Annotated in this window: 43 protein-coding genes and 3 pseudogenes (2 of these 46 cut by a window edge); 36 read left to right on the top strand and 10 right to left on the bottom strand. The window is 48.9% G+C overall.

All coding sequences use genetic code 11. The features are described 5' to 3' along the window. Together HMPREF9442_RS11685 and HMPREF9442_RS15960 are read left to right on the top strand one after the other, a co-directional pair. Positions 1-9,633 carry the 3' portion of a right-handed parallel beta-helix repeat-containing protein gene (locus HMPREF9442_RS11685; RefSeq protein WP_147639917.1) on the top strand. It extends 879 nt beyond the left edge of the window, so the window shows 9,633 of its 10,512 coding nt (coding positions 880-10,512); its start codon lies off the left edge, out of view; its stop codon occupies positions 9,631-9,633. Continuing rightward, entirely contained in the window at positions 9,591-10,508 is a 918-nt protein-coding gene (locus HMPREF9442_RS15960) for a DUF8693 domain-containing protein (protein WP_147639916.1), read from the top strand. The genes HMPREF9442_RS11685 and HMPREF9442_RS15960 overlap by 43 nt, the downstream gene beginning before the upstream one ends. A 79-nt stretch (positions 10,509-10,587) precedes the next feature. On the opposite strand, the gene uvrA is transcribed toward HMPREF9442_RS15960, so the two are convergent. Continuing rightward, positions 10,588-13,395: an excinuclease ABC subunit UvrA gene (gene uvrA / locus HMPREF9442_RS11680; RefSeq protein ID WP_008628786.1), complete on the bottom strand. Its 2,808-nt coding sequence runs from the start codon at positions 13,393-13,395 to the stop codon at positions 10,588-10,590. Positions 13,396-13,494: 99 nt separating this feature from the next. Here uvrA and HMPREF9442_RS11675 point away from each other — a divergent pair, with 99 nt between their 5' ends. Beyond that, entirely contained in the window at positions 13,495-14,991 is a 1,497-nt protein-coding gene (locus tag HMPREF9442_RS11675) for a glycoside hydrolase family 10-like protein (protein ID WP_040603025.1), read from the top strand. 17 nt (positions 14,992-15,008) lie between these two features. Continuing rightward, the gene (locus tag HMPREF9442_RS11670; protein ID WP_008628783.1) at positions 15,009-15,806 is read left to right on the top strand and encodes an alpha-1,2-fucosyltransferase; all 798 of its coding nucleotides are present in this window, start codon (positions 15,009-15,011) and stop codon (positions 15,804-15,806) included. A gap of 73 nt (positions 15,807-15,879) precedes the next feature. On the opposite strand, the gene HMPREF9442_RS11665 is transcribed toward HMPREF9442_RS11670, so the two are convergent. The 4 genes from HMPREF9442_RS11665 to clpB form a co-directional block, all read right to left on the bottom strand. Further along, entirely contained in the window at positions 15,880-17,055 is a 1,176-nt protein-coding gene (locus tag HMPREF9442_RS11665) for a PepSY-associated TM helix domain-containing protein (RefSeq protein WP_008628780.1), read from the bottom strand. A gap of 9 nt (positions 17,056-17,064) precedes the next feature. Then, the gene (locus tag HMPREF9442_RS11660) at positions 17,065-18,471 is read right to left on the bottom strand and encodes a DUF4374 domain-containing protein (RefSeq protein WP_008628769.1); all 1,407 of its coding nucleotides are present in this window, start codon (positions 18,469-18,471) and stop codon (positions 17,065-17,067) included. Between the two features lie 33 nt (positions 18,472-18,504). Further along, positions 18,505-20,823 (bottom strand): TonB-dependent receptor, encoded by a 2,319-nt coding sequence (locus HMPREF9442_RS11655; protein ID WP_040603061.1) that lies wholly within the window; start codon positions 20,821-20,823, stop codon positions 18,505-18,507. Positions 20,824-21,166: 343 nt separating this feature from the next. Then, positions 21,167-23,767, bottom strand: a complete 2,601-nt coding sequence (gene clpB, locus HMPREF9442_RS11650; protein ID WP_008628763.1) for an ATP-dependent chaperone ClpB — start codon at positions 23,765-23,767, stop codon at positions 21,167-21,169. A 200-nt stretch (positions 23,768-23,967) separates the two neighbouring features. Here clpB and HMPREF9442_RS11645 point away from each other — a divergent pair, with 200 nt between their 5' ends. The 5 genes from HMPREF9442_RS11645 to HMPREF9442_RS11625 all read left to right on the top strand — a co-directional run bounded on the left by HMPREF9442_RS11645 (position 23,968) and on the right by HMPREF9442_RS11625 (position 30,017). After that, positions 23,968-24,180, top strand: a complete 213-nt coding sequence (locus tag HMPREF9442_RS11645) for a hypothetical protein (RefSeq protein WP_040603024.1) — start codon at positions 23,968-23,970, stop codon at positions 24,178-24,180. Positions 24,181-24,680: 500 nt separating this feature from the next. Continuing rightward, positions 24,681-25,262 carry a DUF6621 family protein gene (locus HMPREF9442_RS11640; RefSeq protein WP_008628756.1) on the top strand — a complete coding sequence of 194 codons (582 nt, stop codon included), beginning with the start codon at positions 24,681-24,683 and terminating at the stop codon, positions 25,260-25,262. 154 nt (positions 25,263-25,416) lie between these two features. After that, positions 25,417-26,610: a saccharopine dehydrogenase family protein gene (locus HMPREF9442_RS11635; RefSeq protein ID WP_008628754.1), complete on the top strand. Its 1,194-nt coding sequence runs from the start codon at positions 25,417-25,419 to the stop codon at positions 26,608-26,610. An 80-nt stretch (positions 26,611-26,690) separates the two neighbouring features. Then, positions 26,691-27,731, top strand: coding sequence for a recombinase RecA (gene recA, locus HMPREF9442_RS11630; RefSeq protein WP_040603023.1), 1,041 nt, complete (start codon positions 26,691-26,693; stop codon positions 27,729-27,731). 90 nt (positions 27,732-27,821) lie between these two features. Continuing rightward, positions 27,822-30,017, top strand: a complete 2,196-nt coding sequence (locus HMPREF9442_RS11625; RefSeq protein WP_087944114.1) for a GH92 family glycosyl hydrolase — start codon at positions 27,822-27,824, stop codon at positions 30,015-30,017. A gap of 29 nt (positions 30,018-30,046) precedes the next feature. Here the strand turns inward: HMPREF9442_RS11625 and HMPREF9442_RS11620 are convergent, their stop codons facing one another. Then, positions 30,047-32,092 (bottom strand): patatin-like phospholipase family protein, encoded by a 2,046-nt coding sequence (locus HMPREF9442_RS11620; RefSeq protein ID WP_253271108.1) that lies wholly within the window; start codon positions 32,090-32,092, stop codon positions 30,047-30,049. A gap of 244 nt (positions 32,093-32,336) precedes the next feature. Here HMPREF9442_RS11620 and dnaK point away from each other — a divergent pair, with 244 nt between their 5' ends. The 3 genes from dnaK (at position 32,337) to HMPREF9442_RS11605 (ending at position 36,153) form a co-directional block, all read left to right on the top strand. Beyond that, entirely contained in the window at positions 32,337-34,253 is a 1,917-nt protein-coding gene (dnaK, locus tag HMPREF9442_RS11615) for a molecular chaperone DnaK (RefSeq protein WP_008628741.1), read from the top strand. A 203-nt stretch (positions 34,254-34,456) separates the two neighbouring features. Continuing rightward, complete coding sequence (locus HMPREF9442_RS11610; protein WP_008628739.1) at positions 34,457-35,002, top strand: helix-turn-helix domain-containing protein; 546 nt, start codon at positions 34,457-34,459, stop codon at positions 35,000-35,002. Then, entirely contained in the window at positions 34,999-36,153 is a 1,155-nt protein-coding gene (locus HMPREF9442_RS11605) for a site-specific integrase (protein WP_008628737.1), read from the top strand. The genes HMPREF9442_RS11610 and HMPREF9442_RS11605 overlap by 4 nt, the downstream gene beginning before the upstream one ends. Before the next feature lie 137 nt (positions 36,154-36,290). Here the strand turns inward: HMPREF9442_RS11605 and HMPREF9442_RS11600 are convergent, their stop codons facing one another. Continuing rightward, the gene (locus HMPREF9442_RS11600; RefSeq protein ID WP_008628736.1) at positions 36,291-37,193 is read right to left on the bottom strand and encodes a helix-turn-helix domain-containing protein; all 903 of its coding nucleotides are present in this window, start codon (positions 37,191-37,193) and stop codon (positions 36,291-36,293) included. Positions 37,194-37,350: 157 nt separating this feature from the next. Here HMPREF9442_RS11600 and HMPREF9442_RS11595 point away from each other — a divergent pair, with 157 nt between their 5' ends. From HMPREF9442_RS11595 to HMPREF9442_RS11525, 15 genes and pseudogenes are all read left to right on the top strand, one after another. Beyond that, positions 37,351-37,566 (top strand): hypothetical protein, encoded by a 216-nt coding sequence (locus HMPREF9442_RS11595; RefSeq protein WP_008628735.1) that lies wholly within the window; start codon positions 37,351-37,353, stop codon positions 37,564-37,566. 29 nt (positions 37,567-37,595) lie between these two features. After that, a complete protein-coding gene (locus tag HMPREF9442_RS11590; RefSeq protein WP_008628734.1) occupies positions 37,596-38,720 on the top strand; it encodes an aldo/keto reductase in 1,125 nt (374 codons plus the stop codon). Positions 38,721-38,728: 8 nt separating this feature from the next. After that, entirely contained in the window at positions 38,729-39,568 is an 840-nt protein-coding gene (locus tag HMPREF9442_RS11585; protein ID WP_040603058.1) for an aldo/keto reductase, read from the top strand. Between the two features lie 24 nt (positions 39,569-39,592). Continuing rightward, the gene (locus HMPREF9442_RS11580; protein ID WP_008628732.1) at positions 39,593-39,802 is read left to right on the top strand and encodes a tautomerase family protein; all 210 of its coding nucleotides are present in this window, start codon (positions 39,593-39,595) and stop codon (positions 39,800-39,802) included. Positions 39,803-39,806: 4 nt separating this feature from the next. Beyond that, positions 39,807-40,841, top strand: a complete 1,035-nt coding sequence (locus HMPREF9442_RS11575; RefSeq protein ID WP_040603022.1) for a cyclophilin-like fold protein — start codon at positions 39,807-39,809, stop codon at positions 40,839-40,841. Position 40,842: 1 nt separating this feature from the next. Next, positions 40,843-41,412, top strand: a complete 570-nt coding sequence (locus tag HMPREF9442_RS11570) for a DapH/DapD/GlmU-related protein (RefSeq protein WP_008628729.1) — start codon at positions 40,843-40,845, stop codon at positions 41,410-41,412. A 20-nt stretch (positions 41,413-41,432) separates the two neighbouring features. Further along, positions 41,433-42,599: an iron-containing alcohol dehydrogenase gene (locus tag HMPREF9442_RS11565; RefSeq protein WP_008628727.1), complete on the top strand. Its 1,167-nt coding sequence runs from the start codon at positions 41,433-41,435 to the stop codon at positions 42,597-42,599. A 106-nt stretch (positions 42,600-42,705) separates the two neighbouring features. After that, entirely contained in the window at positions 42,706-43,605 is a 900-nt protein-coding gene (locus tag HMPREF9442_RS11560; protein ID WP_420850131.1) for a flavin reductase, read from the top strand. Between the two features lie 6 nt (positions 43,606-43,611). Next, a complete protein-coding gene (locus tag HMPREF9442_RS11555; RefSeq protein WP_008628724.1) occupies positions 43,612-44,430 on the top strand; it encodes a carboxymuconolactone decarboxylase family protein in 819 nt (272 codons plus the stop codon). A 6-nt stretch (positions 44,431-44,436) separates the two neighbouring features. Next, positions 44,437-45,012 carry a flavodoxin gene (locus tag HMPREF9442_RS11550; RefSeq protein WP_008628721.1) on the top strand — a complete coding sequence of 192 codons (576 nt, stop codon included), beginning with the start codon at positions 44,437-44,439 and terminating at the stop codon, positions 45,010-45,012. A gap of 1 nt (position 45,013) precedes the next feature. Next, positions 45,014-45,208 (top strand): Sec-independent protein translocase subunit TatA/TatB, encoded by a 195-nt coding sequence (locus HMPREF9442_RS11545; RefSeq protein ID WP_008628719.1) that lies wholly within the window; start codon positions 45,014-45,016, stop codon positions 45,206-45,208. Next, the gene (tatC, locus tag HMPREF9442_RS11540) at positions 45,205-46,023 is read left to right on the top strand and encodes a twin-arginine translocase subunit TatC (protein ID WP_008628717.1); all 819 of its coding nucleotides are present in this window, start codon (positions 45,205-45,207) and stop codon (positions 46,021-46,023) included. The genes HMPREF9442_RS11545 and tatC overlap by 4 nt, the downstream gene beginning before the upstream one ends. Continuing rightward, positions 46,001-48,319: pseudogene (locus HMPREF9442_RS11535) on the top strand (hybrid sensor histidine kinase/response regulator). Before tatC ends, HMPREF9442_RS11535 begins: the two are co-directional and overlap by 23 nt. Continuing rightward, the gene (locus HMPREF9442_RS11530; RefSeq protein ID WP_008628711.1) at positions 48,294-49,610 is read left to right on the top strand and encodes a sigma-54-dependent transcriptional regulator; all 1,317 of its coding nucleotides are present in this window, start codon (positions 48,294-48,296) and stop codon (positions 49,608-49,610) included. Before HMPREF9442_RS11535 ends, HMPREF9442_RS11530 begins: the two are co-directional and overlap by 26 nt. A 307-nt stretch (positions 49,611-49,917) precedes the next feature. Continuing rightward, positions 49,918-50,334: a hypothetical protein gene (locus HMPREF9442_RS11525; protein ID WP_008628709.1), complete on the top strand. Its 417-nt coding sequence runs from the start codon at positions 49,918-49,920 to the stop codon at positions 50,332-50,334. Positions 50,335-50,561: 227 nt separating this feature from the next. Here HMPREF9442_RS11525 and HMPREF9442_RS11515 read toward each other — a convergent pair whose 3' ends face one another. Next, a complete protein-coding gene (locus HMPREF9442_RS11515; RefSeq protein WP_147639914.1) occupies positions 50,562-50,909 on the bottom strand; it encodes a hypothetical protein in 348 nt (115 codons plus the stop codon). Positions 50,910-50,970: 61 nt separating this feature from the next. On the opposite strand from HMPREF9442_RS11515, the gene HMPREF9442_RS16280 reads away from it, so the two are divergent. Then, positions 50,971-51,135: a hypothetical protein gene (locus HMPREF9442_RS16280; protein WP_008628703.1), complete on the top strand. Its 165-nt coding sequence runs from the start codon at positions 50,971-50,973 to the stop codon at positions 51,133-51,135. Between the two features lie 236 nt (positions 51,136-51,371). Beyond that, positions 51,372-51,869: a DUF3408 domain-containing protein gene (locus tag HMPREF9442_RS11510; protein WP_008628701.1), complete on the top strand. Its 498-nt coding sequence runs from the start codon at positions 51,372-51,374 to the stop codon at positions 51,867-51,869. Between the two features lie 97 nt (positions 51,870-51,966). Here the strand turns inward: HMPREF9442_RS11510 and HMPREF9442_RS11505 are convergent, their stop codons facing one another. Together HMPREF9442_RS11505 and HMPREF9442_RS11500 are read right to left on the bottom strand one after the other, a co-directional pair. Next, on the bottom strand, positions 51,967-52,380 hold the full coding sequence (locus HMPREF9442_RS11505) for a hypothetical protein (protein WP_008628699.1): 414 nt from the start codon (positions 52,378-52,380) through the stop codon (positions 51,967-51,969). A gap of 36 nt (positions 52,381-52,416) precedes the next feature. Continuing rightward, a complete protein-coding gene (locus tag HMPREF9442_RS11500; protein WP_008628697.1) occupies positions 52,417-52,977 on the bottom strand; it encodes a hypothetical protein in 561 nt (186 codons plus the stop codon). Positions 52,978-53,393: 416 nt separating this feature from the next. On the opposite strand from HMPREF9442_RS11500, the gene HMPREF9442_RS11495 reads away from it, so the two are divergent. From HMPREF9442_RS11495 to HMPREF9442_RS15430, 7 genes and pseudogenes are all read left to right on the top strand, one after another. Then, positions 53,394-53,726, top strand: a complete 333-nt coding sequence (locus tag HMPREF9442_RS11495; RefSeq protein WP_040603051.1) for a helix-turn-helix domain-containing protein — start codon at positions 53,394-53,396, stop codon at positions 53,724-53,726. 11 nt (positions 53,727-53,737) lie between these two features. Next, positions 53,738-54,062 (top strand): annotated as a pseudogene (locus tag HMPREF9442_RS11490) (helix-turn-helix domain-containing protein). 31 nt (positions 54,063-54,093) lie between these two features. Next, positions 54,094-54,435, top strand: coding sequence for a hypothetical protein (locus HMPREF9442_RS11485; RefSeq protein ID WP_008628690.1), 342 nt, complete (start codon positions 54,094-54,096; stop codon positions 54,433-54,435). Between the two features lie 9 nt (positions 54,436-54,444). Beyond that, positions 54,445-54,825: pseudogene (locus tag HMPREF9442_RS11480) on the top strand (hypothetical protein). Between the two features lie 103 nt (positions 54,826-54,928). Continuing rightward, positions 54,929-55,132 (top strand): helix-turn-helix domain-containing protein, encoded by a 204-nt coding sequence (locus tag HMPREF9442_RS11475; protein ID WP_008628687.1) that lies wholly within the window; start codon positions 54,929-54,931, stop codon positions 55,130-55,132. 6 nt (positions 55,133-55,138) lie between these two features. Continuing rightward, on the top strand, positions 55,139-57,142 hold the full coding sequence (locus HMPREF9442_RS11470; protein ID WP_008628686.1) for a type I restriction-modification system subunit M: 2,004 nt from the start codon (positions 55,139-55,141) through the stop codon (positions 57,140-57,142). An 8-nt stretch (positions 57,143-57,150) separates the two neighbouring features. Beyond that, positions 57,151-57,671, top strand: the start of a protein-coding gene (locus HMPREF9442_RS15430) for a restriction endonuclease subunit S (protein WP_008628685.1). Its footprint extends 874 nt past the window's final position; 521 of the gene's 1,395 nt are visible here — the first part of the coding sequence; its start codon is at positions 57,151-57,153; its stop codon lies beyond the right edge, outside the window.

Genomic DNA, 57,671 nt, shown 5'->3' with positions numbered 1-57,671 from the left:
GGTATCGACATGACACGGCAGACGGATGATTATGCGGTGTTCAATACCGTGGTATGGGGGAATACGGCACTGTTTGATGAAATTAGCCCGAAGTTCAAATCTTCTTCTTACCATGAAGTGACGGATGCGGGTGGCATCGACGCGGATGGCAATATTTATGTAAGCGATAAAAACAACGACCGGTCCCAGGCTTCACCGTTCTTTTCCAGTCCCTCCCAAAAGACGAGTTTCGACCGTGATTTCGATTGGAACAATGATGCTTATCCGATTTGGGCATGGGAAGTGTTGGAGGGCTCTGCATTTATAGACAAAGGTGCCGACGAGGTCTACACGGATTATGGAGAAGTTGACTTGTCCGGTTATCCACGTTTTTCTAATGGCAGGATAGACATCGGTGCATACGAGTTTCAGGCGGTACCGGCCGAACGGGTATTGCGTGTCAAGCAAGGGGCTTCGTCGGTCGGTGCCGATGGCAAGAGTTGGGAGACAGCATTTCCGGATGTGCAGGCAGCCATCAACCGTTTGGCCGAGACCGGACAGGCGGGCGAGGTCTGGGTAGCCCAGGGAGAGTATGCTCCTACGGAGTTGATGGAGAACGGCAAGCAGCACACTGCGGCTTTCATCATGAAAGAAGGTATCAACGTTTATGGTGGTTTTGCCGGGACAGAGACCCGCAAGGGAGAGCGTAAGCTTAAGGACGGCGGCATGCCTTGGGAATACGAGTACCTGACGGTATTGAAAGGGTCCGGTTACGTCAGTGAGGATGAGACGGGGCGGAAATGCGTATGGTCTGAAAATGACCAGAAATGGACGGTGAGCGGTAGCAATTCCAGTCATGTAGTATGGTTTGCCCGTATGGACGGGAGTGCTTTCACTCGTTCCACGGTACTTGATGGGGTGACCATTAAGGGAGGAAGTGCAAGGGTTGAATATGCAGGGGATTATGACGGCGACAGAGGGGGCGGTGTCTATATGCAGGCTAATGCCTACCTTAATAATTGTATTGTCACGGAGAATTCGGCCGAAGGGAACGGAGGCGCTGTATATATGGAAGGCGGATGTGTGAGCGGTTCGCTGATTTATAATAACAATGCCGATGGTAGCGGAGGAGGTGTTTACATGGACAATACGGGCATTGTCTTGCGGTCTATGTTGGCTAATAATTCGGCAGACGATGGAGGCGGAATATACATGGCAAGCCATGAAGCCTGGTTTGACGGGCGGCATCCGGAATATCTGATATTGTCTACTTCGGTGGTCAGTAACAATACGAGCCGTAAAAATGGTGCCGTATATTGCGACCGGGGAGGGGTGGTGTTGCATGCCACTATTACGAACAATAACACGCCGAATGGGGCAGATGCGAGTGCGAGCCGAACCTCCCGTACGGGTGGACTGTATGTGGACGAATATGCCTTGGTGGTGAATTCCGTATTGTGGAACAATCAGATTGATGGCATCAACGTTCCTGTTTATGCTGATAACTCTTCGGTGGATAAGGTGCGTTTCTTTTATACTGCTGTTTCTGGCATGGGCAATGCCGTGTGGAACAATACCCTCCAACAGAACTTGATTTCGCTGACGGAAGCCAATTCCCGTCCTGAGGAAAGTGTGATATCTCCGGACTTTGAAACGGAAAAGATGCCCCAGGATATCGGTGTGCAAGCCGGTTGGACTTCGGTGGATTATCATTGGATACCCCAAACCGGGTCTAATTTACGGGCCAGGGGACTTACATTGGGGCAGTTTCCCGAAGACGTTTTGCTGAATCCGGAATTGGATATTCGCGGGACGCTTTTCGCACAGAAACCTTGCTTGGGCGCCGTGGCCGTCAAGGCCATGCCGTTGCATCCGCAGGAAGACGGGGATGTCATCCGTTTGTATGTGGATATGGAGTGTACCACTCCGAGCCACGACGGAAGCAGTTGGGAGAAAGCTTATCGTTCCGTCAATGAGGCCATAGCTTGCTTCGCAGCTTATGATGAGGAGAAAGCCCGTGGAAAATCATTCGAGATTTGTATTACAGAAGGAGATTGTTATCCGCGCTATGCCTTTACCAATTTGGATCCTAAGACGGCTACTGTGAATGTATCGAGAATGCCGGGCGGGGCGACGTTGACGATTAAGGGCGGTTATCAGAGAATGGAAGGAGGAGTGGGAGAACGCGATCCTTTGACATATCGTACTTGGATTAATGGGAATCCCGATGGTACGGCTCTGGAAGACGGCATTTACCATTGCATTACCGTCGAGGCAGGAGCCAAGGTGGTGTTCGACGGATTGCATGTTACAGGAGGATATGCTGCCGGGGAAGCTACAAGTACCCAAGGGGCAGGTTTGTTGGTGGCTTCCGGAGCCGACGTTACCGTGAGGAATACGGTTTTCGAGAATAATACGGCGGTGAACGGTGCGGCTATTTCGGCTTCCGCAGCTAAGCTGACGTTAGAGAATTGTGTGGTCAACAATAATACGAATACTACGGAAACCAATCCGGTCATTTTGTGCAACGACCTTACGATGTACCATGTCACCGTGGTGAACAACATGGGGTCGGCTCCTGCCGATATGGGGGCTTCTTCTTTTTCTGCCGGGAACACGGCGGGGGCTGACACGTTCACCGGAGCTTCCTTGGGGGTTGAAGGGGCTAAAAACTTTGCCAATCCCACGAATCAAGCCGGTGCGACCATGGGATATGACACTTATCTGGGCGGCTATTCCAGTTTCTTGCCGAATACCAGTTCCGCTGAGGCCGGAAGCTTGATAAACAAGGCTGCCGGGACACCTTCGCATTTGGATAAGGACATTGCCGGGAAAGGGCGTAATTTAGGTGGTATGCCGGACAAAGGTGCTTACGAGGCCGACCTGCCGGAGAACGGGACAGTGCTTTATGTCACGGCCGGCGGGGCAGGCCGCAAAGACGGCTCGTCATGGGAAAATGCCATTGCGGGCAATGAGGTTTACGACCTTGGCAGAAAAAACACATTAGGTGTTTCCACAACAGATTCGCGTTATGTGGGTTTCTATGATGCTTCGGCCCGTCCTTATGGTGAGACTTCCGGAGCTAGCAAGTTGTTTTTCGAGCATCTCAATGAAAATAATCTGGAGGCCAGTAATGTGAATTACAAGACGGAATTTCATGGTGGAGTGACCCATGTGACGGGTGCCTCTGGTATCAATATCCGTAACAAACGTTATGAACGGTATATTGGCGGATTGCAATATGCCGTAGAGCGTGCGGCGTCTTCTGCCGAGAGCGGCCAGCGTGTACAGGTATGGGTGGCCGGAGGAACTTATACCGACTATAAGGGTTTCGTCATCCGAGACAAGGTGGAGGTATTGGGCGGTTTCCCGGCTTCCGGAACACCGGGTTTGGATGACCGCCATCCGTTGCTCTCGCAATACATCCCGGCCAATCAGGAGTCGGAGGGCTTGGAGAAGAATTTATATGAAACGATTTTGCAGATACAGGAAACCAATCCGGTTAACAATTCCGGTAGTTTGCCGGGTAGGACCCGTAAGCCTGTGTTGTTCCAACCGGATGTGTGTTTGCCGACCAAATCACCGTCGGGTCGGGAGAGTTCGTATAGCTATTGGGAATGGGGATGGACTTGGAATGATTGGAGCAACCATTGGATAAATAAAGGTTATGGCAACTCCGTTCCTGGAGCGGATGAGACAGCTTCCAACACCTACCGTTGGGAGAACCAAGAAGGAGGTTATGTGGAATATGAAGGAGCCACATGGGACGGTTTCACAATCCGTCACGGATTTTATAAGGGTTACCAAGCCAATCGAGATGGTGGTGCAGGCGTGCGCATGTTCCGTGGCGTGACCTTGCAGAATTGCGTGGTGACGGAAAACTACAATTCCTCCGGTTGTACGCGTGGGGCGGGGATTTATTGTGACGGAGAGAACAGCAAGGTGGTCAATTGTTTTATCCTGAACAACCGTAACGAAGGTGGCGAATCATACGGCGGTGGCATGTACATGATTCTCGGTACCGGGTATAACAACTTGGTGGCTAACAATTATGCACAAACCCATGGGGGTGGTATCTTTATCGAAGCGGCCACTTTCTACAACAATACGATTGCTTATAATCAGTCTAACGGAACGGGCGGATTGCATCAGTATTTTAGTGACAGTTATGGTTCTGCCAACTTACGTCTTTACAACTGTTTGATTTATGGCAACAGCAATGCCGCGTTGGGCTTTGTGGACGTGACAAAATTCAATGGGGCGTACAATAGTTACATACAGTCGAACGTAACTTTAAGCGACGAAGTCTTACGTCGGCTTCACGACTGTTATTCGGGTAGTGCTGCATCGTCCAATCCTTTCGAAAAGGGAGATGAGGCCGCGACCGAGAATAATTACAGGTTGAGTGCTGCCACGGTCTGCTTGAACCATGGTACGGAAGATTTGGGAGACAATATATCCCTTCCCGCCACAGATGTTGACTTCACCGACCGTATCAAGGACTGTACGGTGGACATCGGGGCATACGAGCGGAACAATGAAGATGCCGTGAAGGCTGATGCCGACGGAATATTTTATGTGACTTTCAACGGAAAAGGGACTGCCGTGGGAGATTCTCCTGCGAATGCGGCCTGCGCCATGAAGTTGCAGGAAGTGTTGAATGCAGCCGGACGGTTGGCGGCAAGCCGAGACGGAGTGACGGTGAAGATAGCCGGGTACGAAGGAGCTAATGTAGAGGGAGTGGTTTATCATGCCAATACGCTGTCTGATCCCAAAGACCCGCAAAGTTATACTTTCGTCATTCCTGCGGGGGTGACGGTCAAGGGTGGTTATTGGGAAGGTACGTCTACGGAGGAAGGAAACTGGGATGAGGCATCTCCACGCGATGCAGCCCGTTATATGACTGTGTTGAGCGCGGTTTCCGAGGCCACAGGTACGCGCCAAGAGGTGAACGGCTACCATGCCGTGCAGTTTGGCACGGAAGCCACGGCGGCATTGGAGAAGCCGGCCGTGCTCGACGGTGTCTATTTGGAGGACGGGCAGGCTACGTCTACCGTCGGGTATGGAGATTCAAGAACCCGGGGGGGCGGAACCATTGTGCCAAAGAATGCCCATGTGCGCAACTGTGTGGTGCGTAACAATACGGCTACGGAAGGTGGCGGGCTGTTCGTTTTGCCCGGTGGACGGGTTTCCGGATGCGGTGTGATGGGCAATACGGCTGAAAAGGGAGCCGGTATCTATGCCGGTACCGAAGGGAAAGATATGAGCCAAGTGGAAACGCGTTCTTATATTATCTCCTCCACGGTGGCAGGGAACACGGCTACAGGTACGGGGGGCGGTATATTTGTGGAGCGTGGTGCGGCGTTGACAGCCAATACCGTGGTATGGGGCAATACGGCTCCTAGCGACAAGAACGTGAGCGGTATCACGCAAGAGGTTTACCCGGATGCTTTGTTTGCTTCTATCGACTCCAAGGTGACGGCTTTCTACCCGTTTAATAACTGTTTCGTGGAGACGTATGAAATGCCGTCCAATTACGGCAACAAGTCAATGACCACGGAGTGGAAGCTTTATTTCAAAAACGACTATTATGTGCCAAGGGAGTTCTCGGCATTGATCAAGCATGGGGCATCGGTAAGGTTTCAGAAGAATTGGGTGGACAAACTTGATGTTTCTGTTTACGATATGCAAGGCAATCTTCGTGCGGAGAATACAAGTGACGAAGAATCTCTGATAGATGCAGGAGCCTATGCGCATCCCGGGGGGACGATGAAGATTCCGGAGAATGCGCATGAGGTGGTGCGGCGCATTTTCGTATCTCCTCTCAACAATACGGAATTGACAGAGGAAGAAGCCGGAAAGGAGGGCGAATTGTTGGGATGTTCGTTCTATACCAGTCTTTTCCATTTGGGCGATGCTTTGGAGTATATCCGCCAGGTACGGGCATCCAAGGTCATTCCAAATGCAAAGGACATTGAATTTGAAATCTGGTTGGCTGAAGGCACGTATAAGCCTTTGTACACTCGTGAAGGTGGGGCGGACGAGAGTGCGGGAGAACCAAGCCAACGTGACAATTCGTATGTCATTCCAGACAATGTCAAGTTGTTCGGTGGGTTTAAGGGAGACGAACCGTATGCCTGGGGGGAGATATCCTTGGTGAATGCAAGCGGAGTTCATTTTGAGGATATATCAAATTATGCTCCTGAACAGATACAGGATTTGTTGAACAAACGTGAATCAGGAGAGTTTAGCGGGAACGGTGTGAAAGAGCCCTGGGATTTTGCCCACCAGACCATCCTTTCCGGACGTGTGAATGTGGCTGAAGGCGCACGTAACGTGTACCATGTGATATATAGCAGGGCAGAAGACGACGTTACGGACAGCAAGGGCGTGGTATTGGACGGATTGACCATTATGGATGGCGAGACGGCTTCTACATTGGAAGGACAGAAGGAAATTGGACGAGGAGGCGGTATATATACCTATGGCGTAGACTATACATTGAATCGATGCCGGCTGTTGAATAATAAGGCTGTGCGCGGAGGCGCATTGCATGCCTTGAATGCGGATGTCGTCGTATCCGGTTCCGTGTTTGCCGGAAACGGTACGGTGGATAATCCTAAGGTAGGAGAAGGGACTACGGTGAATGACGTCCGGGGAGGAGCGGTATACGTGGCCGGAAGCCGCGGTGGAAAGGCTTCGTTCAAAGCCGTCAATACGCTTTGGGTGAACAACGAGGCAGACGGGGCTTTGGACGGACAACCTTCGATGGGAGGTGCCTTGGCTACGAGCGGTGAAGATGTTACGGTGGAATTGATGAACAATACCCTTGCAAGGAACAAGGCCAGTAAATATGCGGCTTTATATGTGCCCGGCGGGTTACTGACCAATACGGTGGTATGGGGCAATGAAGGGGAAGGTGCACCGGTATCAGTAGCTAAAATGGTCTATTCAGCTTCCGATGTACCGTTGGAAGATAATGTGGTGTCGACCGGATTTGTACAGCTTGATTCCCGAAACAACCATATTGACGGGCCACGTTTCTCCCGTCCCTCCACGGTGGCCGGTGTCGAAGGATATGTGTCGGATGCACGTTGGAATCCGGGAGCTATTTCTGTTTTGGTAGATGCCGGTCATGGTGAAAAAACAGTCGGGGGAGAGGAATCGGGAGCTTACTGTGAATGGATGAACAGTAATAAGGAGGCGTACCAAGGATACATGGCGGGGGACAAACGTTATGCCGGCCCGAAGGATGAACAGGGACAAGAGCAAGACAAGAAGATAGATATAGGTTTGTATGAATACCAGTATCCGACTAACCTGTATAGCTTGGATGCCGTCTACGTGGCTACGGAAGAAAGCGGCGACCGTTCGGGGGAGAGTTGGGAGAATGCTACTTCCGACTTGCGGGGCGCTTTGAATGCAATGGCCAATTCCACCGGTTCGCAAACTAATCCTTCGACCATCCAGAAAAAGGTATTCATCAAAGCCGGTGAATATAGTATTAAGACCAATTTGTACACGGGCAATGTGGCTTACCAAATCAATATGGGCACAACGGAGGATATCGTGACAAAGAGTCTGACGGTGAAAGGCTCTTATAACGATGCTGGTAAACAGGATTTTGGCCAACCTACGGTAATATCGGCTAAGGATGGGAATACCATCCTGTTGGATGTCAGTACCAAGGGTAAGCCGGTGACTGTGGAGGGCTTGACATTCCGTAGCGGTAATACCGGTGTCCGGGCCAATGCTTCCGGCGAAGGCAAGCTCACATTGAAGAATGTGGCTTCACGCGCCAATATTACAGGCATCGACTTGACGGAGAGCAACGGGGATATTCTGATTGTGAATACCTTGATGGGCGACGGGCAGACTGGACTGAGAGCCACGACAGGAACCACGGTGGTCAATGCCACCTTTGCGCAAAACCAGAGGAAGGCTGTGGAAGGCACCCCGAAAGCGGTGTACAACTCCGTGGCATGGAGGAACGGCGAGGAGTTGGACGGGTTGTACGGAAAGGGAAATGTCTCTTTGGGAACAGCTGAGAACAGCGACATTGAGCATGGACCGAACTTTGTGGATCCGGATAATGGGGATGTTTTGTCACGTGACTACCGTATCCGTCCTAACCTGACTTTGTTGGACAAAGGCGACAATGCGGCCTATCAGCGTGAGGTGTTGGGAAAAGAAGATGAACCGATTCCGTCTGCCGAAAGCGATTTGGCCGGAAGCCAGCGTGCGGTGGGAGAAGGCATCGACGTGGGAGCATACGAATATGCGTCGGAATTGAAACCGGTGATTTATGTGAAAGCCGGTGTGGCAGGAGGAGACCAAAGTGGAAGCGACTGGGCCAATGCCATGGGCGATTTGCAAGGGGCTGCCGATTTGGCTACAGTATATGCCCAGGGCCACGAAGGGGAGAACGGTTACGTGTTTGTACACGGGAACGTGAAAGGCTTGCCGTTGCGCCTGGCCCGCCAGAATGTGAAAGTATATGGCAGCATGGCCGATGAGGCCGGAGAAACACCCGACGCCGTGTTGGCGGCACGGAAGGGCTTGTTGGAAGTTTCCGGACGTTCTTCCTTGTCCTCCCTGGAAATGACCGGTGCCAGTGTGGTGGACGGCTTTGAAGTGAAGGGCGAAGATAACAGAGTTTCCGCAGGCATGTTGTCTACTTCTATCCTTGCATCCGGCAGCAAGTTGGATTTGGGAACCGGTGGAGTATTATATAATAGTATTGTGGACGGGGCGACCGTGGACGGGCAAGGAAAGGCCGTGAACGTGACGGCTGTGAACGGCGGCACGTTGGGCGATGCCTCGAAGGAAAACACGGTGGAGGCCGGACAGGAGAACGGTTATGTGGCCGATGGATATTGGGCATACCAGTTGAAGGAAACGGATACCGGGAATATCGATGGCGGGAAAACGGATATCGAGACTTACATGACGAGGGCCGGACATGAGAAAGACCTTGCGGGTAACCTGCGTGTGCGTGGCACGGTGGACAACGGCTGTTTCGAGACATGGAACGTGGAGGGGAGCGCGGAGGTGACGGACGGTGACTATCCGCATGGAAAGTCAGTGGTGTACGTGCGCGAAGGCGGTGAACTGCGCCTGAAGCGCGGCTATGCTTCCGCATCGCCTTTCAACCCCGGGTTCTTGTTGTTGGAACACGGTGCCGGCTTGTGGGGCGGAGGCAGGCAAGTCGCTTTGACGCACTTTGCCGCAGAACGCAAACTGGTGGCGGATAACGGATATAAGGACTTGGTGGCTATGCCATTCCGTGTAGACCGTATGACAGTGGACGGGAAAGAGGATGCCCAAGTAGGCATATTCCGGTATGACGGGAATTTGCGTGCAGGACATGACTACGCTTTCGAGGAGAGTGATTCGAAAGCTTGGAGGGATATTTCTTCGGGTGTGCTTGAGGCTGTGACGGAAGGGTTGCTCTTTGAGGCACCGGAAGGACATGACAAGGACATGACCCTGCGTTTCTATGGAACGGATTACAAGGAAGACGGACAGCCGAAGAGCATCGAATTGAAGCAGTATAATTTCAATGCTCCTTGGAGTTCCGCTGATGAAGACGGGGCACCCATAAGGAGAACATGGGATGGAACCTCTTCGGTTCGCCATACCTCTGTACGATGAACTACGAGGATATGGAATATGGCCGTGTGGTGTATGGCTATGCCAATGATGGGTATTACACGGCTATGGGCTTGTCATCCGACGGTACGCGTGTACAGGGTAATATTCCTGCGGGCAGCGCAGTCTTTACGCAGACGGCAACCCTGAAAGAAAAGGAGACGTTTGACGTGGGGATGCGTGCCGAAGAAGTGCAGGAACCGGTACGTAGTACGGACTTGGCGCTTTATATTGCGCCTGAAGCAGGCAAGCGAGGCGTGGAAACCGGTGGCATCCATGACGAGTTGCAGTTGATGGCGGTGCCGTCGGAAGAAGCCTCGATGGAATTCGACTTGGCGCACGACGGCGTGAAATGGATGAACGACAACGGCGAACCTGAAATCTTTGCCGTACGCGACGGCGGACGTTATTCGTTGCTTTCGGCCATCGACCGTGAAGGCACGATAGGCGTGGGCGTAAGCCTGCCCGAAGCGGGAATGTACTCCATCGGCATTCCGGAAGACTGCGAGGCCGGGGATTATGAATATGTGATACTGAAAGATGCAGTGACGGGCAAGGCGGCCGACCTGAAAGAAGGGGCTTACTCGTTCCGGACGGCGGAAGCGGGAGTCGCTGAGGGACGCTTTACTTTGAGTTTCAAACGTATGGATGCAGACCAACGGCATGATATATATGTGAAGTCCGGTATGGGCAAGGCCACCGTGTTTGGTGTGGCCGACGGCGATGCCGTGACCGTGGTGACGGTCGACGGTAAGATTGTGGCTACCGAGGAGGCTACAGGAAACGAAGTGGCTTTTGTACTGGCAAGAGGGGCTTACCTCTTCAAGGTGGCCGGTGCCGACGGACGGACTACTGTGGTAAAAGCCATGGTCCGGTAGAGGATAGTGGATTTTAAGGTTGGTGAAGCCCCTCGCACGGTGAATGTGCGAGGGGCTTCTTATATGGTCAGGCCGGACTTCAGAGCTTTTCTTTCAGGTAGCGGCCCGTATAGCTGTCCGGGCAGGCCGCTACTTCGTGCGGTGTGCCGCACACGACCACGTTGCCGCCTTGCGCGCCTCCTTCCGGACCGAGGTCGATGATGTGGTCGGCACATTTTATGACATCCATGTTGTGTTCGATGATGACGAGCGTGTGGCCGCGCAGGATGAGGGCGTCGAAAGCCGCCAACAGGCGTTTGATGTCATGGAAATGCAGTCCCGTGGTCGGTTCGTCGAAGATGAAAATGGTAGGTTCCACCTTTTCCATGCCGAGATAGTAGGCCAGTTTCACGCGTTGGTTCTCGCCGCCCGATAGGGTGTTGGACGATTGTCCCAACTTGATGTAGCCCAGTCCCACGTCTTGTAGTGGTTTGAGCTTTTTGGAAATCTTGGCTTGCCCCTGTGCGTCGAAGAACTCGATGGCTTGGTTCACTGTCATGTTGAGCACGTCGTAAATGTTCTGCCCGCCGAATTTCACCTCCAACAGGTCGCTTTTGAACCGTTTGCCGTGGCATGACTCGCATTCCAGCACGAGGTCGGCCATGAACTGCATTTCCACCGTGACTGTCCCTTCGCCCTTGCATTCCTCGCAACGTCCGCCTTCGGTGTTGAAAGAGAAGAAGCCGGGCGTGAAACCCATTTGCTGGGACAGCGGTTGTGCAGCGAACAGTTTGCGTATCTCGTCGTAAGCCTTGATATAAGTGACGGGGTTGCTGCGCGAGGATTTTCCGATGGGGTTCTGGTCCACGAACTCGATATTTTTTACCATTTGCAGGTCGCCTTCCAGTCCGAGGAACTCTCCCGGGCGGTCTGCCACTTCGTCGAACTGCCTTTTCATGGCACGGTAGAAGATGTCGCGCACGAGGGTGGACTTGCCTGAGCCGCTGACTCCCGTGACCACCGTCATGACGTTGAGCGGGAAGCGTACGTCGATGCCGCGCAGGTTGTTGGCCCGTGCGCCTTTCACTTCGATATAGTTTGTCCATGGGCGTACGCTGTCCGGCAAGGCGATGGTTTCCTGCCCCGTCAGGTATTTCACGGTGTAGCTCCGTGTGTCCTGCGGTTTCTCGGCCAACATCTGCTGTAGGTCGCCTTGGAACACCACCTCACCGCCCAATCGTCCGGCCTGCGGTCCGATGTCGATGATGTAGTCTGCCGCACGGATGATTTCCTCGTCATGTTCTACCACGATGACCGTGTTGCCTAATTGTTGTAATTGCCGGAGCACACGGATGAGTTTGTCCGTGTCGCGGCTGTGTAGTCCGATGCTCGGTTCGTCTAAGATATAGAGCGAACCCACCAGGCTGCTGCCCAATGACGTGGCCAGGTTGATGCGTTGGCTTTCGCCGCCCGAAAGCGTGTTGCTCAGGCGGTTCAGGGTGAGGTATCCCAGTCCTACGTCGAGCAGGAAACGGATGCGGTTGTTGATTTCTGTGAGTAGGCGTTTGCCCACTTCCGCCTCGTGGGCGGTGAGCGTCAGCGTGTCGAAGAACTTCTTCAGTTCGGTGACGGGCAGGTCTACCAAATCCGAAATGGCCCGCCCGCCCACTTTCACATATCCGGCTTCGGGACGCAGGCGCGTGCCGTGGCATTGTGGGCAGATCGTCTTGCCCCGGTAACGCGCCAACATGACGCGGTTCTGTATTTTGTATTGGTCTTTTTCCAACATCTTGAAGAAGTTGTCGATGCAGACTTCCTCATCGGGCGATGAAGCACCGGCCGTCCCGTGCCATAGATAATCTTTTTGTTCCCGGGTCAACTTGTAATAGGGTTCAAAAATAGGGAAGTTCACTTTCTGAGCCCTACGGCAGAACTCCGTTTTCCATTCGCCCATCTTTTCTCCGCGCCAACAGACCACGGCTCCGTCGTACACGCTGAGGGCCGAGTTGGGGATGACCAACTTTTCGTCGATGCCGATGACCCGTCCGAATCCCTCGCATACGGGGCAGGCACCGACCGGCGAGTTGAAGGCGAACAAATTGTCCGTCGGTTCCTCGAACGTGATGCCGTCCGCTTCAAAACGTGTGGAAAAGGAGTGCAGGATACCCGACGGCACGATGCGCAGCATACATTGCCCGTTCCCTTCATAAAAGGCGGTTTCGGCCGAGTCTGTCAGTCGGGAAATACTGTCTTTGCTGTCATCGCAACTCATGCGGTCGATGAGCAGATGGATGGTGCGGTGTTCGCCTTTCGACGGGTCCGAGGACAGTTCCAACATGAAGTCTTCGATGCGCACGACCTCGCCGTCCACTTCGATGCGCGAGAATCCTTGCTTGAAGTCGCTGTCCAGTTGCTCTTGAAGGGTACGTCCTTCACGGACCTGCAACGGGGCGAGTACGGTGAAGCGCGTGCCTTTGGAGTAGGACAACATACATTGCACTACGTCTTCCGTGGTGTTTTTTTTCACTTCCTGACCGCTCACGGGGGAGAAAGTGTGCCCGATACGGGCATACAACAGGCGCAGGTACTCGTAAATTTCAGTGGAAGTCCCTACGGTGGAACGGGGATTGCGGCTGCTCACCTTTTGCTCGATGGCGATGGCGGGCGGGATGCCTTTGATGTAGTCGCATTCCGGTTTGCTCATTCGTCCGAGAAACTGCCGGGCGTAAGCCGACAGGCTCTCCACGTAGCGTCGCTGTCCTTCGGCGTAGAGCGTGTCGAACGCTAGCGAAGACTTGCCCGATCCGGACAGGCCGGTGATGACAATCAGTTTATTGCGCGGAATGTCCAGGTCGATATTCTTCAGGTTGTTCACCCTTGCCCCCTTGATGTGTATGTAGTCGTTCATCAGTTGTTTTCGTTAATTGTCCTTATGTTTGCAAAGTTAGTCAATGTTTGGCAAAGGCATGATGGATTTTTATTGTATTTTTGCACGGAAATAACGTGTATGATGAATAAAAAATCACTTTTGCTTTTGATGATGTGGCTTTGCAGCTTTGCGTTGCAGGCCCAGTTGTCGCCCAAACGGGAGTTTCGCGGCGCATGGATACAGTGTGTGAACTATCAGTTTATGGGGTTGGGTACGGCAGAGATGCAGCGTACGCTGACGTACCAGTTGAATGAACTGCAAAAGTGCGGTATCAATGCCATACTGTTTCAGGTGCGCCCCGAGTTCGACGCGCTTTATGCCAGCAGCTTCGAACCGTGGAGCCGTTATCTGACCGGAAAGCAAGGCACGCCGCCTTCTCCCTATTGGGATCCGTTGCAATGGATGATAGCCCAATGTCATGCACGGGGTATGGAGCTGCATGCCTGGATCAATCCTTACCGGGCCAAAACGAAGGGTACGAAGGAACTGGCTGCCACACATGATTACAGAAAGCATCCCGGGCGGTATTTCTGGTATGGCGAACAACTGATTATGGATCCGGGGATGCCTGAGAACCGGGACTACATTTGCAACGTCGTGACGGACATCCTGTTGCGTTATGACGTGGATGGCATTCATATCGACGATTACTTTTATCCTTATCCCGAAAGCGGTTTGCGCATCCCGGACGACCAGACGTATGCGCGTTACGGGAACGGGATGAACCGCGATGACTGGCGGCGGGAGAACGTGAACCTTTTCATCCGCCAGTTGCACGACTGCATCCATGCCGTGAAGCCTTGGGTGAAGTTCGGCGTGTCTCCTTTCGGTATTTACCGTAACTTGAAGAGCGACCCGGAGAACGGCAGCAATACGCGCGGACTGCAGAACTATGACGATCTCTATGCTGATGTGCTGAAGTGGGTGAAGGAAGGTTGGGTGGATTATAACATTCCTCAGGTGTATTGGGAAATCGGGCATTCCGCAGCAGATTATGATACACTGATACGTTGGTGGAGCGAGCATGCCGGCCACAGGCCGCTCATCATCGGGCAGGACGTGGACCGCACGGTAGCCAAAGCCGACCCCGTGGACCCGAACAAACACCAGATGGAGCGCAAGATGGCCTTGCAACGTTCGCTGCCTAACATCGAGGGCAGTTGCCAATGGTATGCCAAGGCCGTGGTGGACAACAAAGGAAACTATGGCACGATGTTGCGCAACTATTACCACCGTTATCCGGCTTTGCAGCCTGAGATGCCGTGGATAGACCACAAGCGGCCGAAGAAGGTGCGCAAGCTGACTGCCTTGTGGACGGAAGACGGCTACATGCTGTTTTGGCGTGCGCCAAGGGGAAAAGGCGAGATGGACCGTGCGTGTCAATACGTGGTTTACCGTTTTGCCGAGGGCGAGCCTGTAGATTTGGAATATGCCGAGAATATCGTGGCGATTACGCCGAACACTTTCTATAAACTGCCGTACGAGGACGGAAACCGGAAATATACGTATGTGGTGACGGCACTCGACCGTCTGCAAAACGAGTCGAAAAAGGTGAAGAAGAAAATACGTCTTTAGAATTGTATGCGGACGGCATGAAAATCGTTTGTCTGAAAGGAGGACTGGGGAACCAGATGTTTGAATATTGTCGTTTCCGGGATTTGATGGACTCCGGAAACGGTAAGGTTTATCTGTTTTACGACCGCCGTAGGTTGAAACAGCATGATGGATTGAGGCTTTCCGATTGTTTTGAACTGGAATTGCCTTCCTGTCCGTGGGGGATAAGACTGGTGGTTTGGGGGCTCAAGATCTGTCGTGCCATAGGAGTTTTGAAAAGGCTGTATGATGATGAGAAGCCCGATGCCGTGTTGATAGACGATTACAGCCAGCATCGGCGTTTTATACCGAATGCTCGTCGTTACTTCTCTTTCCGTCAGTTTTTGGCAGAACTGCAGAGTGGTTTCGTACAGATGATAAGAGCCGTGGATTACCCGGTATCGGTACACGTGAGGCGCGGAGATTATTTGCATCCTTCGAACTCGAGTTTCGTTTTATGCGGAGTGGACTATTTCCGGCAAGCCATTGCTTATGTCAGAAAGAAGAGGCCCGATGCGCGTTTCTTTTTCTTTTCCGATGATATGGAATGGGTGAGGGAGAATCTTTGGATGGAGGATGCCGTATATGTGGAACATACGGAACTGATGCCCGACTACATGGATTTATATTTGATGACTTTGTGTCGTGGGCATATCATTTCCAATTCCACGTTCAGCTTTTGGGGGGCATATTTGGCCGTAGACGGCAACGGTATGAAAATCTATCCTCGTCGGTGGTTCCGCGACCCGACATGGATCACTCCGCCTATTTTTTCGGAGGAGTGGGTCGGGTTATAGGATATAAGATACGTCCCCGGGAATTTCCGTTTGGGATTTCCCGGGGACGTGTGCATTACGTAGAATGAAGGTGTTAACGTTTCCGTCGAGACGAGAACTTTCGTTTGTACCACAAGTAATAGCCGCTGAGCGGGAGAATCCCTCCGATGAAAGCAGCCAGGAAATAAAGCACCTTGGTCCATAGGCCGCCCCAGGAGCCGGTGTGGAAGGCATAAAACCAACCTTTCAGCGTCTGTGAGGCCGGGGCATCCTTATAATAGGTTATGGAACCGAGGCGACCTGTTTGCGGGTCAAATTGTATTTTATCCGTTTGACGACGGTCGGTATTCGGGTTGGGGGCTACTTCTATGCCTTCCGTAGCCAGTTTGACCGACTTGTAGGTCGGATAAATCTGGCGGACAGCGTCTGCGGCTTTGTCCCATACGGCATAATTGAAAGTGTTTCCTTCCCGGCCTTTTTCTCCCCTGATATGCTGCTGTCTTTCCGGCCAGGACTGTTTTGCGGTATCTTTCCGTCCCTTTTGCTGAAATTCCGGTCGAGGCGTGTTTTCCTCTTTTGGCGCGGTGCCACCGAAAAGGGAATAGGCGGCAGTGCGGTACCAAGTGAACGACCAGGTAAGCCCGGTCAGTGCCATGACGAGGAGGAATGGTGTGGCGTAGAAACCGAGCGATACGTGACTGTCGTACCAGAAACGCCGCCATCCTTTGTTGCAGGATACTTGAAGGCGGTTTTTCAGAGCCTTTTTGGTTTTCGGTATCCAAATCACCACACCACTGATGAGTATCGCAACGAAGACCAACGTAGTGATACCGACGATCGTTTTACCCACGGTCTTGTCTCCTTTCCGGGGCGGGACATCCATTAGCCAACGATGAAGTTTGCGCATGATCTGAAAGAAAGGATAGCTTTTGTTCCATCCGTTTATCTCGCCGGTGTAAGGGTTTACGCTTAGCGTCTTGCGGTTTAAGTGCTCAAAGCTGACCATCCAGGCTTCTTCCGGGTCGCCTGACATTTGCAGGCCGGAAATCTGCAATGAGTCCGGAAGTTGCATGCCGAGCTTCGTGACCAGTTCGGAAGGCGTGAGCGGCTTTGCCCCGTCCTCTGCTTCGACCCGGTAAAAGCCGGGATTCAAGGCACGGGTGACATCCTGCTCAAATACCAACGCCGCCCCCGAAAGGCAGACGACGCTGATAATGATGCCGAATGGAAGGGAAAACCAAAGGTGAATCTTGGCGAATGTTTTTCTCATATCCCAAAATTAGTTCGTAGCAGACAGTTTGCCGATGGCCGACACGCTGTTGTGGGTAATGATGGTCAATCCTTTGGTGGCTTTAGCCGTGGCCGGGTCTATCTTGTAGAGTGCCGGAGCGTCGCCGTCTGTGGTCGTGACCGGAATGTAGGCTACGCCATTGTCGCTGAAAGGAATACCGAAAGACGAAATCTTGTCTTGGGCCGGCAATCCCTCGGTTACTTGGGTCAGCGTGCCGCTTTGGCCCTTGAATACGGCCAATTCTTTGGTCGGTGCATTCTTGCCGCTCATCGTTCCTTCGCTGTACATCTGAAGCAAGAAATAGTCGGCCGTGATATGCCAACAACGGAACATCGGATGTCCGGTGCCTTGTGACTCGAGGTTATAGTAGTAATCTGGGTCGAAAGTGGTCTGGCCGGCCTTGATGCGGACAACGCCCGAAGGCAGTTGTCCTGTGACTTTCTTCAGGTCGGCAGAAGAGGTGGCCGTACGTCCGTAGCCCGGAGAGAATACATAAAGGTCACCGTTGTCCGCTGCCCAAATGGTTTGATAGTATTGTGATTTCATACGTCCGCAGGCGAAGCCAATCTTATCGGTTTCCGCAATGACCGGAGTATCGTTGAAGCTGTCCCCACTGTAAATAGCTATGAAAGCCTTGTCCGGATATTGGGTCGAAGGGATTTGCCCGGCTGTATATTTTCCGGAACCGCTCCCCCCGTCTTGGGTTGCTATGAGGGCTTGATCCGTGACTTTTTCGGGGTAGGTGTTCACGCCGTAGTGGCTCATGCCCATGGGGACTACCGAGGTGTAGAGCTTGCCGTTGGCTTCTACGAAACCGGCAAAGCTGACGATTTCTCCGTTACCCAGGAAGTTTTCCGCGATGCGCGTACCTGTTGTCGTATTACCGGTATGTACGTTTAGATAGTTGAACTGCAAATATTTGGCATAATGGCCTTTGGAATCTTTCTCTTTCGAGCCATCGTTGGTGGAAGACGTGATGACATTGTCTCCCCATGTCCCGTATGTCGTTACACGGTTGAACGTATATTCCCGTGCTTCTTTTACTTTTCCGGTTGTGGCGTTCAGGACATAAGAGGCTCCGGTACCCGCATTTCCATCGTTATATTGCAAGCCGAAGAGGTATTGCTGCCCGTAAAATACCCAGTAGGATGCACCGATGGCTTCCGTGCCGTTGCCCAATACCGTCACGCTACCTTCGTCGAGTGTCTCGCTGGTGACGAGATAAGTACCTTCGTCTGCCTTGGCTGCAATGACGTATTTGCTTGTACCCGGAGCCGTGGCGCCGCCATTGCCATTGCCTCCGCCGGGAGTGGTGTCGTCGTCGCTGCACGAAGTCAATGCGCCACCGGCGCAGAGGGCGGCAGCAAGCGCCCAAGTGAAGAATCTTTTTTCCATGTTTTTAATTATTTATTGAGTGAATGATGCTGTTTATTTCCCGAAGTATACTCTTACCTTTCCATAGAAAGCCCGTCCGGCCTTTTGCAGGCTGTAATTGTCGTAAAGCTTTTCGTCCGTCAGGTTACGGCATTCGAGTGAAAAGTTGTAACGTCCCTTGGCCACACTGTAATTCAGCGTGAGGTTGTGGGAGAACTGTTCGGGGACGCGTGCTTTGGTGTCCGGGTCGCCGAAGTCTTCCCAGTACAAGGGGAACTCGTGTTGGTAATAGCTGTCGTAGGTGAGCGAGAGCATGTTGCCTTTGCCGAACAAGTCATGCCAGTAGAACGACGCGTCGAAATTGGCGTAGCGGTAGGGTTGGTTGGGGATGCGCTGTCCGTAGGTCAGCGAAGCCTGCCCCGTGCCTTCGGCCAACCGTTTCTCACGGTCGATGGCGTCCATGCTGTTGAACGTCCCGCCCAAGCTGAACCAGTCCGCATAGCTGTAACGCAAGGAGACATTGTACCCTTTGGTCTTGACCCGTCCGTGGTTCTCGTTGAATCCGAAGTCCATGCCGCCCACGTTGTCCAATCCGCGACGGATGTAATCCTTCGTGTCGCGGTAGATGAGGCTTCCCTCCATGTACAGTCCGTGTTTGCCGAATCGCGGAGTGTAGCCGAGGTTGAAGTTGACATTGTCGCTTTTTTCGGGACGCAGGTTCGCCCGCCCGGCTTCCAGGTCTTCGTCGCCGAAAAGTTCGTCGGTCGAGGGCAGGCGGTAAGCTTTCTCGTATGACAACTTGGCCTGCAGGTTTTTCAGGATGAAGTAAGTCCCTGCGGCCCCGTAGCCGAAAGCACTCGTCTTTTGCGACATCTGTATGTAGTTGCCGATACCGTCGTCGCTTTGGGATACGGGGCCTTCGTTGTATTGGTTGTAATACTTGCCGAACACCGTGGCGTTCCATTTCTCTGTAGGCATGAAGCGGTAAGACAGTCCCGTGACGTTCTTGCGGGAACGCTTGGGGATGGTGAAGTCCGAAAGGCGCGAACTTCCTGAAACGTACGAACGGGTGGTGCGTTCAAAAGTGCTCAGCACATGGTTGAACGTGACCAAATGGGCGTGGCCGATGCGGTAGTTGGCCGTGAGCGTACCGTTCCAGTTCTTGTTCTTGGCCTCGTTGTTCTGGTTGGATTGCTCCCCCGGCACGCCGGTATATTTCCGTTGTCCCAACCAGTTGTATTTGTAAGATGCCGTATCTATGTTGTGGGTGATGTTGTGGTTGTAGTTGACATTGGCCATGACATCGAGTCCCTCGACCCACAAGTTGCGTTTGCGGTATTCCAAAGAGGGGATGAACGAGAAGCCATGACGGTGTTTTTCTCCGAACACGACTTTCTGCAATACTCCGTTTTGTATTTCCTTATAAAAGTGGGTGTAGCTGAAGCCCAGCATCAGGCGGTCGGCCCATTTCTTGTCGGTCACCCCGATTTTGCCGCTCACGGCTTCGTTGTGGAAACGGTCGTTGAAACGTTTTATATGGTAAATCTTCGTCTTGTCGGTGTTCTCCGAAATGCCGTCGTCGCTGAATTCCGTAACGTAGTAATCAATGTAATAGTTGTTGTCCGAGAAATTCTGGAAAGCGTTGATTTCATACAGCAGGCCGTTCTTGAACGACTGGCCGAAGTTGACGAAAGATTTGTGGGTGTTGAACGAGCCGTAAGAATAAGAGGCATCGGCAAACCAACCGAGTTTCCTTTGGTTGGTGACGATATTGATGACCCCGCCCAAGGCATCGGTACCGAAACCGACGGGAACCACTCCGCGGTAGACCTCGATGCGTTCGGCGAAGTTCACCGGCAGGTTGTTCAGATTGAGGGCCGTTCCGGCTCCTTCCTGCGGTACGCCGTCGATAAAGACCTTGACGTGTTTGCCCGTAAAACCGTCGAGCATGAGTTGCATGTCCGAACCCATTCCGCCCGTCTCGCGCAGCTTGACGCCCGGAACGGTGGTCAGCACCTCGGCCAGGTTCTTGTTCAGTCCGGCCATGCTTTTCAAGTCTACGGCCACTGCGTTGAATGCCGATTTGTTGATGCGGCCCACGTGGCTGGCTTCCACTTTCACTTCGGCCAGTTCCATATCTTTTTGGTGCATTTTGATATTCAACTTCTGGCGTTCGCCGGCCTGGAGAGTGACGGTACGTTCCACCGTGGCGTATCCCATAGCCTTAAACACCAATGTGTGTTTTCCCGCGTCGACTTTCAAATGATAGATTCCTTTTTCATTGGGACGTGTTCCGATAGAAGTTCCTTTGACTTGTACGGTGGCAAAGTCCATGATTTCGTTAGAAGTGGAGATGACCTTGCCTGAGACCATGGCCTGTTTTTGGGCTTGTCCTGAAAGGTGGCCTATTCCCGTAATAAATACCAATGTAAGGCTTAACAATCTGATTACCGTTTTCAATGTTTGATGAGTTTAGGAGGTTTGTTTTGCGAATGCAAAGATACGACTTGGAAAGCGTGTCTTGCAATCGTGGAAAGTCGGTAATTTGCCGGATTGGAAAATACTTGTTTTTGGGTATTGTGGTGTTGCTTGATTGTTTTACAAGGTTATGTCAGCAGAGGAATGGACACATGGATACTTGAAAGTAAGTATATTGTGAAAAACGAACAAAAAGAGCGGGAATGTGTGGCCTCACATTCCCGCTCTTTGTTTATGCTTAGTTTCTGAACACCAATCCGTTTCCGTCCGCATCCACGATGATGGGTCTCGTCCGGTCGATGTGCTGTGCCAACATGGTCTTCGACAAGTCGTTCAGCAGGTAACGCTGGATGGCCCGTTTGACCGGACGGGCACCGAACTCGGGATCGTAACCCGCATCGGCCAGGAAGTCCAGGGCGGCATCGGTCAGTTGCAAGGCTACGCCGTTGCCCTCCAACATCTTGGTGATGCCGTTGATTTGCAGGCGCACCACCTGTTTGATTTGTTCCTGTGTGAGCGGCAAGAACATGATGGTCTCGTCGATACGGTTCAGGAACTCCGGACGGATGGTCTTCTTCAGCATGCCGAGCACCTCTTTTTTCGTCTCCTCTATGAGGGCTTCGCGGGCTTGTGCGCCGGTCTCCGGTGCCAGTTTCTCGAACTGGCTCTGGATGTAACCGCTTCCCAGGTTGCTCGTCATGATGATGATGGTGTTCTTGAAATTCACCACGCGTCCCTTATTGTCGGTCAGACGGCCGTCGTCGAGCACTTGCAAGAGGATGTTGAATACGTCCGGGTGTGCCTTTTCTATCTCGTCGAACAAAACCACCGAATAAGGTTTGCGGCGTACGGCTTCCGTGAGTTGTCCGCCCTCGTCGTACCCTACGTATCCCGGAGGCGCACCGATCAACCGGCTCACGCTGAATTTCTCTTGGTATTCCGACATGTCGATACGCGTCATCAGCGTCTCGTCGTCGAAGAGGTATTCGGCCAAAGCCTTGGCCAGTTCGGTCTTGCCTACACCGGTCGTTCCCAAGAAGATGAACGAGCCGATGGGGCGTTTCGGGTCTTGCAGTCCCGCACGGCTGCGCCGCACGGCATCGCTCACGGCCTGTATGGCCTCGTCCTGCCCGATGACCCGTTTGTGGAGTTCCTCTTCCAGATGGAGCAACTTCTCGCGTTCGCTTTGCAGCATCTTGCTCACGGGAATGCCCGTCCAACGGCTTACCACGTCGGCGATGTCTTCCGAGGTCACTTCCTCTTTAATCATCGCGTCTCCGCCCTGCGTGTCCTTTAACTGGTCTTGTATCCGGTTGATTTCGTCCTCCAGTGCCTTGAGCTTGCCGTAGCGGATTTCGGCCACCTTGCCATAGTCGCCTTCGCGTTCGGCCCGTTCGGCTTCGAACTTCAACTGCTCAATCTGCTGTTTGTTCTGTTGGATTTTGTTCACCAGTCCGCGTTCAGCTTCCCATTTGGCCTTGTAGCTGCTTTCCTGTTCTTTCAGTTCGGCAATCTCCTTGCTCAGTTGTTCCAGCTTGGGCTGGTCGTTTTCCCGTTTGATGGCCTCGCGTTCGATTTCCAACTGTTTCAACCTGCGTTCGATTTCGTCCAGTTCTTCCGGTACGGAGTCACGTTCCATACGAAGTTTGGCTGCCGCCTCGTCCATCAGGTCGATGGCCTTGTCCGGGAGGAAACGGTCGGTGATATAGCGGTTGGAAAGTTCCACGGCGGCGATGATGGCATCGTCTTGGATACGCACCTTGTGGTGGTTCTCATACCTTTCCTTCAGCCCCCTCAGGATGGAAATGGTGCTGAGCGTGTCCGGCTCGTTGACCATGACCGTCTGGAAACGGCGTTCCAGTGCCTTGTCCTTCTCGAAGTACTTCTGGTATTCGTCCAACGTGGTGGCACCGATGCTCCGCAACTCGCCCCGTGCCAAGGCAGGCTTCAGGATGTTGGCGGCATCCATGGCACCCTCGCCCTTTCCTGCGCCCACCAACGTGTGGATTTCGTCGATGAAGAGGATGATGCGCCCTTCGCTTTTCGTCACTTCGTTGATGACGGATTTCAGACGTTCCTCAAACTCTCCTTTGTATTTGGCACCGGCGATCAGCGCACCCATGTCGAGGGAGTAGAGTTGTTTGTCTTTCAGGTTCTCCGGCACGTCGCCCCGCAGGATACGATGGGCCAGTCCTTCCACGATGGCCGTCTTGCCCGTACCCGGTTCGCCGATTAATATCGGGTTGTTCTTCGTACGTCGGCTCAGGATTTGCAGCACGCGCCGTATCTCTTCGTCCCGTCCGATGACCGGGTCGAGCTTTCCGCTCCGCGCTTCTTCGATGAGATTCTTGGCATACTTGTTGAGCGCCTGATAAGTGTCTTCACTGTTTTGAGAAGTCACTTTTTCCCCTTTTCGCAGTTCGTTGACGGCAGATGCCAGTTCCTTTTCGGTGATGCCTGCGTCCTTCAGTATTCTGGAGGCCGTGCTTTTCACGTTCAGCAAAGCCAGAAGCATCGGTTCGAGCGAGACGAACTCGTCTCCGCCCTTGGAAGCGTAATCCTGTGCCCGTGTCAGCACTTCATTGCTTTCACGGCTCAGGTAAGGTTCGCCCCCCTGGACCTTTGGCAGCGAAGCAATCTGGCTTTCCAGTACCTGTTCGATTTGCCGGCTGTTGACTCCTAATTTCTGAAAGAGGAAATTCGTGACATTTTCTCCCACTTTGAGGATGCCGGCCAACAAGTGTTCCGGTTCGATGGCTTGCTGTCCCCTTGCCTGTACAAGGTTGACGGCTTCCTGAATGGCCTCTTGAGCCTTAATGGTAAATTTGTCAAAAGTCATGGTTGTTTCCTTTCTATATTTAATTGTTTATTTTTCTGTTTCCCAACGTGGCGTTGTCGAGCCACACTTATCTCGTATCAAAATGTTTGCCATAAGGCGTAGACTGACAAAATGTCATGAAAGATGAAAATATGGCAGGCGGAACGCTTCGCGGGCTGACGGAATCGGCAGATGTGGTTTCATAAAAGAGATAAGCCTCTTTGTCAAAAAGTCAAATCGGCCTTCATGAGAATCCGTTATTTGCGTCCTTGTCAGGGTGGCTTCGGAAATACGCGATTCTCGCAAGGGTGGCGGAGAAGCTGTTTGTCAGCTACAGGGGGCTTACCGGTAACATCCGGAAAGCCGGGTGGCAAGGTTCTGCGCAGGAGAGTGGAGGAGGTGGTAGCACAAACCGGACGGACGTGGCATTTTGATATCCGTTTTTTACAGGTGGAAATGTTTCAAATAGAATGAAATCGAGCCGGAAAAAGCTTTTCCCACGTCGTTTTCAGGTGCTTTCCGCTTCCATGTACGGACATTTCCCGTACGACATGCGGAGAAAAAAAATGTTTTTTCAGCCGAATGGAAAATCAATCTCTTGAGATTGAAACGCGTTTAGGCTTAAAAAGATAAAAAAACGAACTTCAAGTGTGAAAAAATGTGTCTGGAAACGTCCCGAAAACGTCTGGAACCATGATTTATAAAGGTTTTATCGCTGTACCGTATTGTCTTTTTGCTGTCATTTTGAAAGCAAAAAGGCAGAGTGGGTCACAAGAAAACTTCGTTTTCGTTTGCCTCTGCACCTGCCTTTGTTTATCTTTGTTTCACGAAGATAGGATGCGGCTCGGCAGTCTTTCGTTCAAAAGCAAGCTTTTGGCTTGGAACTGCGCTCGCCTTTCGCTATCTTTGTAAACGGAAAACAGTACTACATAAAATGGAAAAAACGAAATGGAGTGAGAATGTCATTCTGGTGGATGCGGATTACGTGGATGCCGTGGCGTTCAATTTAATCGTGAATTTCGAGCGGATGCTGAACCGTCCGATTCCTAAAGCCGACTTGGCGCAATGGTTGGTTTGCGCGGCTTTGGACGGGGGAGTCGGCGAGGGGAAGAACGACATACAGGTCGTGTTTATCCACGGCAAGGGGCGGAAAGCCTTGGACAACTTCACGCCCTCGGACTTCGAGGCCGAGCTTGACGGCAAGGCGTTCTGCGACGGGCATTTGGGGGAGTTCAAATTGAGTTCCGTACAGGTGGAGAACTTGGTGGACGGAGATGCCCTCTATTTGCAGTCGCTCGAGGCGTTGGTCGACGAGAAAGGTATCAAACGACTGGTCATCGTGCCGGACGTGGAGAAATACGGTCTTCGAGTACGCGAGATTTTGGGCCGGGCCGAGGGCAAGGACGTCACGTTGTTGGCCATGGAGCCTCAGGCCGGGAGAGGGTTCCGGCAGGAGATCCTCGGTTATTCGTTGATGAATGCGTTGGGCATCAGAGGGGACGAAATTTGCGATTAAGCGAGAACAGACCGAACTTGTTCGAGTCTGCCGAGCGTGGGCAAATTATCTAATTCAAATAAAAATCAAAAAAACAGGCTTTTTCTTTGCTTCTTGGAAAAAGTCATTAACTTTGCATCCTATACATATTTAATTATAATACCGAATTCAAAAAATGGGAAAAGTTTTAATTATCGGTGCCGGCGGTGTGGCCACGGTAGCAGCGCACAAAGTGGCCCAGCATCCGGAAGTGTTTGACGAAATCATGATTGCCAGCCGTACGAAGGCCAAATGCGACGCCATCGTGAAGGCCATCGGGAACCCGTCTATCCAAACGGCAAAGGTGGATGCCGACAACGTGGAAGAGTTGGTGGAACTGCTGAACGGTTACAAGCCGGACATGGTGATGAACCTGGCCTTGCCTTATCAGGACTTGACCATTATGGAAGCTTGCCTGCAAACCGGGTGCAATTATCTGGATACGGCAAATTACGAGCCGAAGGACGTGGCTCATTTTGAATACAGTTGGCAGTGGGCCTACAAGAAACGTTTCGAGGAGGCCGGACTGACCGCCATCTTAGGGTGCGGTTTCGACCCGGGCGTTTCCGGTGTGTATACGGCATACGCGGCCAAACATTATTTCGATGAAATCCATTACCTGGACATCGTGGACTGCAATGCCGGAAACCATCATAAGGCTTTTGCCACAAACTTCAATCCGGAAATCAACATCCGCGAAATCACGCAGAACGGACGTTATTACGAGAACGGGCAGTGGGTGGAGACGAAGCCTATGGAAATCCATAAGGACCTGACGTATCCGAACATCGGTCCGCGTGACTCTTATCTGTTGTTCCACGAAGAGCTCGAATCGTTGGTGAAGAACTTCCCGACCATCAAGCGGGCCCGTTTCTGGATGACTTTCGGACAGGAATACCTTACGCACCTGCGCGTGATTCAGAATATCGGTATGGCACGCATAGACGAGGTGGATTACAATGGGGTGAAAATCGTTCCGTTGCAGTTCCTCAAGGCCGTGTTGCCCAACCCGCAGGATTTGGGTGAAAACTATGAAGGCGAGACCAGTATCGGTTGCCGTATCCGTGGGGTGAAGGACGGAAAAGAACTGACTTATTACGTGTACAATAATTGCAGCCATCATGCCGCTTATCTGGAGACCGGCATGCAGGGGGTTAGCTATACGACGGGCGTGCCGGCCATGATCGGGGCCATGATGTTCCTGAAAGGCATCTGGAAGAAGCCCGGTGTGTGGAATGTGGAAGAGTTCGACCCGGATCCGTTCATGGAGGAGTTGAACAAGGACGGGCTTCCGTGGCACGAAGTGTTCAACGGCGACCTTGAACTTTAATCCTGCATTTCCCGGAAGGCATCCCTTGCCGGGGTGCTGTGGGGAGGTGGAACATAGATGATTTGATTATAAAAAAGAATATGGCAAAGAAAGAAGAAGAAGCAGTTTTGTTTGCGGGGCCGAATACGGAAAAGCTGAAGGCCTTGCAGGCTGCAATGGACAAGATAGAGAAGAACTTCGGAAAGGGTTCTATCATGAAACTGGGCGATGACCACGTGGAACAAGTGGATGTGATTCCTACGGGATCCATCGCTTTGAATGCCGCTTTGGGCGTGGGGGGATACCCTCGCGGACGTATCATAGAGATTTACGGTCCGGAAAGTTCCGGTAAAACGACCTTGGCCATCCATGCCATCGCCGAGGCGCAGAAAGCCGGCGGGATAGCCGCGTTTATCGATGCGGAACACGCCTTCGACCGCTTTTATGCCGCCAAGTTGGGCGTGGACGTGGACAATTTGTGGATTTCACAGCCGGACAACGGGGAGCAGGCATTGGAAATAGCCGACCAGTTGATCCGTTCGTCGGCCATTGACATTATCGTGATAGACTCCGTGGCAGCCTTGACGCCGAAGGCCGAAATCGAGGGTGACATGGGGGACAACAAGGTCGGCCTGCAGGCCCGCTTGATGAGCCAGGCCTTGCGCAAACTGACCTCCACGATCAACAAGACGAACACCACTTGTATTTTCATCAACCAGTTGCGTGAGAAAATCGGCGTGATGTTCGGTAATCCGGAGACGACGACCGGCGGTAACGCTTTGAAGTTTTATGCCAGCGTACGCTTGGACATCCGCCGTGTGACGAGCATCAAGGACGGCGACGAGGTGATTGGAAACCAAGTGCGCGTGAAAGTGGTGAAAAACAAGGTGGCACCTCCTTTCCGTAAGGCTGAATTTGAAATCACTTTCGGAGAAGGCATTTCCAAAATCGGCGAAATCGTGGACTTGGGTACGGAACTGGGCATTCTGAAGAAGAGCGGTTCGTGGTACAGTTACAACGACACGAAGATAGGGCAGGGACGGGATGCCGTGAAAAAGATGTTGAAAGATAACCCCGAACTCTGTGACGAAGTGGAAGGACTGATTGCGGCAGCCTTGCAGGATGCCAATTCCAATCCGTGACAATATCCCTTTTTATGAACGAAAAGAATGGCCGTAGGGCTGTTCTTTTCCGTTTATTTGTAAGACAACCCTAACCAAATTTTTAATAACATGAGAGTATTACGAACTTTATTTTTATTGATGAGTGTGGCTTCGTGTCCTGTTGTCATGTCGGGAAAAGCCGCAAAAACAGCTAAATTCCATGTGGATGAGGTGAGTATGATGATTGGTACGGACGGTAGCCATGAGACGGAATACGGGGGGACGACTCCGGCCGTGGGCACGCCGTTTGCCATGACCCAATGGTGTGCGGCGACCCGTATTAACGGCATATCCCGTACGATGTATCGCCATTGCGATTCGGTCTTAATCGGTTTTATGGGCACGCACCAACCGGCCATCTGGATGGGGGATTACGGGTTCATGACCCTGATGCCCCAAAGTGGGGAACTGAAGATTAAGGCGAAGGACAGGCAAGTACGTCTGGACCGTGGGAAAGAAGTGGCTAAGCCTTATTATTACAAGGTGTCATACGCTTCGGGAAAACATGGCGGTTCGGAGATTACCACGGAAATGACGGCGACTTCACGTGCGTCTTTCTTCCATGTCACATACCCAAAGGATGAAAAAGCCTTGCTTTATTTGGAGGCCGGAAGGGAAAACGAAGGAGGCTTCATACGCATCTATCCCGACAAGCGTGAGGTGCATATATATAATAAGGAAAGGCATGATGCCCATTTGGGGCCGGCCTTGCCGGGGTTCAAGGGATATTATGTGTTGAAGTTCTCCCAAGATTTTGCCGATTACGGTACATGGCGCGACGGGGCGGTCAGCGGAAAGTCTGTACAGGCGGAAGGTGGTTCTGTAGGCGGATATGTCGAGTTTCCTGCGGGGACGACGTGGGTTGATGTGCGTATCGGCAGTTCTTTTATCGACTTCGAGCAAGCTGCGGTGAACCTGTCGAAAGAGATTCCGGCCAGGTCTTCGTTTGCATCCGTGACGAAAAAAGTGAAAAAGGAATGGGAGGAAAAGCTTTCCAAGATAGACTTGGAGGGGGCGAGCGAAGAAGACCGTACGATATTCTATACGGCATTTTTCCGTACCTTGCAGTATCCTCGGGAGTTTTCGGAATATGGCCGTTATTACAGTCCGTTTGACGATAAGGTGCATCAGGGCGTTTCCTATAATGCTTATTCTTTGTGGGATACTTTCAGGGCTGAACATCCTTGGCTGCAAATCATGGCGCCCGAACGGGTGGACGACATGGTTACGGCATTGGTACAAATGTATGAAGAGGGCGGTTGGATACCCAAATGGCCGAATCCTACCTATACGAATATCATGATCGGCACGCATGCGGACGCTGTGATAGCGGACGCTTACGTCAATGGCTTCCGCGATTATGACGTGGAGAAGGCGTATGAAGCGATTCGTAAGGATGCCTACGTGCCTCCTACGGGTGACGATAAGTCGCGTTGGGGGGACCGCGAATGGTGGAACGGGGGATATGAAGCACGGGGCGGATTGACCAATTATCTGAAAAACGGGTATGTGGCCGATGACAAGACCAATGAATCCGTGGCCCGTACGTTGGAGTTCGCTTTAAGCGACTATTGCATTGCCCAAATGGCAAAGGCTTTGGGAAAAACGGCTGATTATGAAGATTTAATGAGAAGGGCAAAGAATTACCGCTATTTGTATAATCCGAAAACGAAACTTTTCCAAGCGCGTAATGCCGATGGCAGTTGGGCCGGGGAGCATTCAGGGTTTACCGAAGGGGCCAACTGGACTTATCAATTTTGTGTCATGCAGGATGTGCAGGGGCTGATAGATTTGATGGGGGGGGACGAGTCTTTTGCCGCAGCGCTCGATAACGTGTTCGACAACGGGCATTACCGGCATGACAATGAGCCTGGCCACCATTATGTGTATCTATATAACTATTGCGGTCGTTTCGACAAGGCGCAAGAACGTATTCCGGAAATCTTGGACACTCATTACAGGAACGGGGCGGACGGGTTGTCGGGAAATGACGACTGCGGACAGATGTCCGCTTGGTATCTGTTCAGTTCGTTGGGCTTTTATCCGGTGACTCCGGCATCGGGAGAATATGCGTTGGGGATTCCGAGGTTCCCGTCGGCCCGTGTGGAACTGCCGCAAGGCAAGGTGTTGACAGTTCGTGCCGAAGGGCTGAAAGAACATAAGCATCTGCCGGTTATTCTTTTTAACGGAAAGAAACTGGATGCGCCTTTTATTGACATCCGTGACTTGATGAAAGGCGGAGTTTTGGAGTTTAAAGCCGAGTGAAAAAGCCGTGAAGGACTGAAGGGCGGGTTTCAGAAATTGAATCCCGCCCTTATGTATCCGGAAGCTTTGGCGCGGTCGCTGTAGCATATAGTAAAACCGACAGGGCCGATGAAAGTGCGTAGGTCATACTTTACGGCTCCACCGAAGATGTGATATCCCGACAGGTCGTTGTCGTTGAAGCTGTTTTTGAAAAAATGCATCCAGTCATCCGATGTGGCGGCGATGTTGAATATACCACTGACGTAATGCTTCCCTCCGATGCGTTGACGGGCTTCTATTCCCGCCACGACCAAAGAACGATGGGGCATCTCGAAATGGTTGATGCCGTAAAATGGTATTTGTTGACTGAAGTATTTGCCTCTTTCTTGTCCACCGAGCGTGTTCATTTCGGCAACGGTGTTTTCTGTCGTCAGATAGCGCCCTTCTATCCGGGGCATTAAAGTGAAGCGTGAGTTGAAAGAGAATGCGGCGTTCCAATGTATTCCCGCTGTGTGGAAGGCTTTGTTCCCGTTTAATGGTATGGCATAGTAATATGCCATTTCCAATTCGGAACCTTTTGTCGGGAAATAATTGTCGTCCAATGTATTGACGGCATATTGCGTGCCGAACTTCAGGTAGCTTTCTTTGGTGATATCTGTCGGCGAGTTGTCCTCGAAGCGATAGAGGAAGGAGCCGTAGTTGTAGAGTTGGTAAATTCCTCCCAATTTGAGACGTACGTTTTTCCAACTTTTGGTGAATCCGACTTCTCCGAAATGATGATTGAAGCTGATGCCGTATGTCCGTTCTCCTTTCTCATAGATGTTAAAATCGTTATAGGTATAACGGTAGCCTGTGGTAAGGTTCCATTCCCTGCCTAAGTCGAGATTGTAATGTGCGTCGCCATAAGTTTGCTTTCCTAAACGTAAAGTCAGGTTGACGTGGTGGTTCCTTTTTTTCCCGAGCTGCATTTGCCCGTTGAACAGCAAGGCGGCCAGTTCTTCGTTGTCGAACCTAAGTCCAAGGTTGATGGAATTTCTGGGTGCGTCGCCTATCAGGATTTTTAAGCTCCCTGCATAGCGCGCTTCGATATTTCCCGGGCGGTGCATGTAGAAGAAAGGAGGTGTGGGACGGCTCACGATGGAGTCGTCGGGAGAGAAGCGGCTGCCTATAGCCTGTAAGGTGTCTATTTGTGAACGGGCTGCTTGTGCTCCACGTCCCATCAGGGAGTCTATGGCGGTTGTGTTGAAACTGGTTGTGTTGTATCCTTTTACATTGACCTTGATATAGACGTCTGAAAGAGCTATGTTTTGTTCCCAACGGTCTTTCCTTTGCAAGTCGATGAGTTGGTTGAGTTGTGCGAAGATATTGTTTTGAAGTTCTTCTGCATTTTTCATCGGATCCTGTACATCCACTCCTATGACTATGTCTGCTCCCATTTGTCGTGCCACATCTACCGGATAATTGTTGATGATGCCACCGTCAATGAGAAGTTTGCCGTTCATGGATATCGGGGCAAAAGCACCGGGAATGGACATGCTGGCACGTATGGCGATGGGCAGTACGCCGTTTCGGAATACGATCTCTTCGCCCGTCACCAAATCTTGGGAAATACAAGCAAACGGGATAGGCATTTTTTGAAAATCAATGGAGTCGTGGTAGCCTTCGGTGAGTTGCCATAACATACGCCCGATGTTTCTTCCTTTGATGACCCCTCCGCTGATTAAGTCTTGCGGTTTTTCAAAGAAGGGGACGGAGAGGATGTATTGTGAATTTTGTTCCCGGGCCTGTAGGTTAAGTGCATTGCGATAAGCTTTGTCGCTAAGCAATGTGTTCCAGTCTTGTGCCATGAATATGCTGTCGAGCTGTTCGGTCGTATATCCTATGGCATATAACCCGCCGATGATACTGCCCATGCTCGTACCTACAATCATGTCGATGGGGACTCCTGCTTCTTCAATTACTTTCAGTGCCCCGATGTGTGCCGTACCTTTTGCACCACCTCCGCTTAGTACTACGGCTACCCGTGGGCGTGCCATAGAAATATGGAATACCAATAAGGTGCAAAGAAATAATAGAAGTCGTGCTATTTTCGTCATACATTTTAAATTTTTTCAGCCATTTTGGCAGTTTTCAGGTCTGACTGTCGCAGATGGGCTTGTCCGAGAACAAAGATAGCGGAAAAACTCTCTCTTGATTCCGATAAATCTTTTTTTATAGTTTTTTCTGCTTCATGAGATAGTTTGGCACGCGGTTTGTTTTTATAACAGTGCGTTGCTTTTGTAAGAGGCGGACGCAAGAAATACATTCAATTTAGATTAATAATAAAAAAGTAGATATATTATGGGAAAGATTATTGGAATTGACTTGGGAACTACAAACTCTTGTGTTTCCGTATTTGAAGGTAACGAACCGGTAGTAATCGCTAACAACGAAGGCAAGCGTACGACTCCTTCTATCGTGGCGTTTAAAAACGGCGAACGCTTGGTGGGTGATCCGGCCAAACGTCAGGCGATTACGAATCCGAAGAATACCATTTTCTCTATCAAACGTTTCATGGGTGAGACCTATGACCAGGTACAGAAAGAAATCTCGCGTGTTCCTTATTCAGTAGTAAGAGGGGATAACAACACGCCTCGTGTGGATATTGAGGGTCGTCTCTATACTCCTCAGGAAATCTCTGCCATGGTTCTCCAGAAGATGAAGAAGACGGCTGAGGATTATCTGGGTCAGGAAGTGACGGAAGCAGTGATTACCGTGCCGGCTTATTTTTCCGATTCTCAGCGTCAGGCGACGAAAGAGGCCGGACAGATTGCCGGTTTGGAAGTGAAACGTATTGTGAATGAACCGACGGCTGCGGCTTTGGCTTACGGTGTGGATAAGTCCAATAAGGACATGAAGATTGCTGTCTTCGATTTGGGGGGCGGTACATTTGATATTTCCATACTGGAGTTTGGTTGCGGTGTATTCGAGGTGCTTTCTACCAATGGTGATACTCACCTCGGAGGTGATGATTTCGACCAAGTGATTATCGACTGGTTGGCTGCTGACTTCAAGGCAGAAGAAGGAGTAGATTTGAAACAAGACCCGATGGCATTGCAACGTTTGAAAGAAGCTGCCGAGAAAGCCAAGATTGAATTGTCTTCGTCTACGACTACGGAAATCAATTTGCCTTATATCACGGCTGTAGGCGGTGTACCCAAGCACTTGGTGAAGACCTTGACGCGTGCTAAGTTCGAGCAGTTGGCTGATAATTTGATTCAGGCTTGTAAGGTGCCGTGCCAGAAGGCAATGCAGGATGCCGGTTTGAGTAATTCAGACATTGACGAAGTAATTCTTGTCGGAGGTTCGAGCCGTATTCCGGCCATCCAGAAGTTAGTAGAAGATTTCTTCGGCAAGGCTCCGTCTAAAGGTGTAAATCCAGATGAGGTCGTAGCGGTAGGTGCTTCTATCCAAGGGGCTATCCTGAATAAGGAAGCCGGAGTGGGCGACATCGTATTGTTGGATGTGACGCCGTTGTCTATGGGTATTGAGACGATGGGTGGCGTAATGACGAAGTTGATTGAAGCCAATACGACAATCCCGTGCAACAAGAGCGAAGTCTTCAGCACGGCTGCCGACAATCAGACGGAAGTGACTATTCATGTATTGCAGGGAGAACGTCCGATGGCCGCTCAGAATAAGTCTATCGGTCAGTTTAATTTGACCGGCATTGCGCCTGCTCGTCGTGGAGTTCCTCAAATAGAGGTGACTTTCGACATCGATGCCAATGGTATTTTGAAAGTGTCTGCCAAGGATAAGGCTACCGGTAAGGAACAGGCTATCCGTATCGAAGCTTCTTCTGGTTTGAGCAAAGACGAAATAGACCGTATGAAAGCTGAGGCTGAAGCTAATGCAGATGCCGACAAGAAAGAGCGTGAAAGAGTAGACAAGATGAATCAGGCTGACTCTATGATTTTCCAGACTGAGAACCAGTTGAAAGAGTTGGGTGATAAGATTCCGGCTGACAAGAAACCTGCTATCGAAGGAGCTTTGCAGAAATTGAAAGATGCCCACAAGGCGGGTGATGTTGCCGCCATCGATGCTGCTATTGCCGAAATGAATGCAGCATGGCAGGCTGCCAGTGCACAGATGTACCAGGGTGGTGCACAGCCTGGAGCCGGTGCACAGCAGAATGCCGGAGGGCAGAGTAATGCCAACGCTGGAAACTCTTCTTCTGATGATACTATTCAAGATGCAGATTTTGAGGAAGTCAAATGATTCCGATAAGGAAACAGATAATAAACAATAAGCAAAAGCGTGCAGCTCAATGAGTTGCACGCTTTTTGCGTTTATGGGGTTCATGGTTGCTATGTGTTTTCTATGGGCTTTTTTATCTCTTATTTGCGACATATTTGCGACACGTCTTATTTGGCGATAAGGTACAACTTAGATTGATATAAACCATTTATAACGAGAAGAATATGCCAAGAGGAAATTACATCATTCAAAGAAGTTGCGAGGAGTGCGGTAAAATCTTTACTCCTCCGACATTAGTGTCGAAGTATTGTTGCCCTGCTTGTTCCAAGAGAGCATATAAGAAAAGACAAATCGCAAAAGAGAAAGAAGCGATACGCCAAGCACTGATTAGACGAATACCATCCTGCAAGGGGTATCTAACCGTAAAAGAGGCTATGTTGATTTACGGCATTAGTAAAGATGTACTTTATCGTATGATACGGCAAGGATTGATACCGTCATACAATTTTGGCCAGCGTCTGATACGCCTTAGTCGGCAGTATATGGATGAACACTTCAAAACAAAGGCAGGGAGTAGAAAGAGAAAAAAGGAAGCATTGTCCTTTGAACCCAAAGATTGTTATACCATCGGAGAGATCGCAAAGAAGTTCCATATCAATGACAGCAGTGTATTTAAGCACATACGCCGTCATTCTATTCCTACACGCCAAATCGGTAACTATGTTTATGTTCCCAAATCTGAAATTGATAAATTATATAAGTCGTTATGAAGAAAGCATTACCTAATACCAAAGTGACCGTCAAGCTCAGAAGGTCGAATTATAAAGAAGAGTGGTATCTGATTATAGAATCATACCCAGTTTATAAGCGAGGTTCTAAACGAGCAAGCCGTGTGGTGGAATCCATTAACCGGACTATATCCACGCCTGTTTGGGACAAATCGTCCATTGCACGTATTTTGCCAGATGGAACATTCAACTATAAGCCTAAGCGTGATTTGAATGGGATTATTCAATGCCGTTCAACGATAGACCAAGAGGCTTGTATCTATGCCGACAATGTGCGGAAGTTACGGCAGCATGAATACGATAGTGCCATCCTATACACTGATAAGGAAAACGAAATCGCTGCACAGAATGAGCGGAGCGAACAGGACTTTATCAAGTATTTCAATGGTATTATAAGCACACGTCATCCCAATAGTTCCGATTCGATTATAGTCAACTGGAGGCGTGTAGGCGAATTATTGAAAATGTATTCACAAGGGCAGCCAATTCCATTCAAGACGATTTCAGTTAAACTGCTTGAAGATATAAAGATGTTCCTTCTGCGTGCTCCAATGGGAGGGAATAAGAAAGGTACTATCTCACAAAACACGGCATCGACTTATTTCTCTATACTCAAAGCCGGACTGAAACAGGCATTCATTGATGAATATCTCACTGTTGATATAAGTGCAAAAGTAAAGGGAATAACAAACATTGAGAAACCCCGTGTTGCACTTACCATGAATGAGGTGCAAATGTTGGTTGATACCCCTTGCAAGGATGATGTTTTGAAACGTGCGTTCTTGTTCTCTATTCTCACAGGATTGCGCCATAGTGATATTCAATCTTTGAAATGGAAACAGATTCAACAAACAAGTAAGGGAACATGGCAAGCGGTCGTTGTACAGCAAAAGACAAAAAGACCGGATTACAAGCCTGTCATCCAACAAGCACTTCAATTATGTGGCATACGTCCAAACGATGATGAAGCACTTGTTTTTGAAGGACTGACCGATGCCTCTTGGATTTCTCGTCCTCTGAAAGTCTGGATAGAAGCATCCGGTATCAAGAAGCACATCACCTTCCATTCAGCAAGACACTCTAAATCTTCTTTCTTGCTGAAAACGTGCAATTTGCAAAGACTTGTTTCCTGATAGGTAACGATTTAGAAACGAGCGAAGTTCTCACTCTTGTTACATTTTGCATTAAATCAAAAGAACGCTGCACTTGGATACAAAGGTAATAAATTTATTGATTTAGGAGCAATATAATCTAAAGTTTCTATTTCAAATTATTTTCTACGAAGATTTTCGCAATACTCAGTTGGAGTAATTCCCACATGTCTCTTGAACATACGGCTCAGATGTTGCGGATATTCAAAGCCAAGTTTGTAGGCGACTTGTGCGATAGTTTCTCCACTTGCCAATTCGTTTTTTGCCTGTTGGATGATGTACTGACGGATATAGTTGCTTGCCGTATCACCAGTCATCTTTCGAATCAAATCCCCAAAATAGTTAGGTGACATACAGAGTTTATCGGCACAGTATTGTACAGTAGGCAACCCGAAAGATAATTGCAGCTCCTGTTCAAAATAAGAGGAAAGCAATATATTGAATTTCATTAGCATATCCGAATTTTCCAACTTTCGGGTGATAAACTGCCTGTTATGGAAGCGCAGGCAGAAATTCAACATCAGTTCGATATAGCCTACGATAATACGGTTTTGGATGTCATCTTGCGGTTTTCCTAGTTCATCCCGTATTTGTTTCATCAGCGAAACGAAAATATCACGTTCCTCATCAGTCATGTGCAAAGCCTCGTTCACACGGTAATCGAAGAAAGAGTAATCCTTGATATTCCTTTCCAACTGTGTGCCATGTAATAGATCTGAGTGGAACAACAATGCCCACCCTGTCAGATTTACCCATTCTCCGTTGTCTTCTTTACCGCCTATCTGACCGGGAGCTACACAAATTACCGTTCCTTTCTTGTAGTCATACTTTCCACATCCGTATGACAAGCCTATATCAGCTTCATCATGAAAGAAAATACCATATACGCTGTAATTATTTAGGCTATGGCGCACAGGCGATACTTCTTCATAATTGACGATACAGACCAATGGATGCTGTTCTGCTTGTCCGAGATAACGGCTGTAATCATTCGGAGTTTTGACTTTCAGTATCTTGCTCATAAAATATATCTTTTTGCTATTCAATGACAAAGGTACTCATTTTAGACCATCAATATAATACAAATACTCGAAAATCAGTAAAATCGGTACAAACTACCATTTTATTGTTACGTCCGTTTTTCCGTGCTCACCTAATTTTGCATTATCAAAAACAAGAATGATGAACAGAAGAATTAACATTTCCGATGAACTATATGAAGATGAGGTCGTATGCTACCTCGCATACCGCTATCATACTACCCCAAAGAAAATAGTGCAATGTTTTCTTGTACAGGATGACTTTATTCCTGCACCTGAAAATGATTCCACAACATTTCGTTTGGAAGACAATGAGATGGAGATTATGCGGGGATTGACTTGTGGGCGTTTTTAATGATAGTTAGAACTGAAAAATTATAAGTCATGGATAGAAGAGATTTTTTGAAAATGTCATCACTGACAGCTCTGGTGGCTGCCAGTGAATGGACGGGATTATCGAAGGTCTTTGCTCAAACCCCGTCACAGACGAAAAATGAACAAATTTCTCGAAACGGAATTTCGGACAATATGGAATACCGGAAACTCGGAAGATTGGATGTATCTGCAATCGGACTCGGTTGTCTGCCGATGGTCGGTTATTACGGTGGTAAGTATGACAAACGGGAAATGATTGCCCTTATCCGTCGGGCGTATGACAAAGGTGTGACCTTTTTCGACACAGCGGAAGTGTACGGACCTTATGTCAGTGAGGAATGGGTAGGCGAAGCCCTTGCCCCGTTTCGTGACAAAGTGAAAATCGGCACGAAGTTCGGTTTCGGAGTGGAAGAAAAACAACCCACGGCATTGAACAGCCGTCCCGACCATATCCGCCGTGCTGTGGAAGGGTCGCTCCGTAGGTTACGGACAGACCATATCGATCTGTTGTATCAGCATCGTGTTGATCCGAATGTGCCGATGGAAGATGTTGCTGGAACGGTCAAGGATTTGGTGCAAGAAGGTAAAGTGTTACACTGGGGCTTATCCGAAGCGAGCGCACGCTCTATCCGTGCCGCCCATAACGTCTGCCCTGTTACAGCCGTTCAAAGTGAATATGCCATCTGGTGGCGCGAACCGGAAATAAAAATTTTCCCTACACTTGAAGAACTCGGCATCGGTTTCGTTCCTTATTGTCCGTTAGGGCGTGCTTTTCTCACGGGCGTAATCAATGAAAACAGCCGTTTCAAGCAAGGAGATCGCCGATGGAATCTGCCGCAATTTACTCCAGAAGCATTGAAACATAATATGCCGCTTGTGGCACTTGTCCGTCAGTGGGCTCAACGCAAGGGGCTGACTCCTGCGCAATTCGCTCTTGTGTGGATGCTCTCGCGCAAGCCGTGGATTGCACCGATACCCGGCACGACCAATCCCACCCATTTGGATGATTTTCTCGGTGCTGGAACAGTCCGCCTGTCGGCTTGGGAAATGGAGGAATTCGACCGTGAATATGCGAAGATAGACCTCATGGGACACCGTGCCGATCCGTTCACCGAAAGTCAGATTGATAAATAATGGCAGGTATGGACTACATTGTGTTGAATAACGGAGTGGAAATGCCGATACAGGGATTCGGGGTTTTTCAAATCCCTGATGCAGCCATATGCGAACATACCGTTGCCGATGCTATCAGTGTCGGTTATCGGCTTATAGACACGGCATCGGTGCACGGAAATGAGCATGCTGTCGGTGCGGCTATCCATAAAAGCAGTATCCCACGAGAAGAATTGTTTGTTACAACGAAGGCATGGATTTCCGAAATGGGATATATCCAAACATTACGGGCTTTTGAAGCATCCCTTGCACGATTGGAATTGGATTATATTGACCTTTATCTGATTCACATGCCTTTCGGCGATTATTATGGAGCATGGAAGGCAATGGAAGAACTTTATGCGACCGGACGAATCCGCGCTATTGGGGTTTGTAATTTCAATTCGAATCGTTTGATGGATTTGTGTCAGAATGTGAAAATTATTCCGGCAGTCAATCAAGTGGAAACGCACCCTTACACCCAACAGACTGAAGCGATGCAAATCATGCAGTCGCTTGGCGTACAAACCGAATCATGGGGGCCGTTGGCAGAAGGTAGTAACGGATTATTTACAAATCCAGTCTTGTCTGCGATTGGACGTAAATATAACAAGTCTGTCGCTCAAGTCGTGTTGCGTTGGCATTTACAGCGTGGAATTGTCGCTATTCCTAAATCGGTACATAAGGAGCGTATGGCGGAAAATTTCGCTATTGGTGATTTTTTGCTGTCAGACGAAGATATGGCAGTTATAGCTTCAATGGATACAGGTCATAGTGTGATTCTCGACCTGCACGATCCGAAAGAGGTGGAACGACTTTATAATATATAAACAATCACTAAAATACAGAGAATTATGCCACATATAGCAGTAACTATGATAGCCGGCAGAGACCGGAAAACAAAACAGATTTTAGCTGAAAAACTATGTAGCACATTGATAGAGACGCTTGGTGTCGAATCGAAATTTGTATCCGTTTCCATCGAGGACATAGAAATGGAGAAATGGGAAAGTGCGATGCAGAGAATACCGGAAAATACTATGATTATCAATCCAAATAAATGAAAATATGAGACGATTATTATTATTTATTCCGTTGATGTTGCTAACTCTTGTGTCTATGGCATCCTGCGGAGAACCCAACAATGAGCCATTTGTTCCCGAGCAACCGGAGAATCCGGGCGAAAATGACAACAATCCTGATACACCGACTTCGGGAGGTAACGGTCGCTATTTGGTGCTTTATGCTTCACGCACGAACAATACGAAACAAGTGGCAGAGCTGATTCAGTCCACGCTTGATTGCGATATATTGGAAGTCGAGCCTCAAACGCCATACGACAATGATTATAATGCCATGTTGGAACGCTCGCAAGAAGAACTGGCAGCCATCCGTCAAGGCAATTTCCCTCCAATCAAGACATCAATGGAGAATTTTGACAACTACGACATCGTATTTGTCGGTTATCCGATTTGGTATGGCAGCATAGCGACACCGATGCAGACATTTCTACACGAACACGCCGAAAAACTTGCCGGAAAGCGGATTGCATTATTCTCCACCAGCGGAAGCAGCGGCATATCTTCTTCAGTAAGTGAGGCTCGTAATCTTTGCCCGGATGCAACGATTATAGAACAGTCATTGCTTTTGACATCTTCAAGTATTTCACAAATGGCAACCCGTGTCCCTGCATGGTTGGACGAAATAGGAGCAAACCGAGAAGAACCTGATACGCCTGAAGTGACTTCTTTGAAGATAAACCTCACAGTCGGCGACCACACGATTTCCGCCACGATGGAAGACAATGACGCCGCACGGGATTTTCTCTCCCGTCTGCCGTTGGAGGTTACACTGAACGATTACAACAACACAACCGAGAAAATTTTCTACCCCGACCCAGAATTAAGAACTGAGGGCGTAACACGGGGGTGTGCCCCTACGCCCGGAGACATCACGATTTATGTTCCGTGGGGCAACGTGGCAATCTTCTGCAAGAACTGGTCGCACAGTAATGACCTTATAAAAATTGGTCATATTGATGGTGATGGTATCGATGCGTTGAATGTAGGTGGTGATATAAAGGTAAAAATAGAAAAGCAATGATATGGATATAAACGATTTCAAGGAATTTGTAAAGACGGGACAAGCCCTGAACACTGGTGATATACACCGTTTCATGGACGACATGAGCAATGAGGCACGGCGCACCACATTCAGGTTAAATACAGCCTACCATACTCCCGAAGAGGTGCGTGACCTGCTTTCCGAACTGTTTGGCTACCGAGTGCCACAGTCACTCCGTGTATTTCCTCCCTTCTATGCCGATTTCGGCAAGAATATCACGGTGGGAGAAAATGTGTTTATCAATGCCTGCTGCCACTTCCAAGACCACGGTGGCGTAACCATCGGTGACGGATGCCAAATCGGGCATAATGTGGTGTTCGCCACACTCAACCACGGACTTGCGCTCGAAGACCGCAAAACCACTTACCCTGCTCCTATCCTATTGGGAAAGAATGTATGGGTAGGCTCCAATGCTACCATCCTGCAAGGTGTAACCATTGGCGACAATGCGGTAGTGGCAGCAGGTGCGGTAGTGACGAAAGATGTAGAGCCAAATACGATTGTAGGCGGTATTCCGGCAAAAGTTATCAAAAATATTAATGACAAATAATTACTTAAAAGCGAATAAATATGTTAGGTAATTTCACTTTTCACAATCCCACGAAACTATATTTCGGGGAAAACTCATTGGAAAATTTGAGTAAAGAACTGGACAAGTATGGCAAGAATGTCATGCTGGTATATGGTGGCGGTTCAATCCGCAAGAACGGTATTTACGATTCAGTAATCGCTGAATTGAACAAAGCTGACAAGCAAGTAGTCGAACTTTCCGGTGTCATGCCTAATCCTACCATCGAAAAGGTAATGGAGGGTGTGACACTTGCAAGGAAAGAGAATATTGATTTCATTCTTGCCGTCGGTGGCGGTTCCGTCTGCGACTATTGCAAGGCGGTAGCAGGTTCTGTCTACTGCGAGCATGACCCATGGGAATATTATTTCAATAACTGGGGCGAAATGACCTGCCGTTGGATTCCTGTCGGCTGCGTCCTTACGATGGCAGGGACGGGTTCGGAAATGGATAGTTGTTCCGTCATTTCCAAGCACAGCGAGAACCGGAAGAAATTCTATTATTTCCGAAATCCGGACTTCTCCATCCTAAATCCTGTTTACACCTATACCGTTCCAATGTACCATACGGTAGCGGGCGTTTATGATATCATGTCGCACATCTTGGAGCAATACCTTTCGGGAACGGACGACAACACCACCGACTACATAGCCGAAGGATTGATGCGCTCCCTCATCGTCAGTTCCCGGAAAGTACTCGGTAATCAGGAAGATTATGAGGCACGCAGCAACATCATGTGGACTGCGACATGGGCATTGAACGGACTTCTTTCCTGCGGAAAACCTACCGACTGGATGGTACACATGCTGGGACAGGCTGTCGCTGCCTATACCGATGCTACCCACGGGCATACGCTATCAGCCGTCAGTGGAGCTTATTACCGTCTGCTCATCGACCGTTCTGAAGATGCGGTAATGAAATTCCGTCGATTGGCAACTGTCGTGTGGAATATCGTCCCTGCCGGGAAAACGGATAAGGAAATCGCATTGGAAGGACTTGAACGAATGGAGGATTGGATGCGAGAATTGGGGCTGGCAATGAATATCACGGATTGCGGAGCCAATTTGTCACAATTAGAAGGAATTGCCGATGCGTGCCCTATCAACGAAAGCGGTTATGTTGTCCTTACTCGTGAGGATGTGATTGATGTATTGCGTCAAAGTCTTTAATACGGTAAGGATGAGAAAATCAATATTGGCCCTCTTGTTTATTTCCCTTTTATCGGCGTGCAATACGCAACCGGTAAAGGAAACGAACAAACAGAACAGCACGAAAATGGAAAAGAAGAATATCGGAAACCTGTTGGCTCTTTACCCGAAACCGATGACCGTTGTCGGTGCGGAAGTCTATGGGAAAGTGAATTGGCTCGTTGTCGGTCATACGGGCATTATCGGACATGACCGCATACTCGTGAGCATGAGCAAAAGCCATTATACCAATCAAGGTATCAAGGAATCAAAGAAACTGTCTGTTAATTTGGTAGACCGCGCCATGCTTCAGAAAGCCGATTATGTGGGCAGTGTAAGTGGTGCGCAGGTGGATAAATCGCAAGTGTTCGATTATCATTGGGGTGAGAACGGCACACCGGTAATTGACGCTTCACCACTTACAATGGAGTGTGATGTGGTAGATATTTACGAAACAGAAGGATTTGACAACTTCATCTGCTCCGTAGTCAATACATACGCTGCCCCGAATGTGCTTGATGCCAACGGCAAGCCCGACTACAACAAGCTGAAGCCCGTATTGTTCGACTTTCCGACCTATTCCTACATCGCTACGGGAGAAGTTATAGGCAAGTGTCTCAATCTTGACAAAGCACCGTCCATCTGTGCCAAAGAACCGATGCAGTCTGACGGCATTGTCCGACTTTCCAAGATTGAGGTCTATCCCGGACATTTGGAGGAGTATATGAAATATGCTGCGGAGGTGGGTGAAATTTCCTTACGCACCGAGCCGGGCGTACTGACCATGTATGCCGTGCAGGAAAAAGAAAATCCTTGCATGATTACGATTTTGGAAACCTATTCAAGCAAAACGGCTTACGAACAACATATCGCATCAGAGCATTTTCAAAAGTACAAGCAAGGAACATTGCACATGGTCAAATCATTGGAGCTGTCCGACCAAAGCCCGGTCAATCCGGCAAACCGAATCAATAACTTCATTCAATAAAAAGCTATGAACAGAATTATTTTAATTTCAGTATTTACCATTCTAACAATCAATGTTATGGCACAGGAAAAGATAGTACAGACCGCAGGGCGCGACCAGCTTGGCGAGTTCGCACCCAAATTCGCAGAACTCAACGATGATGTCCTTTTCGGAGAAGTGTGGAGTAGAAATGACCTGCTCAACTTGCGTGACCGCAGTTTAGTAACAATAACATCACTCATCAGTCAGGGCATCACGGACAACTCGCTGACCTTCCACCTGCAATCGGCGAAGAAAAACGGCATCACCCGCACCGAAATCGCTGAAATCATCACCCATATCGGCTTCTATGCCGGATGGCCGAAGGCTTGGGCTGCCTTCAATCTTGCCAAGAATGTATGGGCGGAAGATGTAACTGGTGAAGATGCGAAAGCGGCTTTCCAACGCGAAATGATTTTTCCCATCGGCGAACCGAATACCGCATACGCAAAATACTTCATCGGTAACAGCTACCTTGCCCGGATATCAGATTCGCAGATTCCTTTCTCCAATGTCACTTTCGAGCCTCGTTGCCGCAACAACTGGCACATCCACAAGGCAAAGAACGGTGGCGGACAGATGTTGATCGGCGTAGCCGGACGCGGTTGGTATCAGGAGGAAGGCAAGCCTGCGGTAGAGATCTTGCCCGGCACGGTCATCCATATCCCGGCAAATATGAAACACTGGCACGGTGCGGCGGCAGACAGCTGGTTTGCACATCTCGCCTTTGAGATACCCGGAGAAAACGCTTCCAATGAATGGCTTGAACCCGTAACTGACGAGGAATACGATAACCTTTTGAAATAATATCCCATGTATAAATTCTTATTGGTATTGTTGTCGGTCGTTGGTATGGCGACCGCAACTTTTGCTCAACAAAAACAGGATATGAACAACAGACAATCGAATAATAAAATCCTCGTCGCTTATTTTTCTGCGACAGGTACTACTGCCGATGCCGCTAAAAAACTGACAAAGGCTACAGGTGGAGAACTTTATGTGATAACTCCCGTAAAGCCCTATACGAGCGAAGATCTTGATTGGAATGACAAACAATCACGCAGTTCTGTGGAGATGAATGACCCGAAGGCACGTCCGGCAATCAAAAGCAAGAAAGAGAACATCTCTGATTATGATGTGATTTTCATAGGTTATCCTATCTGGTGGGACTTAGCACCGAGAATCATCAATACATTTATCGAAAGTCACAATCTGAAAGGTAAGACCGTAATCCCGTTCTCCACATCTGGAGGCAGTTCTATCACCAACAGCGTGACTACTTTGAAACATACCTATCCCGATTTGAATTGGCAGACAGGAAAATTACTGAATCGCATGAGCGAAAATGCTATTCACGAATGGATTGATAAACTGGAGTTTTTGAAATAAAATGATGACACCCTTATTTATTGGCGGTATTGGTATGCAGGAAGTTTTACTGATCGCATTGGTTGTTCTGCTTTTCTTTGGCGGCAAGAAAATTCCTGAGTTGATGAAAGGCATTGGAAAAGGTGTACGCTCTTTTAAGGATGGAATGAACAATATCGAAAAAGAGATTGAGGAAGAGCCTACGAAAAAGGAATGAGCATGAGAGCGAAAGAGGGCAAAGCGAGCGGTCTGAGTTTTTGGGAACACTTGGATGTACTTCGGGCGGCGATTGTGAAAATCGTCGCCGTCACCATTATCTTCGGTATTTTCGCGTTCATCTTCAAAGAAGAACTCTTTACTATCATTCTTGCTCCCAAAGAGGCTGGCTTCATTACCTATCGTATGCTGTACCGGCTAAGCGGACTGATTACTCAAACTGGCTCCCCAGATTTCTTCGTGCAACTGATAAACACTGGGCTTGCCGAACAGTTCATCATCCACATGAAAGCGGCGTTATGCGTCGGAGTGCTGTGCGCTTCTCCTTATATTCTTTACCAACTGTTCCGTTTCGTATCGCCGGCTCTGTATGCAGATGAACGGAAATATGTTGTGCGTATGGTGGGAGGCGGTTATCTGATGTTCATGCTGGGAGTTTCGGTCAGCTACTTTCTGATCTTCCCACTGACATTCCGCTTCTTGGGCACTTATCAGGTAAGTGGCGATGTGATGAACATGATAACATTGCAATCCTACATATCCACAATGATGCTGATGTGTCTGGCTATGGGAATTGTATTTGAAATACCGATTCTCTCATGGCTTTTTGCCAAACTGGGATTGCTCTCTGCCGACTTCATGCGCAAATACAGGAAACACGCCGTAGTGGTTATTCTTGTCATAGCGGCTATTATTACTCCGACTTCGGACGTGTTTACTCTGTCGCTTGTGGCTTTACCGATGTGGTTGTTGTATGAGGTGAGTATTCTCATCGTGAAATATTCAAAGGTTAATGAAACTATTATTGCAGCATAAGATAATATTCAGTTTTTTCCTTCTGATGGCGATCATTGGCAGTATGGTCGCCGTCTTGCTACATGAGCGCAATCGTGTAATGGCGATAGAAGGCGATATGCAAGCCATCCACAAGGTACAACACAACGGCAATACCATCCACCGCCATATTACCATCCTCGCCACTTACGGCGAAACCGCCCTTGCTTGGGAGGATGAAGATTTTGAGAACTACCATTCGCTCCGTATCTGTGTAGATACCATGCTACAAACCATACACAATGGAAATGAAGAGTTTGTCAGCCGGGCGCAAATAGACACGCTCCGCCATCTGCTGGCAAACAAGGAAGAACACCTACGCCAAATCATGCTGCTGTTCCGTGAGCAGGACAACCCGGATAGTCTGCTGCTTACCCGGTTGCCGGAAGAAGCCAAAACTAAAACCGTGACTCGCAAGAAAAAGGGTGTCGCCGGATTTTTCGGTGCGAAAGAAACGGTGCAAGTAACGCCTTCCGCCTCCGCCACACTTTACGCATTGAACAAGAAACTACAATCCATGCAGGAAGAAAGACAGGAAACCATCGACACCTATGCTGATAGTCTGCGCCGTCACAACAAGGCACTCAATCGCAAACTGCGCAACCTGATAGCCACAATGGATGGGCAGACCGAACGCATACTGACCGAAAAGGAACTGCGTCTTGAAGCCTCCTATGACCGTTCAATGCACATCATCACTTAGCTGGTCGTCTCCGCCATCGTGCTGCTCGTCATCTCGTATCTGATTATACAGCGGGATATAAAGGCAAAAGACAAAGGTCGGAAACGGCTGGAAGATACAATAGAGGAGAATACCGCACTGCTGGAAATGCGCAAGAACATCATCCTGACCATGTCACACGACATCCGCGCCCCTTTGAACATCATCAGCGGCAACGCCGAACTGGCGATGGACACACGGGAAAGGAAGCGGCGGAACATTTATCTGGACAATATTGGAACCGTATGCCGCCATGTGGTGCATTTGCTCAACAATTTGCTGGACGTGTACCGACTGAACGAGGCGAAAGAGATACGAAACGATGTTCCATTCAACCTGCACGAACTTCTGGATCGTACCGCTTCGGGATTTTCCCACGTGGTCAACAACAAGGGCATTCTTTTCGACTGCGATTTCAAGGAAACGGAAGTCAGGCTCTATGGCGATGCGGACCGCATAGAACAGATTATTGACAACCTGCTTACGAATGCTGTCAAGTTCACGGAATCCGGTACCATCGGTTTCAATGCCCGCTATCACAAAGGGGAATTGGTACTGGAGATAAAAGATACCGGCATCGGCATGACAGAAGAAACGCTCTCACGCATCTTCCGCCCGTTCGAGTGTCGGACTTCCGCAGCCAATGCCGACGGTTACGGACTGGGGTTGCCCATCACGCAGGGGCTTGTGAACCTGCTCGATGGGACAATCGAAGTGACAAGTTCCATCGACCGGGGAAGCACGTTCCGTGTAACCCTTCCATTGCCGGAAACGGACGAGCCTTTAGTGGGCGAGAACCGGATACTGCCGTGTCCCGGAGATCTGCCCCATAATGTGCTTGTCATTGATGATGACGGCATGTTGAGGGATGTAATCAAGGAGATGCTGGAACGCAACGGCATGTCCTGCACGGTATGTTCCACTGCCAAAGAGGTGGTCAGGGCTATGCGCTCTCAAAATTACGACCTGCTGTTATCTGATATCCGGATGCCCGGCACCAACGGCTTCGAACTGCTGACCCTGTTGCGCAGTTCGAATATCGGCAACTCACGCACGATACCCGTTGTCGCCATGACCGCACGTGGCGACAAGGAAAAAGACGCTTTCCTTGATGCCGGATTTACAGCCTGCATCTACAAGCCGTTCTCGTCTTCGGAGTTGCTCGGTCTGCTTTCTACTGTAAAGAGATGTCGGAAGGATGATGGTCATGGATTTGATTTCAGTGCGATGCTCTCAGAAGTCAGCGATAAGGCCGGACTGTTACGTTCCTTCGTCATCCAGTCTGAAAAGGATATGGAGGAACTATCATCAGGGATGAATGACAATGACCGGCATAAGTTGCGCGAGACCGTCCACCGTATGCTTCCGATGTGGGAACTGTTGCAGATGGAAGATGCCTTGTCCGCCTATCGTACCCTGCTGAAAGACGACACCGCAACTGATGACGCTGTACGGGAGCACACACGGCAGATAATGGAATGTACCGCCAAGCTCATAGCGGGAGCGGAGAATGAAATAAAAAGACAGACAAATGAAAAGGAAAATACTGATAGTTGAAGACAATGTCGGCTTGTCGCAGATGCAGAAAGACTGGTTTGCACAGGTTGGTTATGAGGCGGTGACGGCCATGAACGAGCCGATTGCCCGTTCGCTGATACGCAAAACGCAGTTCGACCTGATACTCTCGGATGTGCGCCTGCCGGAAGGTGACGGCATCTCGCTCCTGGAATGGCTCCGCAAGGAGAAGAAGGATATCCCCTTTATCATCACGACCGAATATGTGTCGGTTCCGGATGTGGTACGCACCATCAAATTGGGTGCGATAGACTACCTGCCCAAGCCGGTACGCAAGGAACACCTGTTGGAACTGGCAGAGGATGTATTCCGGCCGATGGTTATCGTACGGAAGCAGGAAAAGAAACTTTTCCACCGGACAAGCCCCAAGATCCTGCAAGTGGAGAAATATGCCAGACTGGTCGCTCCGTCAGAAATGTCCGTGATGATTCTCGGAGCCAACGGTACGGGCAAGGAATCGGTGGCGCAGAGCATCCATCAGGGCAGTGGGCGTTGGAACATGCCTTTCGTGGCGGTGAATTGTGGAACATTGCCACGTGAATTGGCCGCCTCGCTTTTCTTCGGACACGAGAAAGGGGCGTTTACCGGTGCGGATACAGCCAAGACAGGCTATTTCGATATGGCAAAAGGCGGCACGTTGTTTTTGGACGAGATAGGAACCATGTCCTATGAGACACAGTCCATGCTGCTCCGGGTGTTGCAGGAAAACACCTATACTCCGATAGGCAGCGGCAAGGAACGGATTGCAGATGTGCGTATTATCGCTGCCACGAACGAGGATTTGCAACAGGCTATCAAGGACGGCAGGTTCAGGGAAGACCTCTATCACCGCCTTTGCGAGTTCGAGATCCACCAGCCGTCGTTGGCCGAATGTGCGGAAGACATCATCCCTTTGGCTGAATTCTTCCGAGAACGCTACTCGAAAGAACTGAAACGGGAGACATACGGCTTTACGGACGATGCCAAGCGCAGGATGCTTGCCTACCCGTGGCCGGGCAATGTACGTGAACTGCAAAACAAGATCAAGCGTTCCGTACTTGTTTCGGAATCACCGGTATTGGAGATAGAAGGATTAAATATAGAAATCCATCAGCATGATAATGAGCCAATTTCTATAACTGCTATCCGTCCGCTAAAAGACGAATCGCAGGAGAAAATCTATATTATAAACGCCCTTAAAGCCTGCAACGGACACCGGGAACAGGCAGCTGCGATGCTCAAGATAAATCCGGCAACACTGTACCGGAAAATGAAAAAATACGGGCTGAACTAAAATTGATGTCTGTAGCTAATGCAAATCTCGCTGAATATGTGTACATTTGCAAGTAAATAGAGAAAAAGCGGCATATCGTCTGTGAGACTGTTGCCGATGATTATAACATAAGACCGCAAGACGTCTCAAGCGAAAATCTGGAAAATTTGAACAACGGGAACTATTGCGTGATGCTTATGCTGTGCTTTCGCATAGCGTGCATTCACGTACTCCCCGTTAAGGCTATTCCAGAACCGTCGCTTGAAGTAGTGTGTGTGCACGCTTCTTTTTTGGACGGCTTCCGATCCGGATTTAAAACAGAATTTATATGTCAAAAATCCAAGCAGTAACGGCAATGACATTAGACGGTTTCCTGCCGGAATCTGATGATGTGCTGACACAATGGGTAATGAACCACAGAAAAGGGTTTGTTCATTGGCGGGAATACTGCAATGCCTGGATTTTACCTCATTCCATACTGGATTTGCTTTGTGAGAAAGACAGTAAAAACTCTTCTTTTACTTATCTGGCAGAAGTCCATGATGCAGAATCCCTTGAACTTTTGCGGGGACTCTTCCACTACAACCTTGTGGACGAATTCATTGTTTATCTGTTTCCTTATTCCACTGGAAAGGGAAATTCTGTGCAGAAGATCCTTCCTCCCAAGCAATGGCAATTGCATAAGGCCGTTGCTTTTTCCAATGGTATCTGCCGTCTGATTTACCGCAATCCTTGTAAGATGTAACTTGCATATCCTTATTGGCAAAAAGAGCTGTACTCGCTACGGAAAATCCTTTGTTGTTGGAACTTTCGGATCTAAATACAGGTAAAACAGAATACACGAATGAAGAGATTCCGCCTTTTACATTGCCATTGAAAGATGAGAATACGGAGAAAGCATCCACTATCAAAGTTCTTCAAATATGCAACGGATACCCTAAACAGGCAATATTGTTGCTGAAAATAAATCCGCTATACAGCACCGTAAGATGAAAAAATACAGCTTGCAATAGATTGATAACACGAATAAAGTTCATTCTTTTTTTCAGCAGTGGTCGTTTCTTGAAAGCAAATCTGTACATTACAGCGTTCATTTTCCCGTTTCTTTGTTCCTCTTTTTCGGCTTTCAGGCGCAACGACTTTGGAGTGAAGCCCGTCCCGAGCCTTCAGGCGAGCGGCAAGTTGTTTTGGGTGCCCGAAATCATTTCGGGTGCCCCAAAACACAACTTGCCATGTTCGTTTGAACATGAATTTTTCTGTCGAAAAATCAAAATATGGCATCTTATCCACTTCCCGTCTATAAAATCCTTCCGCAGCCATCTTTATCATTTTTTGAATATCCAAAACCGGAGCCACCGGGGTACTTGGGCGGTGTAACAGGATGACATACAGTGTCACAGACCGTCAGCAGACCGCCATGATAGTGCCAATCCGGAAAAATTATCGTTATTTTGCCGCATGTCAGCATGTGTTCGGCAGTTCAATCATCCAAGTGTGCGTCAGGTACATGGTGTATGGTTGCCTTAAACCGTCCGGTAACGGGTGAACGGGGATATGTAAGAACATAATAAGGCAACCGTTTCCCCATGTGTGAATGCGTGACCGGCTTAATGTCAGACTGAACACGTGGGGGATTGGATACATGACCGGCTTGCCGGTCGGATGTACATACCCGTCAGATAATGCAAGCATGTAATAAGGGTGGTATTCTAACATTCACAACGTGATGAAAATGCAGGACTGCCGGAAAAGAATTGTTCAACTATCAAAATTAGATAATTCATGGTAAAGAGAAAGGAAGTTAAAATCGACGAGGAGCAGATACGCCGCGTAATGGCCGGGGATATTCCCGCCTCTGTCCTGGAAAATCGTTATGGGAGCAACGCTGCTGACTCCCAAAAAGAAGATGATAAGAAACCGGAAACGGAAAACCGGTCGGGGATTCCTGCCAAATCCGACAAGGTGGAAGTTCCCGGTTCCGGTGTGTCCGGCGGTGAGGAAGAAGCACCGTCTCCGGTTCTTCGGGGGAAAACACACCGGAAAAAGAACAGTCTTCAGGAGTATCCCGAACATCTGTTCGGCAACAACGTTGTGAAAGAGCGCCGGCAGACCTATGTCAGCAGCGAGAACTATGAACGGGTGCGCACCCTGCTTTCCGTGATAGCACCGACTGTCAGCATTTCCTGCTACATCGACAATATCCTTTCGGCCCATCTGGAACAGTACCGTGACGAGCTGAACGCCATCTACAGCAGCCGTATCAACCTGAAACCGTTATGATTCTGCCTGTGGCCGCATGAAAAAAGGGACACCCGGAGGTCGGTTCTTCTTCTTCCTTCCTCCGGATGCCCCTTGCTTTTTCTTTCAGGGGTCGGATTTATCTCGTACCGGTGGCTCTTACTCCCTTCGGTATCGGGTTGTCGAGCATTATCCGGTAGCATAGCCTGCCGTCCACATTCACCGGCTCTTTCGCCACCATGAAACCGGCGCATTTCTCGACCTTCGCGGCATCGAGTATCATGCCGGCGATGAAGCTGTTCGAGAAGCGGGCGCAACGCGGATCGTTCCATATCGTGAATCCGTTTCCGTCATCCGAGACGAACATGTACCAGTCCTTTGGCCTGTCCTCATCCCTGGCGATACACAGCCTGTTTCCTGCGTGCAGGCTCAGTTCCCTGCTCAATATCCTGCTCAGGTACATGCTGCCGTCACGGCATACCGTGATGATCCGTTTGCCTTTGTAGGTCAGTGCCGGATGGGAATTGCTCTTGTCATAAACAGTCAGTTTCATAATCGATTATGTTTTGAGTGATACATTTATTGTCTTTTATGCCGCCTCGCCGGCCATGATCAATCTTCTTTGGGCGATGAACTTCCGGTTTGCCCGGACGGATTCCATCATCGCCTGTGCCCTGCGTGTCACCACCGAGGTCTTCTCGCCCATGTGCCTGGCTATGGTGCGGAATGAGCTTCCGGTCTCGTAGAACCGCAGCATGAATATCCTGTAATCCTCATAGGAGAAATGCCGCCTGAGGAACTTCTGTATGTCCCTTACCAGCCTGTCGCATCCGGTAAGCATCTCTTCCCGTTCCTCTGTCTCTTCCGCGCAGTCCGTCTCACCCAGTCTTGCGAAATACTCGTCTCCGGGGCTGTCGTAACGGCTTTCATCCCTTGCGCCCGACTGCAGGATTCTCCGGTAGCATCCGAAGAAATAGGACTCCGGATCTTCTATCCCGACACTTGAGAACATTATCTGCTTCCTGACAGCCAGATATGCGTCATGGAACGCGTCCTCGTCGATTTTTCCATAGATGGAGAGTCTCTCCTTCAATCTCGCGTATGAACGGTTAAACCATCCGTTGAATTCTTTCACGTCTTTTGTTGCCATATCCTTTTGCTTTTATCTGTTAGACATCCGGCCCGTGGTACGGGCACTCTTGTTTCTTTGTATGCCTTACAGCCGTTCTCCCACCGGAAAGACGTCAAGGCTCGGCAGGAAAAAATACCGGAGCGCGGAGCGCGAGGATGATTTTTTCCCCGCCGACCCGTAGGGCCCGGCCTTGCGCTCCGGTGGGGAACGGCTACCTTTGCTTCAAAGAAATAAGTGTGTCCTTTTCCGCTTCTTACCATCCGTAATTATCCCCTGGCGGTGAAAAGGGATGTCTGCCGGTGACACCTCTCGTCCGGTTTGCAGCCCGTCTTGATTTTTTTATTTTCTTCGCTTCCGGAAACGGTCGGGATGGCATTATTTCCTCGTTCCGTTTTGTAATAAAAATCAATGTCAAACTTAAATTTGCAGGAATTATGGAAGTAGTGGTCATAGAGAAGGCGACTTTCGAGAGGATGCTTTCGGGGTTCGATTTTTTTGCGGAAAAGGTGGAGCGTCTCTGCCGGGAACATGAGGATTTGGGAGAAAGGGAGTGGCTTGACAGCGATGACGTGTGCAGGCTGCTCTGCGTCAGCCCAAGAACCTTGCAGACAATGCGGGAGAACGGGACGCTGGCTTACACGAAGATAAGCCACAAGGTGTACTACAGGCCGGAAGACGTGAAGGCCGTCTTTCCCGCAGCAGGAATGAAACGGCGTATCGTTGCCAATAAAGGAAAGGAATGGAATACCGATACAGGCAACCAATAAACATCGTGCTTATGACTGACAATGACAACATCCGGCTGCTGACACCGGAAAACGACATGCGCGTGCGATCTTTTTTCTCGTCGCTTGAAAACCTTTCAAACAGGGTGGAGAAAATACGTAAAGACAATAAACCCTCGCTGGACGGGGAACGCTATTATACCGACAAGGAGCTGGCTGTGATACTTAAAGTCAGCCGCAGGAGCCTCCAGGATTACCGCAACAACGGCATACTGCCATATACCCAGATCGGCCGGCAGAATCCTGTACAGGGCTTCCGATATAGAACGCACCTTGATGGACGGGTACAGGGAAGCGTACAGGTTGAAAAATACATAAACATCGAACTTTTATCATAACATGATTCAAAATGAAAAGTGGGGAGAAACCGGCTAAAAGCAGGGAGAAGAAAGTAAAAAGTAGGGAGAAAATCATCGCTTTGCTTTCACAGGGCAATACACTGAGCGCAGCAGCACTTGCCCAGCGGATAAGAATACCCCCCAAAGCCGTGGAAAAAACAGATTGCCAGGCTGAAAGCGGACGGAGTGCTCCGACGAATCGGGCCGGACAAAGGCGGATATTGGCAAGTGGTCGAAAAAACGGATTGATTTTTCTGGAAAGAGCGCAGTTTGCTGCCTGCTCGCTTCATCCATCTTTCAAAAGCAATTTGGAAACAAGCAAAATTCTATATTCTTCTTGCTTTGTAAAATAAAAAGATTTAATTCTTGATTTCAATCTCTACTTGTGTGAGAAGTTCGGCTACAGAAACAGTTGTAGCGTGATGCAAAATGCCAACGGCTTTTGTGTGAACATCAGTGAGCGTGATTTGGACTGCTACATCCGCTTTTGGGAGTATAGCTGTGGAAGAGGCAACTTCCCCGACTAGTCTATCATCATTGTGCGCAATAACTTCGAGAAGGACCAAGAAGAAAACCTGAAAGATTTGGCTCGGTTTTTCAAGGAGTACATGCCACGCTACGGTTACAAATACCTATGCACTAAAGGCGACGACTATAAGTATTATCAGACACTTGGTTTGAAGTGTATAATGGACGGTTTTTGTTCCAATTATGCACTAGCACTGAAAGAATTGAATGTCTAATACATGAATTAAGATTAAGGAGGGAACTTCCCTCCTCTTTTCTTTTTATATAGCATAACATTTTATACCTTTGTATTCAAATTGATGATATAAAAATAAAACAATGGATAAACCCATGAATCGAATAAAAGAGGTGCTTGAAGAAAGAGGAATCAAGCAGACTTGGCTGGCAGAGAAACTTGGCAGAAGTTTCTGCATAGTCAATGCATATGTTTGCAACAGACGACAACCAAGTTTAGAAGTTCTGTTTGAAATAGCATCCATTCTTCAAGTAAACCCTAAAGATTTAATTGATAGCAAAAATTAATGTATTATGGCTAAGACTCAAGACGAAATAAAAGAATTGCTTTCCACGAATTTATTTAAAAAGGGAATTGCGAATAATTATATTACTATCAACAACGATAATAGTTATATAACATACCATTGTAAGAATAATACAAAACGTAAACTCAGTAATCCAGAGGAATTTGTACAAGCAACAGCATATCTAAAACTTGTTATTGACTATAATTATTCGCCTCTGAATATATCTGTCAATGAAAATGTTCAAGTAGGTTCTTCAACAAAAGAAGCGGATATTCTTGTTTATAATGAGACAAATTCTAAAATCTTGATTGTAGTTGAATGTAAAGAAGAACAAATAAATGAAAGGCAATTTCAGGTTGCAGTTGATCAAGCATATAGCTATGCCCATTCTTTGGCAAGTCAGTATATCTGGGTTACGTCTGGGATTAAAGATGAGTACTTTGAGATAGTTGAACTATATCCAATAGAACGAATTAGCATCTCAGACATTCCCAAACGAGCGGGGAAAGTTGAAAGGTATAAATATGTAAAAGGAGAAAAAGAACCTCAAGCCGGGACACAGGCAGAATTGAGGCAAAAGTTTAAGTCTGCTCACGATGCATTGTGGGGTGGCGGAGCTTTAGCTCCTACTACGGCTTTCGATGAATTGGACAAGCTTATTTTTTGTAAGATATGGGACGAGAAATGGAGAGACAATACTCCAAAAACAAAAGGGGAACCGTTTGCTTTTCAAATCATATCTTATCCAGAAGACAAAGATGATAAACAGAATCTGAAAGCTAAAACGGAACTTGAAAAACGTGTTCGAGAGTTGTATGAGCATGGGCGCAAGAAAGATCCAGAAGTATTCAAAGATGACATTAAGCTTGACAAACACAAGATATATACCGTCGTTCAGTATCTACAAGACATAAATCTTTCCAGAACAGATCTTGATGCAAAGGGGGTTGCCTTTCAAAGTTTCATGGGAGAATTCTTCCGTGGAGACTTCGGACAATTTTTTACGCCTAATCCGATTGTTGAGTTTATCGTTAATTCTATAAATATTGATAAGGACTGGAAAGTACTTGACACATCCTGTGGAAGTGGTGGTTTCTTGCTTTATGCTTTAAAAACAATTCGTGACGAAGCTAATGAAATATATGGCGAAAATGCTGAAAGTTCATCATGGAAAGATTATTGGCATGAGTTTGCCGAAAAACATTTATTCGGCATTGAAATCAACGAGCAAATATCGCGCGTTGCCAAAATGAACATGATAATTCACGATGATGGCCATACTAACATTATCACTAATGATGGTCTTAAGAATAATAAAACATTAGAGATAGAAAATCGTAATCTTAAATTTCAGGATGGAACGTTTGATTTGATTATGACCAATCCTCCATTTGGTTCTACTATTAAGGCAGACGAAGTAAACTATTATAAAGAATATGAGCTGTTTGAAAAGAATCTTGGCATAACTGAGATAAAAGACCGGATTGCAGATGACAACAATAAAAAGAAATGGCGTGCATCTCAAAGTACAGAAATTCTGTTTTTGGAGCGATGCTATAAATACCTGAATGAGGAAAATGGATATTTGGCAATAGTCGTACCTGATGGCATTCTGACAAATTCAACAAGTCAATATGTACGTGATTGGTTGGTTGAAAAATTCAAAATACTGGCTGTTGTTTCTCTACCACAGCATACATTCTCACACGTTAAAGCCGGTGTAAAATCTTCTATTTTATTTCTCAAAAAACATCCAAAAGTTGTGACTCAGAAATTTGAACAAACGCTTAAAGATGTTAAGGCTCTTGTGCAGAAAGAAAAAGACCTTGACAAAGAACAGCGCACAGAACGGATGTTAGATCTTTATAAGGAGCGAATCTTTCAGTTTGTTAATGACTATAAAGTTTTAATGATAGAAGTTGAAAATATTGGTTATGACGCTACAGGAAAGAAGATAGAGGGTAGTGAACTGCCTGAAGTTGCAAAACGTATTAAGTCAATAATTTAGTATTGCTTATGATTGAAAATAAAATAAATGTCTCACAAGCTTTAGGTAATCGTTTTGATGTGTCTTTTTACAATGCACGTTTTGACTTTGTATCTAATTCGTATCCTTCTTTTGATTTAGGACAATTAGTTTACATAAATCCTCCTGTTTCATTTGATGGCATTTCTGATAATGAAGAAATGTCATTTATTCCTATGGAATCTATTGATGAACATAATGGAACTATTAAGACATTGAAAACTATCCGATTTCGGGAGATTAAAGGTTTTACAAAATTTCAAGAAGGCGATCTGTTATGGGCAAAAATTACTCCATGTATGCAAAATGGGAAATCTGCAATTGCCTGTAAACTAAAAAATGGATTTGGCTGTGGTTCAACGGAGTTTTTTGTGCTAAGACCAAAATCTGATAATATTTTAATTGAATATATTCATTATATATTACGGGATAAGCGAGTATTAAAATCTGCTCAAAATTCATTTGGTGGCTCTGCAGGTCAACAACGTGTATCAAGTTCTTATTTAAAGTC

Source organism: Paraprevotella xylaniphila YIT 11841 (assembly GCF_000205165.1).
Lineage (GTDB): Bacteria > Bacteroidota > Bacteroidia > Bacteroidales > Bacteroidaceae > Paraprevotella > Paraprevotella xylaniphila.
This window is presented reverse-complemented; position numbering and strand designations above follow the sequence as displayed.

Coding starts and splice junctions, on each gene's coding strand:
- HMPREF9442_RS15960 (WP_147639916.1), top strand. CDS start 9,591: ATGGGATGGAACCTCTTCGGTTCGCCATACCTCTGTACGATGAACTAC.
- uvrA (WP_008628786.1), bottom strand. CDS start 13,395: ATGAACGACTACATACACATCAAGGGGGCAAGGGTGAACAACCTGAAG.
- HMPREF9442_RS11675 (WP_040603025.1), top strand. CDS start 13,495: ATGATGAATAAAAAATCACTTTTGCTTTTGATGATGTGGCTTTGCAGC.
- HMPREF9442_RS11670 (WP_008628783.1), top strand. CDS start 15,009: ATGAAAATCGTTTGTCTGAAAGGAGGACTGGGGAACCAGATGTTTGAA.
- HMPREF9442_RS11665 (WP_008628780.1), bottom strand. CDS start 17,055: ATGAGAAAAACATTCGCCAAGATTCACCTTTGGTTTTCCCTTCCATTC.
- HMPREF9442_RS11660 (WP_008628769.1), bottom strand. CDS start 18,471: ATGGAAAAAAGATTCTTCACTTGGGCGCTTGCTGCCGCCCTCTGCGCC.
- HMPREF9442_RS11655 (WP_040603061.1), bottom strand. CDS start 20,823: ATGGTCTCAGGCAAGGTCATCTCCACTTCTAACGAAATCATGGACTTT.
- clpB (WP_008628763.1), bottom strand. CDS start 23,767: ATGACTTTTGACAAATTTACCATTAAGGCTCAAGAGGCCATTCAGGAA.
- HMPREF9442_RS11640 (WP_008628756.1), top strand. CDS start 24,681: ATGGAAAAAACGAAATGGAGTGAGAATGTCATTCTGGTGGATGCGGAT.
- HMPREF9442_RS11635 (WP_008628754.1), top strand. CDS start 25,417: ATGGGAAAAGTTTTAATTATCGGTGCCGGCGGTGTGGCCACGGTAGCA.
- recA (WP_040603023.1), top strand. CDS start 26,691: ATGGCAAAGAAAGAAGAAGAAGCAGTTTTGTTTGCGGGGCCGAATACG.
- HMPREF9442_RS11625 (WP_087944114.1), top strand. CDS start 27,822: ATGAGAGTATTACGAACTTTATTTTTATTGATGAGTGTGGCTTCGTGT.
- HMPREF9442_RS11620 (WP_253271108.1), bottom strand. CDS start 32,092: ATGACGAAAATAGCACGACTTCTATTATTTCTTTGCACCTTATTGGTA.
- dnaK (WP_008628741.1), top strand. CDS start 32,337: ATGGGAAAGATTATTGGAATTGACTTGGGAACTACAAACTCTTGTGTT.
- HMPREF9442_RS11610 (WP_008628739.1), top strand. CDS start 34,457: ATGCCAAGAGGAAATTACATCATTCAAAGAAGTTGCGAGGAGTGCGGT.
- HMPREF9442_RS11605 (WP_008628737.1), top strand. CDS start 34,999: ATGAAGAAAGCATTACCTAATACCAAAGTGACCGTCAAGCTCAGAAGG.
- HMPREF9442_RS11600 (WP_008628736.1), bottom strand. CDS start 37,193: ATGAGCAAGATACTGAAAGTCAAAACTCCGAATGATTACAGCCGTTAT.
- HMPREF9442_RS11595 (WP_008628735.1), top strand. CDS start 37,351: ATGATGAACAGAAGAATTAACATTTCCGATGAACTATATGAAGATGAG.
- HMPREF9442_RS11590 (WP_008628734.1), top strand. CDS start 37,596: ATGGATAGAAGAGATTTTTTGAAAATGTCATCACTGACAGCTCTGGTG.
- HMPREF9442_RS11585 (WP_040603058.1), top strand. CDS start 38,729: ATGGACTACATTGTGTTGAATAACGGAGTGGAAATGCCGATACAGGGA.
- HMPREF9442_RS11580 (WP_008628732.1), top strand. CDS start 39,593: ATGCCACATATAGCAGTAACTATGATAGCCGGCAGAGACCGGAAAACA.
- HMPREF9442_RS11575 (WP_040603022.1), top strand. CDS start 39,807: ATGAGACGATTATTATTATTTATTCCGTTGATGTTGCTAACTCTTGTG.
- HMPREF9442_RS11570 (WP_008628729.1), top strand. CDS start 40,843: ATGGATATAAACGATTTCAAGGAATTTGTAAAGACGGGACAAGCCCTG.
- HMPREF9442_RS11565 (WP_008628727.1), top strand. CDS start 41,433: ATGTTAGGTAATTTCACTTTTCACAATCCCACGAAACTATATTTCGGG.
- HMPREF9442_RS11560 (WP_420850131.1), top strand. CDS start 42,706: ATGGAAAAGAAGAATATCGGAAACCTGTTGGCTCTTTACCCGAAACCG.
- HMPREF9442_RS11555 (WP_008628724.1), top strand. CDS start 43,612: ATGAACAGAATTATTTTAATTTCAGTATTTACCATTCTAACAATCAAT.
- HMPREF9442_RS11550 (WP_008628721.1), top strand. CDS start 44,437: ATGTATAAATTCTTATTGGTATTGTTGTCGGTCGTTGGTATGGCGACC.
- HMPREF9442_RS11545 (WP_008628719.1), top strand. CDS start 45,014: ATGATGACACCCTTATTTATTGGCGGTATTGGTATGCAGGAAGTTTTA.
- tatC (WP_008628717.1), top strand. CDS start 45,205: ATGAGCATGAGAGCGAAAGAGGGCAAAGCGAGCGGTCTGAGTTTTTGG.
- HMPREF9442_RS11530 (WP_008628711.1), top strand. CDS start 48,294: ATGAAAAGGAAAATACTGATAGTTGAAGACAATGTCGGCTTGTCGCAG.
- HMPREF9442_RS11525 (WP_008628709.1), top strand. CDS start 49,918: ATGTCAAAAATCCAAGCAGTAACGGCAATGACATTAGACGGTTTCCTG.
- HMPREF9442_RS11515 (WP_147639914.1), bottom strand. CDS start 50,909: ATGGCTGCGGAAGGATTTTATAGACGGGAAGTGGATAAGATGCCATAT.
- HMPREF9442_RS16280 (WP_008628703.1), top strand. CDS start 50,971: ATGACATACAGTGTCACAGACCGTCAGCAGACCGCCATGATAGTGCCA.
- HMPREF9442_RS11510 (WP_008628701.1), top strand. CDS start 51,372: ATGGTAAAGAGAAAGGAAGTTAAAATCGACGAGGAGCAGATACGCCGC.
- HMPREF9442_RS11505 (WP_008628699.1), bottom strand. CDS start 52,380: ATGAAACTGACTGTTTATGACAAGAGCAATTCCCATCCGGCACTGACC.
- HMPREF9442_RS11500 (WP_008628697.1), bottom strand. CDS start 52,977: ATGGCAACAAAAGACGTGAAAGAATTCAACGGATGGTTTAACCGTTCA.
- HMPREF9442_RS11495 (WP_040603051.1), top strand. CDS start 53,394: ATGGAAGTAGTGGTCATAGAGAAGGCGACTTTCGAGAGGATGCTTTCG.
- HMPREF9442_RS11485 (WP_008628690.1), top strand. CDS start 54,094: ATGAAAAGTGGGGAGAAACCGGCTAAAAGCAGGGAGAAGAAAGTAAAA.
- HMPREF9442_RS11475 (WP_008628687.1), top strand. CDS start 54,929: ATGGATAAACCCATGAATCGAATAAAAGAGGTGCTTGAAGAAAGAGGA.
- HMPREF9442_RS11470 (WP_008628686.1), top strand. CDS start 55,139: ATGGCTAAGACTCAAGACGAAATAAAAGAATTGCTTTCCACGAATTTA.